At 40.2% G+C, this 57,095-nt stretch carries 62 protein-coding genes and 2 tRNA genes (1 of these 64 running past the window's edge); 40 read left to right on the forward strand and 24 right to left on the reverse strand.

Going from position 1 to position 57,095, the window contains the following annotated elements:
- Positions 1-628, forward strand: the 3' portion of a protein-coding gene (locus tag MmiHf6_RS02575) for a cobalamin-dependent protein (protein ID WP_316558147.1). 236 nt of this gene lie to the left of the window's left edge; the window shows 628 of its 864 coding nt (coding positions 237-864); its start codon lies beyond the left edge, outside the window; it ends in the stop codon at positions 626-628.
- A gap of 254 nt (positions 629-882) precedes the next feature.
- Here MmiHf6_RS02575 and MmiHf6_RS02580 read toward each other — a convergent pair whose 3' ends face one another.
- Together MmiHf6_RS02580 and MmiHf6_RS02585 are read right to left on the reverse strand one after the other, a co-directional pair.
- Positions 883-1,047, reverse strand: coding sequence for a hypothetical protein (locus tag MmiHf6_RS02580; protein WP_316558148.1), 165 nt, complete (start codon positions 1,045-1,047; stop codon positions 883-885).
- A gap of 153 nt (positions 1,048-1,200) precedes the next feature.
- Positions 1,201-1,434 carry a KTSC domain-containing protein gene (locus MmiHf6_RS02585; protein WP_316558149.1) on the reverse strand — a complete coding sequence of 78 codons (234 nt, stop codon included), beginning with the start codon at positions 1,432-1,434 and terminating at the stop codon, positions 1,201-1,203.
- Positions 1,435-1,755: 321 nt separating this feature from the next.
- On the opposite strand from MmiHf6_RS02585, the gene MmiHf6_RS02590 reads away from it, so the two are divergent.
- From MmiHf6_RS02590 to MmiHf6_RS02615, 6 genes are all read left to right on the forward strand, one after another.
- On the forward strand, positions 1,756-2,310 hold the full coding sequence (locus tag MmiHf6_RS02590) for a hypothetical protein (RefSeq protein ID WP_316558150.1): 555 nt from the start codon (positions 1,756-1,758) through the stop codon (positions 2,308-2,310).
- 174 nt (positions 2,311-2,484) lie between these two features.
- Positions 2,485-2,757, forward strand: coding sequence for a hypothetical protein (locus MmiHf6_RS02595; protein ID WP_316558151.1), 273 nt, complete (start codon positions 2,485-2,487; stop codon positions 2,755-2,757).
- Between the two features lie 130 nt (positions 2,758-2,887).
- Positions 2,888-3,196: a hypothetical protein gene (locus MmiHf6_RS02600; RefSeq protein WP_316558152.1), complete on the forward strand. Its 309-nt coding sequence runs from the start codon at positions 2,888-2,890 to the stop codon at positions 3,194-3,196.
- A 107-nt stretch (positions 3,197-3,303) separates the two neighbouring features.
- Entirely contained in the window at positions 3,304-3,696 is a 393-nt protein-coding gene (locus MmiHf6_RS02605) for a hypothetical protein (RefSeq protein ID WP_316558153.1), read from the forward strand.
- 61 nt (positions 3,697-3,757) lie between these two features.
- Positions 3,758-4,099, forward strand: a complete 342-nt coding sequence (locus tag MmiHf6_RS02610; RefSeq protein ID WP_316558154.1) for a TfoX/Sxy family protein — start codon at positions 3,758-3,760, stop codon at positions 4,097-4,099.
- 299 nt (positions 4,100-4,398) lie between these two features.
- Positions 4,399-6,345 carry a threonine--tRNA ligase gene (locus MmiHf6_RS02615; protein ID WP_316558155.1) on the forward strand — a complete coding sequence of 649 codons (1,947 nt, stop codon included), beginning with the start codon at positions 4,399-4,401 and terminating at the stop codon, positions 6,343-6,345.
- A 249-nt stretch (positions 6,346-6,594) separates the two neighbouring features.
- On the opposite strand, the gene MmiHf6_RS02620 is transcribed toward MmiHf6_RS02615, so the two are convergent.
- On the reverse strand, positions 6,595-6,963 hold the full coding sequence (locus tag MmiHf6_RS02620; protein WP_316558156.1) for a hypothetical protein: 369 nt from the start codon (positions 6,961-6,963) through the stop codon (positions 6,595-6,597).
- 256 nt (positions 6,964-7,219) lie between these two features.
- On the opposite strand from MmiHf6_RS02620, the gene MmiHf6_RS02625 reads away from it, so the two are divergent.
- Positions 7,220-8,719: a hypothetical protein gene (locus MmiHf6_RS02625; RefSeq protein ID WP_316558157.1), complete on the forward strand. Its 1,500-nt coding sequence runs from the start codon at positions 7,220-7,222 to the stop codon at positions 8,717-8,719.
- A gap of 31 nt (positions 8,720-8,750) precedes the next feature.
- Here the strand turns inward: MmiHf6_RS02625 and MmiHf6_RS02630 are convergent.
- Positions 8,751-8,823 (reverse strand) — tRNA-Glu (locus MmiHf6_RS02630).
- 115 nt (positions 8,824-8,938) lie between these two features.
- Positions 8,939-10,072 (reverse strand): hypothetical protein, encoded by a 1,134-nt coding sequence (locus MmiHf6_RS02635; RefSeq protein ID WP_316558158.1) that lies wholly within the window; start codon positions 10,070-10,072, stop codon positions 8,939-8,941.
- A 96-nt stretch (positions 10,073-10,168) separates the two neighbouring features.
- On the opposite strand from MmiHf6_RS02635, the gene MmiHf6_RS02640 reads away from it, so the two are divergent.
- The 3 genes from MmiHf6_RS02640 (at position 10,169) to MmiHf6_RS02650 (ending at position 13,076) form a co-directional block, all read left to right on the forward strand.
- Complete coding sequence (locus MmiHf6_RS02640) at positions 10,169-11,794, forward strand: type II/IV secretion system ATPase subunit (RefSeq protein ID WP_316558159.1); 1,626 nt, start codon at positions 10,169-10,171, stop codon at positions 11,792-11,794.
- Positions 11,778-12,698 (forward strand): type II secretion system F family protein, encoded by a 921-nt coding sequence (locus tag MmiHf6_RS02645; RefSeq protein WP_316558160.1) that lies wholly within the window; start codon positions 11,778-11,780, stop codon positions 12,696-12,698. Before MmiHf6_RS02640 ends, MmiHf6_RS02645 begins: the two co-directional genes overlap by 17 nt.
- Before the next feature lie 144 nt (positions 12,699-12,842).
- Positions 12,843-13,076, forward strand: coding sequence for a hypothetical protein (locus tag MmiHf6_RS02650; RefSeq protein ID WP_316558161.1), 234 nt, complete (start codon positions 12,843-12,845; stop codon positions 13,074-13,076).
- Between the two features lie 124 nt (positions 13,077-13,200).
- On the opposite strand, the gene MmiHf6_RS02655 is transcribed toward MmiHf6_RS02650, so the two are convergent.
- Positions 13,201-15,153, reverse strand: a complete 1,953-nt coding sequence (locus MmiHf6_RS02655) for a phosphoadenosine phosphosulfate reductase domain-containing protein (RefSeq protein ID WP_316558162.1) — start codon at positions 15,151-15,153, stop codon at positions 13,201-13,203.
- Positions 15,154-15,248: 95 nt separating this feature from the next.
- The gene (locus tag MmiHf6_RS10205) at positions 15,249-15,365 is read right to left on the reverse strand and encodes a hypothetical protein (protein WP_420891317.1); all 117 of its coding nucleotides are present in this window, start codon (positions 15,363-15,365) and stop codon (positions 15,249-15,251) included.
- On the opposite strand from MmiHf6_RS10205, the gene MmiHf6_RS02660 reads away from it, so the two are divergent.
- Positions 15,313-15,483 (forward strand): hypothetical protein, encoded by a 171-nt coding sequence (locus MmiHf6_RS02660; RefSeq protein ID WP_316558163.1) that lies wholly within the window; start codon positions 15,313-15,315, stop codon positions 15,481-15,483. The two genes, MmiHf6_RS10205 and MmiHf6_RS02660, sit on opposite strands and share 53 nt — an antisense overlap.
- Before the next feature lie 280 nt (positions 15,484-15,763).
- Entirely contained in the window at positions 15,764-17,047 is a 1,284-nt protein-coding gene (locus tag MmiHf6_RS02665; protein WP_316558164.1) for a proteasome-activating nucleotidase, read from the forward strand.
- 97 nt (positions 17,048-17,144) lie between these two features.
- On the opposite strand, the gene MmiHf6_RS02670 is transcribed toward MmiHf6_RS02665, so the two are convergent.
- The 6 genes from MmiHf6_RS02670 to MmiHf6_RS02695 form a co-directional block, all read right to left on the reverse strand.
- Positions 17,145-18,494 carry an energy-coupling factor ABC transporter ATP-binding protein gene (locus MmiHf6_RS02670; RefSeq protein ID WP_316558165.1) on the reverse strand — a complete coding sequence of 450 codons (1,350 nt, stop codon included), beginning with the start codon at positions 18,492-18,494 and terminating at the stop codon, positions 17,145-17,147.
- A gap of 32 nt (positions 18,495-18,526) precedes the next feature.
- The gene (cbiQ, locus tag MmiHf6_RS02675) at positions 18,527-19,303 is read right to left on the reverse strand and encodes a cobalt ECF transporter T component CbiQ (RefSeq protein WP_316558166.1); all 777 of its coding nucleotides are present in this window, start codon (positions 19,301-19,303) and stop codon (positions 18,527-18,529) included.
- Between the two features lie 265 nt (positions 19,304-19,568).
- Positions 19,569-20,141, reverse strand: a complete 573-nt coding sequence (locus tag MmiHf6_RS02680; RefSeq protein WP_316558167.1) for a hypothetical protein — start codon at positions 20,139-20,141, stop codon at positions 19,569-19,571.
- Positions 20,142-20,162: 21 nt separating this feature from the next.
- On the reverse strand, positions 20,163-20,519 hold the full coding sequence (locus tag MmiHf6_RS02685) for a 3'-5' exonuclease family protein (RefSeq protein WP_316558168.1): 357 nt from the start codon (positions 20,517-20,519) through the stop codon (positions 20,163-20,165).
- A 364-nt stretch (positions 20,520-20,883) separates the two neighbouring features.
- A complete protein-coding gene (locus MmiHf6_RS02690; RefSeq protein WP_316558169.1) occupies positions 20,884-21,186 on the reverse strand; it encodes an energy-coupling factor ABC transporter substrate-binding protein in 303 nt (100 codons plus the stop codon).
- An 11-nt stretch (positions 21,187-21,197) separates the two neighbouring features.
- Positions 21,198-21,869, reverse strand: coding sequence for an energy-coupling factor ABC transporter permease (locus MmiHf6_RS02695; protein WP_316558170.1), 672 nt, complete (start codon positions 21,867-21,869; stop codon positions 21,198-21,200).
- Positions 21,870-23,168: 1,299 nt separating this feature from the next.
- Here MmiHf6_RS02695 and cbiT point away from each other — a divergent pair.
- The 13 genes from cbiT (at position 23,169) to MmiHf6_RS02760 (ending at position 34,051) form a co-directional block, all read left to right on the forward strand.
- Complete coding sequence (gene cbiT, locus MmiHf6_RS02700; protein ID WP_316558171.1) at positions 23,169-23,711, forward strand: precorrin-6Y C5,15-methyltransferase (decarboxylating) subunit CbiT; 543 nt, start codon at positions 23,169-23,171, stop codon at positions 23,709-23,711.
- A gap of 151 nt (positions 23,712-23,862) precedes the next feature.
- Positions 23,863-24,480: a cobalt-factor II C(20)-methyltransferase gene (locus tag MmiHf6_RS02705; protein WP_316558172.1), complete on the forward strand. Its 618-nt coding sequence runs from the start codon at positions 23,863-23,865 to the stop codon at positions 24,478-24,480.
- A gap of 40 nt (positions 24,481-24,520) precedes the next feature.
- A complete protein-coding gene (locus MmiHf6_RS02710; RefSeq protein WP_316558173.1) occupies positions 24,521-25,255 on the forward strand; it encodes a cobalt-precorrin-4/precorrin-4 C(11)-methyltransferase in 735 nt (244 codons plus the stop codon).
- A gap of 166 nt (positions 25,256-25,421) precedes the next feature.
- Positions 25,422-26,003 carry a cobalamin biosynthesis protein CbiG gene (locus MmiHf6_RS02715; protein ID WP_316558174.1) on the forward strand — a complete coding sequence of 194 codons (582 nt, stop codon included), beginning with the start codon at positions 25,422-25,424 and terminating at the stop codon, positions 26,001-26,003.
- 88 nt (positions 26,004-26,091) lie between these two features.
- On the forward strand, positions 26,092-26,445 hold the full coding sequence (locus tag MmiHf6_RS02720) for a cobalamin biosynthesis protein (RefSeq protein WP_316558175.1): 354 nt from the start codon (positions 26,092-26,094) through the stop codon (positions 26,443-26,445).
- Complete coding sequence (cobJ, locus tag MmiHf6_RS02725) at positions 26,414-27,211, forward strand: precorrin-3B C(17)-methyltransferase (RefSeq protein ID WP_316558176.1); 798 nt, start codon at positions 26,414-26,416, stop codon at positions 27,209-27,211. The genes MmiHf6_RS02720 and cobJ overlap by 32 nt, the downstream gene beginning before the upstream one ends.
- Before the next feature lie 182 nt (positions 27,212-27,393).
- Complete coding sequence (locus MmiHf6_RS02730) at positions 27,394-28,113, forward strand: precorrin-8X methylmutase (RefSeq protein ID WP_316558177.1); 720 nt, start codon at positions 27,394-27,396, stop codon at positions 28,111-28,113.
- A 27-nt stretch (positions 28,114-28,140) separates the two neighbouring features.
- Entirely contained in the window at positions 28,141-29,307 is a 1,167-nt protein-coding gene (locus MmiHf6_RS02735; protein WP_316558178.1) for a cobalt-precorrin-5B (C(1))-methyltransferase, read from the forward strand.
- A 34-nt stretch (positions 29,308-29,341) separates the two neighbouring features.
- Positions 29,342-29,695, forward strand: a complete 354-nt coding sequence (locus tag MmiHf6_RS02740; protein WP_316558179.1) for a hypothetical protein — start codon at positions 29,342-29,344, stop codon at positions 29,693-29,695.
- A complete protein-coding gene (locus MmiHf6_RS02745; protein WP_316558180.1) occupies positions 29,692-30,285 on the forward strand; it encodes a cobalt-precorrin-7 (C(5))-methyltransferase in 594 nt (197 codons plus the stop codon). Before MmiHf6_RS02740 ends, MmiHf6_RS02745 begins: the two co-directional genes overlap by 4 nt.
- A 124-nt stretch (positions 30,286-30,409) precedes the next feature.
- Positions 30,410-30,964 (forward strand): hypothetical protein, encoded by a 555-nt coding sequence (locus MmiHf6_RS02750; RefSeq protein WP_316558181.1) that lies wholly within the window; start codon positions 30,410-30,412, stop codon positions 30,962-30,964.
- Between the two features lie 414 nt (positions 30,965-31,378).
- A complete protein-coding gene (locus MmiHf6_RS02755) occupies positions 31,379-32,095 on the forward strand; it encodes a heparan-alpha-glucosaminide N-acetyltransferase (RefSeq protein ID WP_316558182.1) in 717 nt (238 codons plus the stop codon).
- A gap of 156 nt (positions 32,096-32,251) precedes the next feature.
- Entirely contained in the window at positions 32,252-34,051 is a 1,800-nt protein-coding gene (locus tag MmiHf6_RS02760; protein ID WP_316558183.1) for an ATP-dependent nuclease, read from the forward strand.
- Positions 34,052-34,057: 6 nt separating this feature from the next.
- On the opposite strand, the gene thiE is transcribed toward MmiHf6_RS02760, so the two are convergent.
- The 9 genes from thiE to MmiHf6_RS02805 all read right to left on the reverse strand — a co-directional run bounded on the left by thiE (position 34,058) and on the right by MmiHf6_RS02805 (position 41,916).
- Positions 34,058-34,732, reverse strand: coding sequence for a thiamine phosphate synthase (gene thiE, locus MmiHf6_RS02765; RefSeq protein WP_316558184.1), 675 nt, complete (start codon positions 34,730-34,732; stop codon positions 34,058-34,060).
- A 135-nt stretch (positions 34,733-34,867) separates the two neighbouring features.
- On the reverse strand, positions 34,868-35,743 hold the full coding sequence (gene thiM, locus MmiHf6_RS02770) for a hydroxyethylthiazole kinase (RefSeq protein ID WP_316558185.1): 876 nt from the start codon (positions 35,741-35,743) through the stop codon (positions 34,868-34,870).
- 204 nt (positions 35,744-35,947) lie between these two features.
- Positions 35,948-36,607, reverse strand: coding sequence for an ATPase (locus tag MmiHf6_RS02775; RefSeq protein WP_316558186.1), 660 nt, complete (start codon positions 36,605-36,607; stop codon positions 35,948-35,950).
- Positions 36,604-36,765, reverse strand: coding sequence for a hypothetical protein (locus tag MmiHf6_RS02780; RefSeq protein WP_316558187.1), 162 nt, complete (start codon positions 36,763-36,765; stop codon positions 36,604-36,606). The genes MmiHf6_RS02775 and MmiHf6_RS02780 overlap by 4 nt, the downstream gene beginning before the upstream one ends.
- A 141-nt stretch (positions 36,766-36,906) precedes the next feature.
- Positions 36,907-37,692 (reverse strand): uroporphyrinogen-III synthase, encoded by a 786-nt coding sequence (locus tag MmiHf6_RS02785; RefSeq protein WP_316558188.1) that lies wholly within the window; start codon positions 37,690-37,692, stop codon positions 36,907-36,909.
- Positions 37,693-37,853: 161 nt separating this feature from the next.
- A complete protein-coding gene (cobA, locus tag MmiHf6_RS02790; protein WP_316558189.1) occupies positions 37,854-38,615 on the reverse strand; it encodes a uroporphyrinogen-III C-methyltransferase in 762 nt (253 codons plus the stop codon).
- Positions 38,616-38,764: 149 nt separating this feature from the next.
- The gene (locus MmiHf6_RS02795) at positions 38,765-39,544 is read right to left on the reverse strand and encodes a thymidylate synthase (protein ID WP_316558190.1); all 780 of its coding nucleotides are present in this window, start codon (positions 39,542-39,544) and stop codon (positions 38,765-38,767) included.
- 139 nt (positions 39,545-39,683) lie between these two features.
- Positions 39,684-41,249 carry a hypothetical protein gene (locus MmiHf6_RS02800; protein WP_316558191.1) on the reverse strand — a complete coding sequence of 522 codons (1,566 nt, stop codon included), beginning with the start codon at positions 41,247-41,249 and terminating at the stop codon, positions 39,684-39,686.
- A gap of 70 nt (positions 41,250-41,319) precedes the next feature.
- Entirely contained in the window at positions 41,320-41,916 is a 597-nt protein-coding gene (locus MmiHf6_RS02805) for a DUF367 family protein (RefSeq protein WP_316558192.1), read from the reverse strand.
- A 284-nt stretch (positions 41,917-42,200) separates the two neighbouring features.
- On the opposite strand from MmiHf6_RS02805, the gene MmiHf6_RS02810 reads away from it, so the two are divergent.
- Entirely contained in the window at positions 42,201-43,718 is a 1,518-nt protein-coding gene (locus MmiHf6_RS02810) for a catalase (protein WP_316558193.1), read from the forward strand.
- Between the two features lie 202 nt (positions 43,719-43,920).
- Here MmiHf6_RS02810 and MmiHf6_RS02815 read toward each other — a convergent pair whose 3' ends face one another.
- Positions 43,921-44,223, reverse strand: coding sequence for a hypothetical protein (locus MmiHf6_RS02815; protein WP_316558194.1), 303 nt, complete (start codon positions 44,221-44,223; stop codon positions 43,921-43,923).
- A 167-nt stretch (positions 44,224-44,390) separates the two neighbouring features.
- On the opposite strand from MmiHf6_RS02815, the gene MmiHf6_RS02820 reads away from it, so the two are divergent.
- The 8 genes from MmiHf6_RS02820 (at position 44,391) to MmiHf6_RS02855 (ending at position 52,593) form a co-directional block, all read left to right on the forward strand.
- Complete coding sequence (locus MmiHf6_RS02820) at positions 44,391-46,352, forward strand: site-2 protease family protein (protein WP_316558195.1); 1,962 nt, start codon at positions 44,391-44,393, stop codon at positions 46,350-46,352.
- A gap of 86 nt (positions 46,353-46,438) precedes the next feature.
- Positions 46,439-46,510 (forward strand) — tRNA-Arg (locus tag MmiHf6_RS02825).
- 320 nt (positions 46,511-46,830) lie between these two features.
- On the forward strand, positions 46,831-47,082 hold the full coding sequence (locus tag MmiHf6_RS02830; RefSeq protein WP_316558196.1) for a hypothetical protein: 252 nt from the start codon (positions 46,831-46,833) through the stop codon (positions 47,080-47,082).
- Between the two features lie 150 nt (positions 47,083-47,232).
- On the forward strand, positions 47,233-47,376 hold the full coding sequence (locus MmiHf6_RS02835; protein WP_316558197.1) for a hypothetical protein: 144 nt from the start codon (positions 47,233-47,235) through the stop codon (positions 47,374-47,376).
- A gap of 4 nt (positions 47,377-47,380) precedes the next feature.
- Entirely contained in the window at positions 47,381-47,728 is a 348-nt protein-coding gene (locus MmiHf6_RS02840; protein ID WP_316558198.1) for a hypothetical protein, read from the forward strand.
- Between the two features lie 300 nt (positions 47,729-48,028).
- On the forward strand, positions 48,029-50,095 hold the full coding sequence (locus tag MmiHf6_RS02845) for a beta-propeller domain-containing protein (RefSeq protein WP_316558199.1): 2,067 nt from the start codon (positions 48,029-48,031) through the stop codon (positions 50,093-50,095).
- Positions 50,096-50,470: 375 nt separating this feature from the next.
- Entirely contained in the window at positions 50,471-50,923 is a 453-nt protein-coding gene (locus MmiHf6_RS02850; protein ID WP_316558200.1) for a hypothetical protein, read from the forward strand.
- A gap of 191 nt (positions 50,924-51,114) precedes the next feature.
- The gene (locus MmiHf6_RS02855) at positions 51,115-52,593 is read left to right on the forward strand and encodes a beta-propeller domain-containing protein (RefSeq protein WP_420891318.1); all 1,479 of its coding nucleotides are present in this window, start codon (positions 51,115-51,117) and stop codon (positions 52,591-52,593) included.
- A gap of 196 nt (positions 52,594-52,789) precedes the next feature.
- Here the strand turns inward: MmiHf6_RS02855 and tatC (MmiHf6_RS02860) are convergent, their stop codons facing one another.
- Positions 52,790-54,004, reverse strand: coding sequence for a twin-arginine translocase subunit TatC (tatC, locus tag MmiHf6_RS02860; protein WP_316558201.1), 1,215 nt, complete (start codon positions 54,002-54,004; stop codon positions 52,790-52,792).
- A 518-nt stretch (positions 54,005-54,522) separates the two neighbouring features.
- Between tatC (MmiHf6_RS02860) and tatC (MmiHf6_RS02865) the strand changes: the two genes are divergently transcribed.
- The 5 genes from tatC (MmiHf6_RS02865) to tatA (MmiHf6_RS02885) all read left to right on the forward strand — a co-directional run bounded on the left by tatC (MmiHf6_RS02865) (position 54,523) and on the right by tatA (MmiHf6_RS02885) (position 57,076).
- Positions 54,523-55,389, forward strand: a complete 867-nt coding sequence (tatC, locus tag MmiHf6_RS02865; protein WP_316558202.1) for a twin-arginine translocase subunit TatC — start codon at positions 54,523-54,525, stop codon at positions 55,387-55,389.
- 303 nt (positions 55,390-55,692) lie between these two features.
- A complete protein-coding gene (locus MmiHf6_RS02870; protein ID WP_316558203.1) occupies positions 55,693-55,830 on the forward strand; it encodes a hypothetical protein in 138 nt (45 codons plus the stop codon).
- Positions 55,772-56,146, forward strand: coding sequence for a hypothetical protein (locus MmiHf6_RS02875; protein WP_316558204.1), 375 nt, complete (start codon positions 55,772-55,774; stop codon positions 56,144-56,146). The genes MmiHf6_RS02870 and MmiHf6_RS02875 overlap by 59 nt, the downstream gene beginning before the upstream one ends.
- Positions 56,147-56,171: 25 nt before the next feature.
- Positions 56,172-56,630 carry a twin-arginine translocase TatA/TatE family subunit gene (gene tatA / locus MmiHf6_RS02880; RefSeq protein WP_316558205.1) on the forward strand — a complete coding sequence of 153 codons (459 nt, stop codon included), beginning with the start codon at positions 56,172-56,174 and terminating at the stop codon, positions 56,628-56,630.
- A 140-nt stretch (positions 56,631-56,770) separates the two neighbouring features.
- Positions 56,771-57,076 (forward strand): twin-arginine translocase TatA/TatE family subunit, encoded by a 306-nt coding sequence (tatA, locus tag MmiHf6_RS02885; RefSeq protein WP_316558206.1) that lies wholly within the window; start codon positions 56,771-56,773, stop codon positions 57,074-57,076.
- Positions 57,077-57,095 lie beyond the last annotated feature (19 nt).

The following is a 57,095-nucleotide window of genomic DNA, read 5'->3' on the forward strand; positions in this document are numbered from 1 at the left end:
GAGATTAACGGCGGCGCTTTTGGAAAAAGGCGAAGATCCGACAGGTCTTGTCGTCAACGCGCTGATGCCCGGAATTCAAACGGTGTGTGAAATTTACGACAACGGTGACGCTTTTGTTCCTGAAATTCTGCTTGCCAATGACGCGCTGGTCGCAGGCGTTGCGCTTTGTCAGGAACGTCTCGGTGACATTCCGTCTGCCGGCCGCGTTGCGTCTCTTGTGATTGAAGGCGATGTTCATGACATCGGCAAAAACATTGTCGCCGCCATCCTTCGCGCCAACGGTTTTGAAGTGATCGACATGGGGCGCGATGTTTTAGTGGAAGATGTCGTCGATTTGGTCAAGAAAGAAAAAATCGACTTGGTCACGGGAACGTCACTCATGAGCACGACCAAGGAAGGGCTTCGCGCGCTTTCGGAAGAGTTGAAAGCATCCGGCGTTCCGGTCGCCTGCGGCGGCGCTGCCGTTGACGATCATTTTGTTGAGACATTTACGAATTCGATTTACGGCAAAAGCCCGCTTGACGCCGTTAAAATTGCGCAGTCGATCGTTTCAGGAAAAGATTGGGTTGAAGTTCGAAAAGAAATGAAGATCGGCAAAGGACAGGAGAAAGAAAAAATTAAAAATTGAGAACGAAAACTGTCCGATAAACAACAGAAATAATAATGCATAACCGAAAAAACGGTTATGTTTGACTTTTTTTATTTTTATTTTTTAAAATGTGTCCTCGTTTTAATTATTTTTTTGAAAAATGCATCTTCGTTTTGATTCTTTTTTTGAAAAATGCGTTTCATTTTAATTATTTTTTTGAAAAATGCGTTTCATTTTGATTATTTTTTGAAAAATGCGTCTTCGTTTTGATTCTTTATTTGAAAAATGCGTTTTCATTTTGATTCGTTTTTGAAAAATTGTGCGGTTCGCGCGCGGCGGCGGCAGCTGCTGCGGCTGTCGCAGTCTGCGGCAGCGACAAACGGAAACCTGACCCGACTGCAAACAAACACCTCCCTCCAACCGGAAACAAACACCTCCCTCCAACCGGAAACAAACACCTCCCTCCCACTGCAGACAGAAACCTGATTCCAAGCGGCAACATTAAAAGACAGTCGCAGAATTGGCAGGTTCAGCCGGAACCGAACGCAGCTGAAAAAGTCAGAACGGTTTTTGTTTTTTGTATTCGTACGGGAAAAATCTCCAACTCTTTCTTAATCCAACTTTTCTCCTCTGTATTTTGTTTTAATATGTTCGTCATAATATCGGGCGTGATGGCGGTCGCTCATCAGCGCGTCATAAACTTTCGGCGGAACATCATGGTATCGGTAAAGTCCGCTTTCATGAAATTCAACGTACAAAATTTCGTGTTCTTTATCGTATCCGATGCTTTTTATCGCCGGCGATGAAACCGGTTTCATTTCAGGCTGAATTAATTTTGCTGACATTTTTATTCACTCTGTTTAATCTATTTTTAAAAATATATAATTAATTGAAAATTTTAATGTTTATTCTGAAAATAATATGTTAATAAAAGTGAATGAAACGTTTATTATATTTTCAATAAATAATTGTAAACTGTTATAAACAGTTAAATATGTGAAGTGACTAAAACTTATTAAAAAACAGGACAAAAACGGAGGCAGAATATGATAAATTTCAGAACAGGGGACATTAAAATTCATTTAATCAAGAAAGACGGGCGCGTCTTTCAGGATATCATATTCAGCGGATAGCCTTTCCAAAACTTCACAATCGTCGTTCGCGACATGCAGACGCCTTTTGAGCACGGCGACAAAATGGAAGTCTGCCTTTTCGAAAAGAAAGAAAACTTTTTTATTACCAAAATCTCTGAATTCCGCGACGGCGCCGGTTTTCAATTCAAAACGATTGAAATCGACAGAATCAATAAACCCCAAGCGCCGCCTCAAACACAGCTCAAAAAAGAAGGTCCTGTTTTAACGATGAACAACAAGCGTCCCGCTCTCGGCAGCGCGCCGAACAAGCAGATCGCAGGCAACGCCGCTCAGCTTCCCGCGGGCAAAGTGCAGCCGAAACCGGTTGCGGCAAACGGCGCAAGACAGGTCAACGCAAGCGGTACAAAACAAGTTTCCGGAAGCGGAGCCAAGCAATTGCCCGCAGGCGGACCGAAGCAGGTGACCGGCAGCGGAACGAAACAAGTTTCAGGAAGCAGCACAAAACAGGTTGCCGGAAGCGGTGCAAAACAGCTTCCTGCAGGCGGACCGAAACAAATCTCTCCCAACGCAAACAAAAAGTTGGCGGCGCAGGACGCGGCTTATTTGCCGGCGGGGAAAAAGAAATAATAAAATGAAAGAAAAAGAAAGTAACATTTTGATTTTTCGATTCATTTTTCGATGCGGTATCGGATGAATTTTAATACTACCTTTGAGTATTTTTTCTAAATTTATTTTTTAGTTTATTCTAAATTTATTTTAAAATTTTTAATCATTATTTGAAAATATTCAGGAAGGGTCAGTATGAACAATGTAATCGCACTCATCGTCATCATGGTCGCAGTCGCCATGCTTCAGGTTTATCTCTGCAGGCGCGAAAACAGGCGCATCGGCTTAATTCTGCCGATTCTTTCCTTTACCATTTCAATCGTGGCTGCTGTCGGAATGGCACTTTATTCAGGGCTGCCGAACTTTATCAGCATGGCTTTTCTGGCGCTTCAAACATTTCTTTTAATGAGTATTCCGACTGCGATTTTAGCCGGCATCTATGTTTTGTATCACGGCAGAAGATTGTGAAAATGAAGGTTATCAAGATTAAAGATTGTAAAAATTAAAGATTATAAAAATTAAAGATTATAAAAATTAAAGATTGTAAAAATTAAAGTTTTGTATAAAATCGTATCAATTAAAGATTGGGGGATCATTAATGGATTATGCTTTAACATTGGACCAAATCGTATTTTTGCTTGCGGCAGCTGCCGTTTTACTTATTATCCAATATTATTTGGGGCGCAAAGGAAAACAAAAAGAAAGTTTCCTGCTGATTGCGGTACCGTTCGTCATTTCAATTTTATTTTCAATTTACGCGTTCTTCTTCATGGATTTCCCGGAAGGAAACCGCTTTCTCGTCATCCTGACGTATTTCATCAGAATCAACATCATCACGATCATGCTCGCGGCGCTTCACTCCGTTTATTTCGGAAGAAGGGTTCCGGCAAACCAAAAAAGAAGATGAAATTAAAAGATGAAAGAAATCAAAAAGAATGCATCAAATCCAAAAAAACGAATTGAAAACAAAAAAATGAATTAATAAAAATAGGGAAAAATAAACGAGGCACTTTTATGGATGAAAACACAATCCTCACAGCTTTCAGTATTTTGCTGATTTTTTGGTTTATTATTTTCATTGCCCGAGAGATTTTCCTTTCCTCTCGCGGTCGAAAAGTGTCTGCCGAAAAACAGCTTTACTTCGGGCTTATTTTTTCAATCGCAGCGTCTTTACTGCTGACTTTATATCTCGCGTCTCTTCAAAACGCTTTCAATTTCAACTTCATTCTTTTGACATTTGCAGGCGTTTTTGTTTTATGGATTTTGCCTGTCTTTATTGCTCTCATAATCTATTTTGTCTATTTCAAAACAAAAAGATATGAATTCAAAGAAGCGCCTGAGATTGATAAGAAAGCAGAAACGCTTAAAAAATATAATGAGTCTTTTAATTCCGAAAACAAAAAATAATAATTTGCGTTGACTTTTGTTGATTTGAACGGTTGGAAAACACTTGTGAAAGGTGCTGAAAATGGGATGCTGTAAAAAGAAGATACAAAATCAAAATGCAGAACGCAAACAAAATACAGAAAGCAAACAAAATGCACTATCAGCCGAAATCGAAAAACTCGAAGACATGCCAAACATCGGAAAAGTCGTTGCCGAGAAACTCAGAGAAGTCGGAATCGAAACGCCCGATCAGCTGCGTGCCGCCGGCAGCAGAGAAGCGCTTTTACGTCTGCGCGAGCGCGACTCTGGCGCGTGCCTGAGTATGCTTTGCGGACTGGAAGGCGCGATTTGCGGCGTCAGATGGCACGATTTGCCGGAAGAAACGAAAGCAGAGCTGAAATTTTTTCATAAAAATCTTGAATGAAATCTTTTTAGTTTTTTCAAATTTTTATTTTTTCATTTTTCATTCATTTTTATTAAAAAAGTGCACATCTCTTTTCGATTCATTTTTTAAATTGGTGCAGTTCGCGCGCGGCAGCAGCAACTGCGGTCAGCTGCAGTCGCGGCAGCTTGTCGGCAGCAACGCATAAATCTGAAGGCTGAAAGCCTTGACATCGCTTCTTTTCTTCTGTTAATATTTAAATAATTGAACTGCATTCAATTTCCATCTTTACGCTTAAAAAAGATTATTTGAAAAATTCAATATTTCAGGTGTTTTAACTTATGCAAATGCTTCTCATACACTCGGATTTTATCGAGTATGAAACCAAAAAGAAGACGAAAATCGCTGAAGAAATCAGTGACGATATGAAAGCCGGCCGCCTTGAAGAGGCGCTGACGGCGTTTATTGCTGTTGAAAAATGCGATGAAACCAATCCGGACGGCACAGCGGCTGCAGCCGTCGCTCAAATCAAAAACACATTGGAGCAAGTTAAAAGCGACAAAGTGATGGTTTACCCGTATGCTCATCTCAGTTCAAGCCTGTCATCTCCCGATGTCGGCATAAAAGTGCTGAAAGGAATTGCGGCAGCACTCGCAGAAGACGGAATTGAGGTCAAGCGCGCGCCGTTTGGCTGGTACAAGGCGTTTACCGTCAGCTGCAAAGGTCATCCGCTTTCCGAGCTTTCCAAACACATTTCCGTCGACGAAGCAGCGGCGGCAGCAGTCGACAACTGCGGCTGCGGTACAGGCGCTTGCGGCTCAACCGTTCAGCTTTCCGAAGACGGCGACGTTGTTTCCGAAGCGCTCAAAGCCGAAAGCGTCGCAAAATCCTATTTCAAAATTATGGACACAGCAGGCGTGATGCATGAAGTTTCTGATTTCGATTTAAAAGGTCATGAAAAACTTGAGAAATTCGTCAACTACGAAGTTTCCAAAAACAGAGCGGTCAGCGCGCCGCCGCCGCACGTTGAACTCATGAAAAAGCTTGAACTGGCGGACTATGAGCCCGGGTCTGATTCCGGAAACATGAGATATTATCCGAAAGGCCGTCTCATGAAATCACTTCTTGAAAATTACGTTGTCGAGCGCAGTGTGTCCGACTTCGGCGCAATGGAAGTTGAAACGCCGATCATGTATGACATGAACCATCCGACGCTGAAAAAATATCTTGACAGATTCCCTGCCAGACAATATTCGATTGAATCCGACAAGCGTCAAATGTTTTTGAGATTCGCGGCCTGCTTCGGCCAGTTCCTGATGAACCACGACATGACAATTTCTTACAGAAATATGCCGCTGAAAATGATTGAACTCACGCGCTACAGTTTCAGAAAAGAACAGCGCGGCGAACTCGTTGGTCTGCGCCGTCTCCGCGCGTTTACAATGCCGGACATGCACACGCTTTGCCGAAACATGGATGAAGCGAAGGAGCAGTTTTTTGAGCAGTATGAATTCTGTATTGATGTTTTAAATAATATCGGAATCGAATTAGACGATTTTGAAATCGCGATTCGTTTTACGAAGGATTTCTACAATGAAAACAAAGAGCTCATCGAAAAGATGGTTCAAAAAGTCAACAAGCCTGTTCTTATTGAAATGTGGGACACGCGTTTCTTCTATTTCGTTTTGAAATTCGAATTCAACTTTGTTGATTCTTCCGAAAAAGCAAGCGCGCTTTCGACTGTTCAGATCGACGTTGAAAATGCGGAACGCTACGACATTACTTACACAGATTCTGACGGCGAAATCAAGCGCCCGACCGTTCTTCACTGTTCCCCGAGCGGCGCAATCGAGCGCTGCATCTACGGACTTTTGGAAAAAGCCGCGATGAACAGCGCCAAAGGTCAAATCGCAACGCTTCCTGTCTGGCTTTCGCCGACTCAGGTGCGTGTGATTCCGGTCTCCGAGAAGCACACGGAAGTTGCAGAAAAAGTCGCGTCCGAACTCAAATTCCGCGTTGATTACGATGACCGCGAATTGACGCTCGGCAAAAAAGTCAGAGAAGCCGGAACCGAATGGATTCCGTACACGGTTGTCATCGGCGACAAAGAAGCCGAAACCGGCAAATTGACCGTGACGATCCGCGCCGAATCTCAGCCGAATAAGCCGTTCCAACAGGAAATGACGGTTGAAGAACTCAACGACAGAATCGGAAAAGAAATTGCAGGTTTGCCTTACAGAGGTCTGCCGCTTCCGAAATATTTGTCGCAGAGAGCGAAGTTTGTTTAAAATTAAATTTGATGAAAGGGAAATTGAACCCTTTCAATTTTATATTTTTGAAATGAATTCTTTTTTGAAAAATTAAAAAAGATATTTATAGGCATGATTCTTTTTTATGTTTAGCGGAAAAAATTCCGTTAATATATCCGGTCGGCAACGGATTCAAATTATGCCGATGCTAAATGTTCACTCCGCTCACCGGCGGCGGATCTCAAATAAATCGCCGGATATTATTTTTGTTATAAATTTGTATCAAATTTATTTATTTTCTTTAATAACCTTATTTACGACTTCGTAAACCATTTCTTCCAATTCTTTTTTTGAAATCGTTATTTTATCTTCCGAATCGGTTGCATGTATTTTTATTTTTTCGGGATCATTGCAAAAGTCAAAAAAACGAAATAAAGCCATACGAACAATGTATGATTTATTTTTATGTGTTGATTTTGCTAAATCCTCAAGCTCAGCATCTAAATATCCGCTTAATGCGATGGATATTTTTGTTCTTGCTGAATTATCATCCGGTATATTTTCTACAAATGCAGTATAATCAAAATTCGAATTTGTCTTTTCTGTTGATAATTCTCCCAAAACAAATACTGTTGCCGTATTTACAATATCAGACATGGAAGAAAATTTTCCTGCTCGAATCATTGAATTCATTTGATTCAATAATTTCTGACTTATTGTAATTGATGAAATTTTTTTGTGATTTGGAAGAACCATAATCGTTTGAAGTATTTGAGAAATATTATTCTGTGTGAGGAATAATTAGTATATTTCAACCAAAATACTAATTAATCATTAAATTGTATGTTTTGACGATAAGGTAATGATTATTAGGTATTTTCAAAATGTATGCTTTATTTGATTGGTGGCTATTATGGAAAGTAATAACAAAAAATTTCGCTTTTGGTTTTTATTGCTGATTGTTTTATTTATTTTTACAATCTTTGCTTTTACAGTTTGGGGACCCTATACAGATGATGAACTCCGCAGATCGACTGAATCATCATATAACATTTCACGTTCACAGCTTAATTGGAGTTCATTATATTCTGATGCAGAATTAGAAGGGTCGGCTGTATTTCATATTCGTAATAAGGAACCTTCTTACTCAAGTGAATATCTTACAAAAACATATACATGGAAATATAACGGACATACTTTTACAACAACAATTCAAGTGCCTAAAGGGCATTATGAATATTATCAAAACGAATCTCATACTCGAAATTACAGTACTTATGCTTTAACCGCTTATGATCGAGAGATTTTAAATTCAATGATTGACGGTTTTAAACAGCAAGGAAACCAATACGGTTTTTCAAAAGAGCAGAACGTGATGAATATTATTGCTTTTGTTCAATCATTGCCGTATACGAGCGATAGTGTTACTACAGGTTATGATAATTATCCGCGCTATCCGATTGAAACTTTAATTGACGGCGGCGGGGATTGTGAAGATACTGCAATTTTAGCAGCAGCCCTTCTTACCGAATTGGGCTACGGTACAATATTGATTTCTCCGCCAAATCACATGGCATTAGGGATTATGGGCAGTGAAAATATTACAGGAACATATTATGAGCATAACGGAAGTCGATATTATTATATGGAAACTACAGCAACAGGATGGGATCTTGGAGAATTACCCGGTGACTATGTCGGCAAAACTGTAAAACTTTATCCGATAAGTAAAAAACCGGGGGTTACTGCTGAGTTTGAAGCAGAACAAAAAAAGGTTGGTTCGGACAGTCTTTTTACTTACTATAAGGTAAGATTTTTAGTTGAAAATTCAGGTCCTGCCGTTGCAAATAATGTCAGTATTTATCTGGTTGCAGAAGCCGACCCGTTAGACGGAAGTAAATTGTGGTCACCCGGTCATACGATAAATGTCGGGCAAATGCCTGTCAATTCTTCAATTGGTGAAGCTATATTAAGGATTCCGCACGGCAAATCCACAAAATTTACAATTCGTGTTTGCGGCGATTATTTTTCAACTGAAAAAAGCACAGAGATTTTTAAAGTCTCAAGTCCCGAATTAAATGCGACAATGAATTTAGAACGTTTAAATCGACTTGATTTTAAATATTCTTATTATAAAGTTCGTTGTAATATTGTAAATAGCGGCGATGCGCCAACCACTTTTACTTATGTAAATATTACTGCTGAAACAGCTCCTTTTGACAATACTCGTGTATGGTCTCCAAAACATAATAATATTCAAGTCGGCCAAATTGTAGAAAATGGAAACGGATGGGCAGAAGCAATTGTAAAAATTCCAAAAGGAGAAACCGTCAAAATTACTTGTGAAGGATATGGATTATATTTAGGAGGTGATAAAAGTTCATTTGAAGTTTCATCCTATATTGAAGCTTAATTAAAGAACTGAGGTTTCAAAAGTGGAGAAATGCTCCGACCGGGATTCGAACCCGAGTTACAGGAGTGAGAGTCCTGAATGATTGGCCACTACACTATCGGAGCAATTGAGAAACAATTTAAAAATGAATTTGTAAAACAGTTGCTGCAATTCAAGACCTTCTCAAACTGCAAGCAAAAGAGAGATTTATGATATAAAAAGATTGTTGTAATCCATTTTTCAAGCCGCCGGAAACACGCCGCCTGCCGTAAATGAAATCCAAACAAGAATCATCATGGCAAATGAATATTTTAAACCGGCGGCGATGTTTCCTTTTTTGAGTTTTCCGATCATTAATCCCGCGAAAAAACCTTGAATCAAAAGCATTCGATAAATCAAAACCGCCGATTCATAATCGGATTCAAAAGAACTTGCCTGATTTGTCAGAGCATTCATTGAACCGAATTGAAGAATCAGCAAAATGGCGATTCCGATAAACAGCAAGAATGAAATGAACAAAACGACACCGTAGACCGATTGTTTTGAATCTCTTTCTTTTTTCAAATTAACATTTTCCTGAATATCAAAAACGGCGGCATCAATTGACAAATGCATTAAACCGCCCGATTTTTCGGCGGCCGAAATCACCGATGCCGCTCTTTGAATGAGTTTTGAATCATAACGTTTTCCGAAATTATCAAGGCATACGTCGAAAGGAATTCCCGATTTCATTTTCAATCCGATCAAATGAATTTCGTTTTCAAAAAATGAATTCGTTCGATTTTTCTTTTGATTTGTTTTTTGATTTTGTTTTTGGTCTGTTCTTTGATTTTGTTTTTTATTTAATTTTTCATTATTTTTTTGATTTTCTTGGTTTTGATTTATTTTTTGTTTCACTTTTTGATTTGAATCCTTTGAAATTTCCGTTAGCGCTTCCTGAAGCGTCAGCCCTCCTGCGATTAAATCGGATAAGCCGTGAAGAAAACCGGGAAGTTTCTCTTCAGCCGTTTCAATTCTTTTTTGGTGTTTTTCTTCAAAATAAATGTAAGGCAAAAAGAAAGACAGCGCCGTCAAAATTAAAATTGTTTCAACAGATTGAAGCGATAAAATGAATGATTGAAATAATTGAAATTCTGAAACGAAAGAAGATGAAACTGAATTTAAATCGGCAATAAAATTTGAATTTCTTAAATTCAAAAGAGATATGAAAGTCATAAAAGCGGCGACGGCTCCCGGCAGAAACGAAAGAGAAGGTTTTTGTTCAAAAAACAAAATCGGATTTTTCAGAAAATCAAAATAAAAACCGTAGTCTTCTCTTCTTTTTATTTTCTTTGAAATTATGATGTCGTCATCCGCTTTTATTTCTTGAGTCATTTTATCACATGAACCCAAATAAAAAGCGCTCTTGATAAATGTTTTGATTTTATCAAAATCGGCAGCTTTATTAATTCCTGCGTTCGGTTAGGATTCATGGATCAATTGCTTCAATCTTATGATTTACTTCAATCTTATGAATTAACCAAACCGCATGCAGCGGTTTTAATCATTAAAACGGAGGACGGCAGAATATTTTATCGCCTGTCCGAACCTGAAATCAGTTCCGATAAAAGAATTTTGTTTCAAAAAATTCTTGCGGCGCTTGAAGATTCTTTAAATCCGGAATTGTTTGAACAAAATGAGAACAGAGATGAAAAAGAAGATGAAAAAGAAGATGAGAAGAAAGATGAAAACAAAGATTTAAAAATCGAAATTATTCAAAAAGCCGTTTCCGATTTGCTGAAACTCTATTCAATCCAACTTTCCGATTCCGATCTTGATATTTTCAATTACTACATTCGCCGCGACTTCTACGGCTTCGGAATGATTCAGCCGCTTTTGGAAGACTCAAATATTGAAGACATTTCATGCAGTGGCAGCAATCTTCCGATTTATGTTTTTCACAGAAAATACGGGTCCGTTCAAACCAATCTGATCTTGTCGGAAAGTGAGGCGGCCGGATTGGTTCGAAAAATGGCTCAATGCTCGGGACGGCAGATTTCGGTTGCCGAGCCGATGGCAGAAGCCGTTCTTCCGGACGGGTCGCGCGCGCAGCTGACGCTCGGAAACGAAATTACGACAAAAGGAAGCACATTTACGATTCGTCGATTCAATGAAAAACCGTTGACGCCGGAAGAATTGGTTCACAATGAAACATTTACGGCGGAGCTGATGGCTTATCTTTGGATTTGCGCCGAATCGAATATGAATCTCATGTTTGCCGGCGGAACAGCAAGCGGGAAAACAACATCATTAAACGCGGTGTGCCGATTTATTCCGATTGACAAAAAAATCGTATCGATCGAAGATACGAGAGAAATTAATCTGCCGCATTTGAATTGGATTTCAGGCGTTTCAAGAGAAAAACAAAAATCTTCAAACCCGAATGAAAAGACGGCGGGCGAAATCACGTTATACGATTTGCTCAAAGCGTCTCTCAGGCAGCGTCCTGAATACATTTTGGTCGGCGAAATCCGCGGCTCGGAAGCTTATGTTTTGTTTCAGGCGATGTCAACCGGTCACGCAACAGTTTCAACGATGCACGCCGAATCCGTTGACACTTTGGTTCACCGCCTTGAAAATCCGCCGATGAATGTGCCGCGCGTTATGATTCAAACGCTTGACGTTTTGGTCATTTTGGCGCAAACTGAGGACGAGGGTCGCTTTTCAAAAAAATGTACGGCCGTTTATGAAATTTTAGAAACCGACCCTCATACTTCTGAAATTCTAACGCTGGAGATTTTTAATCAAACTCGGCCGAACGAAAAACTGAGTTTGGAAAAGTCATCCGTTTTGGAAAAAACAAGAATTCGAAAAGGCTGGACATTTGAAAAACTTGAAGGTGAATTCAATCGCAGAGTTTCGATTTTGAAGAAAAATGAACAAAAAAATGAAAAAGGAAATGAACAAAAAATTGAAAAAAGAAATGAACAAAAAATTGAAAAAAGAAATGAACTAAAAATTGAAAAAGGAAATGAACAAAATATTGAAAAAGGAAATGAACTAAAAATTGAAAAAAGAAATGATCAAGGGGATGGGAAAAATGAACATCATGTTTGAATCTTTTTTCAATCAAATTGCCGTTTTTTCATATCGTTTTTTCGGTAAAATCGCCGAGCAAATAAAAACGCCGTTTTTAGATCAAAACTTAAAGAAAAGCCGAATGTATATCCCTGCCGATATTTACAAATCTTTGATTTTATTCGTTTCATTTTCAATTTTATTCATCGGAATTTTGATTGAAATTCTTCTTCTCTTTCTGAATCTTTCAGGGTTGATTGAAAAAATACAATTTAAAATTGCAGCATCTTTGATTTTTATTGCCGCCGCAGTCATATTCATTTTGGCAATTATTTTGGTAATTTCAATTTTTTGCTTTTTGCCGTATTTCAAAGCTTATGACAGAAAAATCAAAATAGAGCAGCAGCTTCCTTTTGCCGTCAACTATATGGCGGCAATGGCAATTGCAGGCGTTTCAATTGAAAATATCTTCAAATCCATGTCTCAAAAACGTATTCAAACGGTTTATCCCGAACTTTCCGTTGAAATGAAAACGATTTTGATTCATACAAATTATTTCGGAAAAGATTATCCGTCGGCGCTTCAAAAATTATCTGATGAAACTTCATCGCCGATGTTTGCCGATTTTATTACGAGTTCAAAAAATGCAATGCTTTCCGGCGGCAGTTTTCAAAAGTTCATCATTTCCAAAAAACATGAATACAAAAGCCTTGCCGACCGCCGGAAAGACAAATATTTTCAAACGCTTGACATACTTTCCGAAATTTACATCACCGTTTTCTTGGCGATGCCGATTTTCTTTATGATCATGTTTTACACAATGGCGCCGCTTTCCGGATCACAAACCGGGCAAATGGCAGTTCTGGCTTACCAAATCGTTCCGTTTTTGGGAATCTTTTTCCTGCTGATTTTGGAAATTATTAACGAAAAAGAAGACGTTTGAGTTTGTTTTTAATTTTTCAAATTTAAATTCAGATTCTTTTTTCATTTTTCATTATTTCAGCATTGAAACCCAAACATCCAATATTTTTAAGTCTGTGTATTTTATGTTGCCGCTGCCAATCAGATTTGTGTTTCCGGTTGGAGGGTGGTGTTTGTTTCCGATTGGAGTGAGGTTTCTGTTTGCAGTCGGAGGGCGGTGTTTGTTTCCGGTTGGAGTGTGGTGTTTGTTTCCGGTTGGAGTGAGGTGTTTGTTTCCGGTTGGAGTGAGGTGTTTGTTTGCAGTCGGGTCAGGTTTTCCGTTTGTCACCACCGGCGTCGCTGCCGGCAGCCGCAGCAGCTGCCCGCCGCCGCGCGAGCCGCTCCGCTTCTCATAAAATAATTCAAAACAGACTCACTATTTTCATTTAATCTTTCAAAAAATAAGTTTCGTTTTTCAAAAAAATAAAAACAGATCCGAATCAATATTTCAAAATCAAAATTGAAAAGATCAAAATTGAAAAGAATTAATCGCTCAACTCTCTCAATTCGATTCCCAATTCATCGGCAAGCTTAATCATTTTCGGCGGCAGCTGCTCCCAGCGCCAGAACCCGTGCCTGATGTATTCATCCGACACATTCTCTTTTTTCGCCCAGGATTCCAAATAAGTTTCCCAGCGATTTGCAAGTTCCGGATGAATCTCTCTCATCCGCTCGTATTCCGCCTGAAACGCCGCCGGACACATCCAGCAACCGATGCGTTCCATCCCGTTATCGTAAAGCGGATTGTACGGCAGTTTTCGCCAATGAATGTAAAGCCAAACCTCAATCGCGCGCCAATCTCTTATCGGGAAAATGTTGAGCTGGCCTTCCACATTCGGATTCGCATCCATTGTCGGAATTTTGGAGCGCATAAACGATTCCTGGCGGCGCTTGCCGTCAAGCGATAAATGCGGTTTGCCGTCGGCAAGGCGGTTGCTTGAATTGAGTTTACAAACTTTGCAGCACCAGCGACTGTCTTTTGTCGGATGATCTTCAACTTTGAGCGTTTTCCAAAAATCCTCGCCCGCGCTCATTTCTTTAAACGGAATATTTCGGCTTTCGCAATATTTTCGCGCAAACTCAATCGTTTCAGGATAATCAATTCCCGTGTTCAAAAAAACCGCCGTAAACGGATGGTGAACCAGCGCCGACGCCGCCAAATCCAGAACGACAAGACTGTCTTTGCCGCCGCTGAACGAAACAAAGACAGGCTTTTCTTTATTATCTTTTAAATTCACGGCGCCTTTGATCGTATTCATCGCGTCTTTGCCGAGCGCTTTAATATAATCCTTATTCGCGGCAACAATCTCATCCATCGTCGGCTTTTTATCGGAAAGCAAAAACCGTGCAGGCTCTTCATTCGTAATGTTTTTCACTTTCAGAATCTGAGCCGCTTTGATTTCTTCATCAGATTTTGTTGACATTACAATTGCAACGCTATCATTTTCCTTTTTGACGCGGTAGAAATCTTCGCTGTCGGCGTGAGAAATTCCGTATCCGGTTAAGTTGTATCCTGTTGATTCAGATCCGGCGGAATTGCCGCTTGCAATCAAAACCGGTTCGCCCTTTTTAATTCCGGCAGGGAAATCTTCAATCAAATCATAAGTCACGTTTTTGCCGTTCAAATGCGTTTTTACTTTTCCGATTTTAACGACGCGGCCGGCGGAAGCGAAGCTGTAAGGTTCATTGAAAAAGAGTTTGGAGCCTTCAAGCGTTGGTTCAAAGACGAAATCCAATATTTTCAAATCAAAACGAAGAATTCCGACGACGCGACCGTCCGCGATAATTTCCATCGTTTGATCGTCGCCCGGAATTTTATTCAGCAAAAGAACGCGCCCTGTAAGCGGATTGCAGGAAAAAAGTTTCATCAAGTGCTTTTCAATTAATTCATAATCATATCCTTGAGCGAATCGAACGTCGGCGGGCTGTGAAAGCGTGATTTTGTCGGCGGGCGCATTAACAGAGCTGCAGGTGCCGCATTTTTCGCCGATGAGCGGAACATTACATTCACGGCACCAATAAATGAAATCATTATCGTAATGAACGCGGTTGCTGCCGCTTTTCTTAAAGTCTTTTTTCGTTTCGGAAAGTTTTCCGAGGTCTTTGGCGCTGTAACCGTCACGGTAACGGTTTTGAGATTGGCTTTGAGATTTTTGTGATTGATTTTGAGATTGATTGCGGGATTTGTTTTGAGATGAATTTCGATTATTTCCGCTCTGTTTATTATTGGTATTTTGCTTGCTGCTATTTTGGTTACTGCCGCCGCTTTGTTTATTGTTGTCGCTGTATTGATTACTGCTGCCAATTTGTTTATTGCTGCCGCTGTTTGAATTATTTTTAGCGTCATTGTTTTTTCCGGCTTTCAGCCCTTTCTGTTCCCCTCTGCCTTTGACGCGGTAATTGTCCTTGTTATTTTGAGTCGGCGGTCGCCTTGCCATATTTTCACCCGTATTATCTTGTATTTTCGTACATTTTCGTGTATTTGCATTGGAATGTATTTCTGATATTAAAGGCGAACTATTCCAATTATTTATCAAAACATTTTGAATATCAAAAACCAAATAATCAAAACAATCAAAAAGAATGCCAGCGCATACTTGAAAGTATTTTTATCAAAACGGAAACCGCCGTTTCCGAAAACGATCGGAATCGGGCCGATCATAATCATGCCGCTTGTTTTTGAACGCGGCGCGCCGTCAAATTCTGCCGCTTCATTTTCAAAATCTTTTTTGAAGCCGAACGCGTCGTTTTCATTCGTTTTACTCTAATTATTATAATTATTGCAATTATTGTAATCATTACTGTCATTTTCATATTCGCCGTCATTCTCATACGCTCGGCTTTCCGACTTCATTTGTCTTCTTGCCCAAAGATTCAAGCCGACTGTCAGCAGAATTGAAAATAAGATTGATAAAATGATTGAAATAATCAATCCCGGCCAAAAGAAATACACATTAATATCCATTGTTCAGTTTTATACGGCGATTTAATTTATGATTGTTTTGTTGTGAAAATATTCTTATATGCTAAATCCGTCATGGATATATTATGTCAGAAAACGATTTTGAAAATACGCAAAACTCATCCGACTCTGTTTCGATTGAAAAAGTCGGACCGGAAACCTTAGAGCCGGAACAATTGTCTTTGGAAAATGAAGAGTTGCATGAAAAAATAAGAGCGCTGACGGAAGAAGTGTCGGCGGCTCAAATCGAAAACGGCGAGCTGAAAGCAAATGTTCTGAAAATGACTCAAATCATTGAAGATCATCGCTGGGAAATCCGCCGCCTTAAAAATCAAATTGAAGATTTGACAAAAACACCGTTTTTCATTGCAACCGTTATGGAAATTTTTGACGATGAAGTTTTGATTAAGCTTCACGGCAACAATCAGGAAATTTTAACGCACACGGCGCCGGATTTTGAACAAAATCTTGAACCGGGAATGCGTGTTGCCGTCAACGGCGCCGCTTACGTGATTATGGATATTCTCAGTCAGTCGACAGATGTTCGCGCTCAGGTTATGGAACTCATTCAGTCGCCCAATGTCAGTTACGATCAGGTCGGCGGTTTGGGTGACGTGATTCAGGAAGTGATCGAAACGGTTGAACTGCCGCTCACGCATCCGGAATTGTTTGAAAAAGTCGGTATTGAGCCGCCGTCAGGCGTTCTTCTTTACGGCGGTCCGGGGACGGGAAAAACGTTGATTGCAAAAGCGGTTGCGACGCAGGCAAATGCGACTTTTATCCGAATGTCAGGCTCTGATCTGGTTCAGAAATTTGTCGGCGAAGGCGCCCGTTTGGTAAAAGATATTTTTGCGATGGCGCGCTCAAAGGCGCCTGCGATTCTTTTCATTGATGAAATTGATGCCGTCGGCGGCACGAGAACTTTTGACGGCACGAGCGGTTCTGCCGAAGTGAATCGAACAATGCTTCAGCTGCTTGCCGAAATGGACGGTTTTGACGGCCGCGGCGATGTTAAGATTATGGCGGCAACGAACAGAAAAGATCTTCTCGACCCTGCGCTTTTGCGCCCCGGCCGCTTTGACCGCGCGATTGAAGTGCCGATGCCGGAAGAGTCCGCCCGCTTGGAAATCCTTCAGATTCATACGAGAAAAATGAATTTGGACAAGGATGTTGATTTGAAAAAGCTTGCCAAGGAAACGAAAGGTTTCAGCGGCGCCGATTTGAATGCGGTTGCAAGAGAAGCCGGCATTTTCGTTCTCAGAAGACGCGGTGATTCTGTCACGATGAAGGACATGAAGGAAGCCGTTAAGAAAGTCAAGAAAGATGAAGAGGCGAGCCGATTGAATGCGCCTTATGATATGTTTGCGTAATGCAAATGTATCTTTTGTTTTTTTGTTGTTTTTTTGTTGTTTTTTTGTTGTTTTTGTTGTTTTCCTGTTAATTTTCGGATTATTTTTGTTCGTTTTCTTATTCTTCTTTTCCTTCTTCTTTTCCGGCTGAATCAATCTCTGTCGCGCCTTTCCCGACCGGACCGAAAACCAAACGAATGCCGCTGTTTCTGATATATTCTCTGATACGTTTTGCCGTATGAGAGACCATTCCTTTGCTTGTAATGATTAAACATCGGCTTCCCGTGATTGCATTCAATATGGATTTGTCAATGACGCCGGAATTACAGACAACATTGATTCCTTCATTTTCGGCGATGTCCTTGCTCTTTTTTCCCATCGCGCCGATGTGATCAATATCATATTCTTCAATAATTTTATCAAACTCATCTTTGTCAAAAGAATCCATATCATAAACGTAAATGGCGCCGGGTTTGAGGACGCGGCGGTTCAATTCAACGACGGCGGTCCCGTCATCATTTTTGAATAAAACGCGTGAATTGACGGCTTCATACAATCCGTCCTTTGCAAATTCGCCGAAAAGAACGCCTAAATTAACGCATCCGCCGACCTCGATTTCGGGACCGGCTTCAACGCGCATCAAATCAATCGATCTCAACAGCTGAACCAGCTCGGGAATGTCTTTCGGCTGCGCATTTCCGGGCGCAAGCCAGCGCTTTTCAAGTTCGCGGTAAACATCTAAAATAAACGGGCTTTTCAGCGCCGAATTCCGAACTTCTTCGTCATTTGAAAAAACAAATCCGGGCGTTCCTTCATTGATCAATTTGCTTGAAGACAGCAAATAAACATAATCCGACCACTGATACGCCAAATCGACATCGTGCGTTGAAATAATGATCGTTTTGCCGAGGCCGTTCAATTCATTGAGAATGTCCAATATTTCATCCGCGCCAACCGGATCCAAATTCGAAAGCGGCTCATCCAAAATGATGATGTCCGGGTCCATCGCGAGAACGCCGGCAATCGCAACGCGTTTCTTCTGACCGCCGCTGAGATGGTGAGGCGGTTTGTCTTTGAGGCTTTGCAAACCGAAATGGTCAAGCATTTGATTGACAACACGCTCAATTTCTTCTTTGGAATAACCCAAATTCAGCGGGCCGAAAGCAATATCCTGATAAACCGTCGGCGCAAAAAGCTGGTCGTCAGAATTTTGAAAAACGATGCCGACTTTTTTGCGAAGCTCGCGCAGTCCCGACGCCGAATAATTCACTTCTTTGCCGCCGAAAAGAACTTTGCCGCTTTTGGGTTTGAGCGTGCCGTTGAGCAGTAAAAATAGAGTAGACTTTCCGGAGCCGTTTTTGCCGACAAAAGAAACCTTTTTTCCTTCAGGAATCGTGATAGAAATATCATCAATCGCCTTGGTTCCGTCAGGATAACTGAATTCTAAATTTTTCGTTTCTAAAATCATAAATGCAACTCCGATATGCGGTTACGGATCCGTTAAAAAAATTGAAAACCTCTCGTATAATAAAAAACGGCGGCAATCGACGCGACAAACAGCAGCGATAAAAGCGCGTCCGAAAACATGATTTTGTACTTCGCGTCGTAATAAGGAAGTTTGCCGTCATAACATCTTGAATTCATGGAAAGATACAAACGGTCGCCCTGTTCCAATGTTTGAACAAAAAGGCTGCCGACCAAAAGCCCGACCGAATGAATGCTTCTTTTAAAATTGCTGTAGCCGAAGCGCATTGCTTGAGCCGATTGAATGTTTAAAAGCAATGCCAAGAAGACAAAGATGTAGCGGTAAATCAGCATGACAAGTTCCATGAAAATGTCTAAGAATGAAATTCGTTTGAAATATGAAAACAATTCAAGCATCGGCGTTGTCATGGAAAGGAAAAATAAACAGGCCAAACCGTTTGCCGAGCGCGCGAAAACCAAAAGCGCCAAATTCGCGCTGCCGGTCGTAATTGAAATTACCCAGCCGAAAAGGTTGATTGACCAAAGCGTTTCGCCGCCGTCGCCGTAAGCGAAAAACGCTAAAATGAAAGCGCTGACAACGGCAAATCCGAGGACTGACAAAAACAGTTTCAGATACATGCCGACCGGAATTTTTCCGAGAATCAGCGTTGCCGCAATCATACAAACGGCAATGAATAAAGGCAGAATCGGAGACGATGAAAACAAACCCGCCAAAAGCCCGATAAGAACCAATATGATTTTCAGCGTTGTATTTTTGTATCTCAGCGGGCTGACAAGCGCTATATCATCCAAAGTTCTCACGGCAAACTCCCTCTTTTCTGCTCTTTCTGATTATGCCAATCCTGAATTTGTCACATAAATGGTTTGTTCCACAAATAAATTTTGTCATATATAAGTTATACTAAATCAATAGGACTTGAGTTAATATAAAAAACGTGATTAATAAAGATTGCGGATAAAATCTTCATGAACAAATAAAATTAATATGGACGCAGAAAATTGTAACACGAAAAGATTTTTGAAAAACCAAGAAATATTACAAAGTATACAATGCAGATTAAATCGTGTACAAATTGATATTCGGATCATTTCGGAATTTCGAATTTTTTTTAAAATCCGAATCGTCAGTTATAATATTAAAATTTTGAGAAACACTTTTACAATCTCGGCATTTCGGACAAACGGCAAGGAAATCAATCGGATCGAAACGATGGCGATTGTAAGTTTTAATGAGAAGGTGAATCGTATTTAAATCGACAAATTCGTCTGTAACAAAGTATGTAGAACAAATTTGCTGAAGTATTGTTTCTAATTTATCTTGAATTATTAAACGTTCTTCTTGAATATCTCGATATTTTTTAAGAGTCATTCTGATATTGTTATTTTGGCAATATTTTTCGAGTTCTGCTTTCTCGGCAACGTGCACCAATTCTTGTAAATTAAGCGCTGAAATATGTAATTGATTGCCGCTGTTTTGAAGTTTTGTAATAAATTTAAGGTAAGTTTTTGATTTTGTTTTATTTATTTTCGAGTCTTGGTCGCAAAAATAAATAAAATACAAAATATTCGCGTCAACATAGAATTGTTCATCCGAAGGCACTGATTCAAGCGATTGAATTGAATAAATCATTTGTATCATCTGTTTCGCTGTTCAGTATAAATATTCTTGAACCAGTTCCTCAAGTTTTTTTTCTAATTCTCGGCGTGCTTTCGGAGACAAACTGTAATGACTTACCATGTTGTCGTAAGTCAATTTGTAAGCGCCTTTTCCGAGTTCCGATAATCCGATGAGCCGGAAACGTTCATCGTATTTTTCGCGCGTCATGTCTTCCAGACGATGCGTTAGTGCGAATCGAAAAAAAGCGGGACAATAATCAACAATTCCCGTAAAATCAATGATAATCTTTTCCTCCCCGTTTGCAAGAGCGGAATCAATAAGGTTTGAAAGAATATCGGAATCCTCAACACTGTATCCGGTTTTAAAATGATTTGTCGCTTTTATTATCAACGATTATACCTCCAAAAACTTAAATCGGGTATTTTAAAACCGAAATGGATAGATGAGTATAAAATTGCTTTTAAATTTTTATAATTCATATTAAATTGTATATTATAAAAATTCAATTGATGAAATTCAATTGTTGAAATTCAATTGATGAAATTCAATTGATGAAATTCAATTGATGAAATTCAATTGATGAAATTCAATTGATGAAATTCAATTGATGAAATTCAATTGTTGAAATTCAATTGATGAAACTCTTTTGATTACTTTTTGATTCAAAAAATGAAACGAAACAAAAAAGAAACGAAAAACAACAAACAAAAAAATATTAAAAAATAAAATAATAAAATAAGGAAAGAACTTAAAATTAAGCGCTTCCCGTTTGTTTTTTACACTTCTTCATGGCGTAGTAATAACCGAAGAATAAACCGATGATCAGCGCGCCGATTGCTCCCTGGAGACAGAAAAGCAGACTTTCGGTTTCGCCTCCCGGCGGTTCCCAAAGCGGTTCTGCAATCGGCTCATATTCGGGGTTCAATTCATAAATCAAATCTTCCGCTGCACCGTCGGCGCCGCCGAATTCTGAATCTGAAATCAATGTCACGTAAACGAAGACCGCTGCAAAGATCAAAATGGCGATCACTAAAAGATATTCAACTTTAAATTTCATTTTCAATCACCTCATGAATTCATTTTTGCAACCTGCTCTTCTGTGAGCGTACCGTTCTGCGTGAAGAATTCGCCTTTCACTTTCGCGATGAATTTGACAGCGACAACAATGATCAAACCTTCCAAAATCGCGAGCGGAATCTGAGTCAATGCAAAGATGCCGAGGAATTCGGGGAGTGTCTCAAGACCGAATGCAAGAGCCAGCTGAACGGATGTCATCACATAAGTTGCCAAATCGGCAATGAACGCAGCCAAGAAAACTGTAACATAAATATTGATACTGGTTTTCTGCATGGCTTTGTAAACGAGCCAGGCCAAAAGCGGACCGAAGAAGCCCATTGAGAAACAGTTGGCGCCAAGCGTTGTCAAGCCGCCGTGGGCGAGCAAAAGCGCCTGGAAAATGAGAACAATTGCGGACATGACGGCTGTGATTGCCGGACCGAATGCGATGGCCGACAAACCTGTGCCTGTCGGATGCGACGAGGACATTGCAATCGGCGAGGGGAGTTTCAAACTGGACAATACAAAGATAAAAGCGCCGGAAACGGCTAAAAGCGGCAAAACTTCTCTGTTTTTGCGGACAACTTTGTTGAGCTGAATGATACCTGCAATCAAAATAATGATTGTCAAGCCCCACCAAAACAAAGCCCATTCCCAGGGAAGTGCGCCTTCCATAATGTGCATAGCAAAATAACTCCTTTTATTTACTGACTATTATAACGCTAAAATAACACTCAATGCAGAAACGCTGCATACCCTAAAACATGTCCAAAACAATTTTATTTTCTTACATGGGATTCTCTTCCCGATAAAAAATATAACAAAATTGTAAATTGACATGAAATACAAATTATATATAGATTTTATAGGATATAAACGCCGAGGAATCGGATTCAATCTGTTATCCTAAAAGATTATATCGACTCATCTTTAATTTTCAGCCGTTTATTCTTCCATTTATTCTTCCGTTTTCATTTTTTAAAAACAGAATTTCTCTTATCGATTATTTTAAATTTGCAATTTTCTTTCAATAATTTTTATTTGCAATTTTCTTTTCGATTATTTTTAATTTGCAGTTTCTTTTCAATTATTTCTTAAAAATGTGCGGCTCGCGCGGCGGGCGGCAGCTGCTGCGGCTGCCGGCAGCGGCGGCAAACGCAAACCTGATTGCAAGCGGAAACGGAAACCTGACTCCAATCGGAAACAAACACCTCCCTCCACCTGCAACCTGAAATTTTGTGAGGCGAAGCCGAGCAAAATTTTATGCCAACGGATTTCTTAAAAAGCCGATACGGACGGAAACTGAGACCGCCTCAGCAGCAAATTAAAAGACAGTTGCAAATTGGCAGGCTCAGCCGGAGCTGACAGCAGTAAAAGACAGTCGCAAGAAAACACTTTGCAGGGGCAGTACACAGCTGAAAATTGGACTGCTTTTTAGTTTTTATTTTCGTATGGTTAGAATCTCCAACCCCTTCTTTCCTCCGCTTCGCTTTGGAAACGCGTCGTTGGAGGGGGCGGTATTTTGTCTTTTCATTTAATCTAAAATTAATTGAAACATCTTTTTTCATCAAAATTTTCAAAACCGGAACGCCGTCTTTTTTCCAAAACCTAAAACATTTATTTAGGGTTTTATCGGGCGTTCAGGTTCACCGATTTTCAAAAATAGGATGTTTGGGTTTTATTTTGAAATTAAACAAAAATGCGGTTGGGTTTGAAAATTTAAAGAAAAAATGCAGCGGCTCGCGCGGGCGGCAGCCCGATGGACGAAAATGAAAATAGATGAAAATAAATGAAAATAATACAAGAAAAGAAAAATGCGCGCAAATTTACTTGTCAAAATATAAAAATTAGAAGTGGATTCCTAAATTTAAGGAAAAGATATAAAACAAATTAAAAGGATTATAGTTTTCAAAATGAACTCAAAATTCGACTCAAAATCAAAGAATTGAAGTCAATGAATTAAAGATTGGAGCAAAATAAAATATGCCTGAATTGATCGGTGTTTCGGGGGGGCCGACAAAGCCCGAAATCATTGCCGTTTCCCTTTTTAAATTGGATCTTCGCGACGGAGACGTTTTTGCAGATGTCGGTTGCGGCACCGGACTCATTTCCATTGAAGCAACGCGTCTTGCAAAAAACCTTCAAATTTATGCCATGGACGCGCGCGAAGTCGCCGTTGACGCAGCAACGCGAAATTTTAAAAATTTCGGAATCGAAAACGCTGAAGTTATTTTCGGCGAGTCTTCCGAAGTCATTTCAAACTTGGAAAAAGTCGACTGCGCTTTTGTCGGCGGAACCAAAAACATCACTGCCGTTTTAGATGCTTTGATCGAAAAAGGCGCGCGCTCAATCATTGTCAACGCCGTTCGCATTGAAACGGTCGTCCGCGTGATCGAACATATGAAAAAGCGCGGCATCTACGATGAAACCGTTCACATCATCGCTTCCCGAAGCGAAGATCTGACGGGCGAGACGTATTTTAAGCCCGAAAATCCCGTTTATATTATGTCGGGAAAACGGAAATAAAAGTGTGAAAATCAGCATAAAATTTTATTACGATTTATTACATTACTCACTATAAATTATTCTATACAAAATTACAACTGTTCATTAAATTCATAAAAAATTGCATAATCATTAATCATATTGCAAACCAGTGTGAGAGGGATAAAACCAAATGTTATACGGTATCGGATTAGGTCCGGGGGACCCTGAATTATTGACGCTCAAAGCGGTCAGAATTTTAAAAGAAAGCATAAAAGTATTCGTTCCTGGAGAAATGGCTGCCGAATTGATTCGCCCGTACGTGACGGAAGAGCCTGAAATTTTAGATTTTCCCATGATTTACGATGAAGAAAAACTCAAAGAAATCTGGAAAGCAAACGCCGAAAACGTTGCCGAATACGCCCGAAAAGGCGATGTCGCTTTCTGTTTGATCGGCGACCCGAACTTTTTCTCAACATTTACGCACATGAAAAAAGTGCTGGCAGACGTTGCGCCCGATGTTGAAGTTGACACCGTTCCCGGAATCAGTTCGATCACATCCTGCGCGGCGCGCATGGGTGTTGCGGTTGAAACTTCTTTTGAAGTTCATGACGGCGTTTCCGACATCAATTATTTCATTCATTTAAAAGCCCGCAAACCGCAGGAAATCATCGCGCGCTTTGAAAAAGAAGGCTATAAAGAATTCATCTTCGCCGAGCGTTTATTCTCCGACAGAGAAGTCATTTGCAAAGGCAAAGAAAACATTCCGGAAGAAGGCAATTATTTCAGCATCGTTTACGGAAAGAAGTGAACCGCAATTGAATTGAGTAAGTGATTTAAAAGTGATTTAAATGAGTGAAAAAAAGATTTATATTGTCGGCGCCGGTCCGGGCGATGAAAAATTGATAACGGTCAAAGGAAAAGAACTCCTTGAGAAAGCCGATTTGGTGATTTACGCGGGCTCGCTTGTGAACCCGAAAGTTTTGGAATACACGAAAGGTGAATGCGTCGACAGCTACGGTTTGACGCTGGATGAGACGACGAAGCTGACAGTCGACGCGGTCAACGCAGGCAAATTCGTAGTGCGCCTGCACAGCGGCGACCCTGCGCTTTACGGCTCGATTGTCGAGCAGACGGAAGAATTAAAACCGTACGGCATCACCGCCGAGCGCGTTCCGGGCGTCTCCTCCGTGTTTGCGGTGGCGGCAGCGCTTGAAACGCAATTTACGCTGAACAATGTTTCAGACTCCTTGATTATTACAAGACCTGCGGGAACCACGCTTGAAAAAGATCAGATCCCCGAATTTTCAGAAATGGGCTGTACAATGGCGATTTTTTTGGGAACGCAGAAGATTGAAGAAATCATGGAAAAGGTCAGATGTCCGAGAGATACTCCGGCGGCAGTCGTTTTCCACGCGTCATGGGAAAACCAGGAAGTAATTCGCGGAACGGTTGACGATATCGCCCAAAAAGTCAAAGACGCCGGCATTAAGAGATCGGCAATGATCATTATCGGCGACGTTGTTGATCCGAAAAATTACGCGAAATCTTATCTTTACGGCGTGAAACAGGGCCCGTTAGACTGAAATCATTAAAAAATCAATAAAAATGTTGAAAAAATCAATGAAAATTTGATTGTAATTGATTAAAAATAATCAATAAAAATTATTGAAAACCAATAAAATATTGATTGAAAATTCAATGTAAATTTTGAAAAATCAATGTAAATCGGTTGAAAAAGCAGGATAAATTATGGATTTGAAAGTTGCTGTTGTCACGTTTGAGCGCAATATGGAAGTTGCTCAAAAGCTGGCCGATCATTTGAACGGGGAGGTCGTTCTTTATGAAAAAGGCATTTTCAAAGACATTTTTTCAAATTATAACGCCGTTGTCGCTGTTTTTGCAACCGGCATCGCCGTTCGCGAAATCGCGCCGTATTTGGGCAGCAAATGGGAAGACCCGGCATTGATCGTTGTTGATTCCGGATTGAATTTTGCGATTCCCGTCCTCGGCGGCCATCACGGCGGAAACGATGTCGCGCGCAAAATCGCGGAACTCGGCGCTGTTCCAGTCATTACGACGGCAACGGAAGTTCATCAAAAACCGTCTGTTGAAGGCATTGCCGAGAAACTCGGCTGCGACGTTCGAAACCGAAAGTCAACGATTGAAGTGAATTGCGCTTTGCTTGACAGGGATGTTGAAGTGCTGGAAGTGAAAGGCCCGAAAATCATCGTTGTCGATGAAAACGTTTCCGTCCTCGTGAAACGAAAAGACGGAACGACTGCGACGCTTGATGAAATTGACGGCATTAATGAAAACGGCATTAATGAATAAATGAATGCCAAAATTCATAAACAAAAATGAACGTCAAAATTCTAAATAAAAATAAAAACAAAAACAAACGGAAATGTTGTGTGGTTGAATGATTATCGGAATCGGTGCTCGCCGCGGCGTGACGGAACAGGAAGTTTTAGATGCTGTCAGCGCTGTTCTTTCCGATTTGAATCTTTCGATGTCTGACATTGACTGTTTTGCGTCTTCCGTTTTGAAAGCGGACGAGGCAGGATTATTAAGCGCGGTTCAAACGTTGGGAAAAGAAATTCGGTTTTTAGACGACGATGTTTTGAATGAAACCGATCCCGAATCGGAATCAGAGGCCGGAAGATTCGGTTTAAAAGGCGTTGCCGAGCCGGCTGCTTTAGCTTTATCAAATCATAAAAAATTAATTTTAAAGAAACAAGTTTATGGGAGAGTTACGATTGCCATCGCAGAGTGAAAAGAAAGGAAAGTTGTACATTGTCGGAATCGGTCCGGGTTCGGTCGAGCAGCTGACAGTGTATGCAAGAGACGTTATTTTGAATGCCGATTATGTTCTCGGAAATGATACTTATTTGGATCAGATCGAAGATTTGCTGACGACGCAGAACATTTACCGCAGCAGCATGGGCAAGGAAGTTGACCGCGCCAAAGAAGCGGTGAAGCTTGCAGAAGACAATATCGCCGTGATGGTCAGCGGCGGTGACGCAAACGTTTACGGCATGGCCGGAATCGTGATTGAAGTCGCTGAAAGCAACAATTTGGATGTCGACATCGAAGTCGTTCCGGGCGTCACCGCAATGCTTGCGGCGGCCAGCGTTCTCGGCGCGCCCGTTGTCGTTGACGCGGCAACGATCAGTTTAAGCGATTTGCTCACGCCCTGGGAAGTCATTGAAAAAAGACTCTCGGCAGCGGCAGGCGCCGACTTTATCATTTCGCTTTACAATCCGAAAAGCCGTCAAAGAACGTCCAACTTTGAGCGCGCGATTGAAATCGTCCGCAAGCACAGAGATGATTCGGTTCCGGTCGGACTCGTTAAGAACGCGCTTCGCGGCGACGAACAGGAATATATCGTGACGACGCTCGGTGAAGTTTTGAAATACAACGACTGGGTCGACATGAGAACGGCAATCATTATCTGCAACAGCGATTCCAGGATCTGGTGCAGCCCGAACGGCGACCGTATCATTACGCCGCGCGGTTATCACAGAAAGTATGAATATTGATGAACGAATGAATGAATCGAAAACAAATCGATGACAAACTGAATGAATCAAAAATAAATCGATAAAATGATGAATCAAAAACAAATCGAAATGATGAATCGAAAATAAATCGATGAATGATTCAATAAGTTCATAAATGAACGCTTTCAATCTTTATTATCAAATTATTTTGAGGAAAACTCATGACTACGGACACAAACAAAAACTACGGCACGCTGGATGAACTCGCGGTCGTCACGATTGAAATTGATCAGGCTTTTGCCGATTCCTGCAAGGATTTCGGCGCGGGAACGGATGAAGCCAAAACCATTTACATGAAGAGCCGCACGTACATTGAAGGCGTTGTCGGCAACAAAACGCCTGAGGACAGAATCCGCCAGCGCTGCGCGGTTGCAACCGGCGACATTTCTGTTGCAGATATCATGGAATTCCGTCATGATCCGATTGCGGCAGGCGTTGATGCAATCGAAAAAGGCGCTCCGATTTTTACGGACATCAGCATGGTGAAAGCGGGAATTACCCGCAGCGGTCACAATTCTGAAATTATTTGTGTTTTGGATGAAGACAAAGACGCTGAAATCGCCAAGAAATACGGCATCACGCGAACTTCCGCGGGCTATTTGGCCTGCCGCGACAGATTAAACGGTGCCATCATTGCAATCGGAAACGCGCCGTCGGCTGCGATTACGGTTTCAAGATTGATCGAAAAAGGTTTGAGGCCCGCTTTGATCGTTGCAACGCCTGTCGGTTTTGTGAACGCTGCAGAATCCAAGGAAATCGTCAGAGACATGGAAATTCCGATTCCGTCGATTACGTGCGTCGGAACCCGCGGCGGAACGCCGATGGCGGTTGCCTGTGTCAATGAAATCATCGCGATCGCGAATGAAAAGAAGAAGCAGTAAATCCAATTATAAATCATTTTAGATAGCATGAGAGATCCCGTCAATGATTTTGAAATCCCCGAGGAATGGATTGAAAAATCCCCGCTTCCGAGAGCGGAAGTTGAAGATTTAGTCACTCGCGGGCTTGTTGTTGTTTTAAGTGACGGGTCTTTCTTAAAACGCGGTTTTACGACGGGAACAACGGCGGCGGCAGCGGCCAAAGCGGCAGTGCTTTCACTCGGCAAAGATTCGGGCGCAAAAGCGATTGGAGCTGCCGTTGCAGATCCTGTTGCAAATCCCGTTGCAGGAACAGTCATTACGGTGCCGACGCCGATTGGTCTTCGCGCCGAACTTAAAGTCGAATTTGCAAAAGACGGTGATGCCGGCGTTCGAAAAGTTTACAACGATCATGAATCCGATATTACCCGAAATGTTCTTTTTTGCGCGAAAGTTCAAAAAACGAATTTGAACGATCCCGAATTTGCGGCGGGTAATGCCGTTGATAATATTTTAATCACGGGCGGAATCGGTGTCGGAATCATTCGGCGTGCCGGCTTTGAAACGCGCGTCGGCGAATATGCAATCAATCCAAAACCCCTCGCTCAAATTCGCGAATCGGTTAAAGAAGGTCTCAGAGAAGTCGGTCTTTATGATGAAATCTGTGTGAAAAAAGAATCCGCTTTGATTGTCAGTATTTACATTCCCGACGGCGTTGAACTCAGCAAGAAAACGCTGAATGAAAGAATCGGCATTGTCGGCGGCATTTCCGTTCTCGGGACGACGGGTTTCGTTGAGCCTTGGAATGATCATCTCGGTGAAATGAAAGATGTTTTGATTCAGGATGCGAAGCGGCTGGTTCTGACAACGGGACGCCAAGGAATGGCGACATCAAGCATGCTTTTTCCCGGCTACGAAATTGTGATGGTCGGCAGTCGAATTTCTGAAGGAATCGACGCGGCTGTGTCGGCTGAAGAAATTGTTGTCTGCGGTTTGCCCGGCCTTGTTTTGAAGTGGGGAAATCCGGATATGCTCAAAGACAGCGGTTTTGCGACAGTCGTTGAAGTGATTGAAAAAGATCCGACGAATCCGCTTTTGAAGCAGGCGTTTGAAATGTGCATCAAGAAAGGAAAGGGCGCCAGAATTGTTGTCATTGACCGCGAAGGGCTTGTTTTGATGGACAGCAAGGGTGAGTTTGATTATTTGATGAAAAATTGAACTGACAGTGAATCGAAAAATCGGAGAGATGAAAATGGATCGAAAAATTATTCCGGCAATTATTCTCGGCGCGCTCGGTTTTGGTCTTGCGTGGTGGAGCATTTATATTATTATTTCAAATTTGGACACGGCATCTTTGACGGATTTTAAAGCGCCGATCGTTTTCATTATCACCGGAATAATATTGGTTGTATTCGCCGTTTATTATGCGCGCGGCGGCGGGGAGCCCGGCGGTCTGCCTTTTGATGAACTTGAAGATGAAACGGTTGAATTGATTTATGAAGAAGATGATGAAAATAAAGAAGAATTCGAAGATGAAAACGAAGCGGAAAGCGAATCCGGTTCTGAATCTGAAAATCATCTGAATGAATCGGAGGAAAATAAATGATTGTGGTCGGCGTCGGCGTGGGTCCGGGAATGCTTACGGAAGAGGGAATTGCAGCGATTCAAAACGCTTCGATTGTTTACGGTTCGGGCCGCGCTTTGGAGCTTGCGCAAAAATATATTCTCGAAAATACGCCGATTGATACGATTAAGGATTACAAAAATATTCATCTTTTGCCCGCCGATGCTGTCATTTTGTCAACGGGCGATCCGATGTTTTCGGGGCTCGGCAAATTTGCTACAGTTAATGATGTTGTGATTCCGGGAATTTCTTCTTTTCAAGTGGCTTGCGCTCGTTTGAAAGTGAATTTAACGAATTTTTCATGTGTCACTGCTCATGGGAGAAAAGAAATTGATTCTGCTCGTGATGAATTGATTCGAGAAGTGAAGCTCGGGAAAAATATTTTTTTGCTGCCGGATGAAAAATTTGGAGCAATTGAAGTTTGTTCTGTTTTGAAGGAATTATCTGTTGAAGCGGATGTTTATTCATTGGAAGAACTCGGGTATCCTGAAGAAAAAGTTATGAAGGGTGATGTTGAGAATCCTCCGATTCCTGAATCTGAATTGTACGGGTTGATGATTGTTTTGAAATAAAACAATCTTCACGTTTTACTTCATTTTTTGTTAAATTCTTCTCCGACAAATAAATTCACTATATGAACTTTTCTTTTTTGAAAAAATCGAATCCGTTAACTACTTTCTCGAAATTTCATTTTCCATGGAGCAGCAATTTTCAGAAAATGAAGATAACAAAGAAAGTGAAGAACCTGATTCATCCAACCAAATGAAATCGGAAATCATAAGGATGGGTCTTTTTTCTTTTGAATTGGAAGAGAAAAGAGAACAAAGCTTGATTACACAATCCGGTTACATGCTGACAGGATTTTCTATTATTTTCGTCATGCTTCTTGCTGCTGTTCCGATTTTATTGGATTATACAAAGCTTCCTTCATCTGTTGTTTTCTTGTTTATCGGCATTTCATTGATGTTTTTAATCATCAGTATGTTGTTTACAGTTGCAGCTCAGTGGCGGTACCAACACTATGGTTTGAAAGATATTGAATCCATTTACAATTTTATGTATTTCGAATCACTGGAAACAGCAGATGATTGGTGGCTTAAAAATCTGAATGAGCTTTATAATTTTAAAAATGATTCAAATAATACACGTTCAAGATTGATGAAATTATCAGCCGTTTCATTCAGTTTCTCGATTTTGACCATACTTATTTATTTGATAACATTATTAATTATATTACACAGAGGAAGTTAATATGAATTCAAACGCAAAAACTCAAAAAGAACCAAAATCTTCCAAAAACGGCAGTAAACCCGGTGATTCAATTTTCCATACAAATAAATTTGATGAAACAACAGCATTGAAAGACAATTTTTTCCCATGGAAAAAGAAATAATTTGATTATTTTGAAAAATTGTTTTTATTTTCTTAAATTTTTGTTAAGTGTCCGGAAATTCCGGATAACTGATTTTGAACTGTTAAGTATTTCTTAATAGTTGATTTTGAACTCTCCGGAAATTCCGGATAGTTTCCTTTTCATCCCGTTTTTTACAACTCAAAGAGTTGTCAAATAATCCTTGACAACTGAACCCAAAGATAAATTATGATAAATTATAAATGAAATCGAATTTCTCTATTACATTTATTTCAAAATCGGGATCTGAAATTTTGCTTCACAAACTTCAAACGAAATCAAATTCTCACAGATATTTTGAACTCGACGCTTTCCGCGGAATCACCGTCATCCTCATGGTCATCTGCCATTTTCTTTTCGACCTCGACTACTTCGGTCTTTGGGATATGCCTTACCGGTTTTGGCCGCAGCAGCGCTATGGTTTTCCGATTACGATCATGTTTATCGGAATCGCCGGCGTTTCTCTCTCCCTCGCCGCTTCCAAAACAAAAGATGCCGGAACTTTAACGAAAAAATTTATCAAAAGAGGCGCCTTCCTTTTTGCCGCCGGTCTTTTAATCACGGCGGTCACTTGGATTTATCCGCACGACGGCGCAATCTTGTTCGGCGTTCTTCATCTCATCGGAATTTCAACGATTCTCGCCGTTCCTTTCCTTTTGAGTTTTACAAAAGAGGCGCAGGATTTGGGAAAATATAAAGAAAAGGCGGCATGGTTGATTCCTCTGTTTTTTGGAATCATCGTTATTTTGCTTGGCGAAGTTGTTGAAAAAATAAACGGACCGATTTGGCTGATTCCTTTGGGAATTCATCCTTACGGGTTTTATTCGCTGGATTATGAGCCGTTGTTTCCTTGGTTCGGCGTTGTTTTATTGGGAGTTGCGGTTGGGGCTTGGTTGTATCCTCGCGGCGTTCGTCGTTTTTCATTTGAGTTTTTGAAAAATGAGCCTCCGTTTTTGAAGCGGGTTTCATAGATTGGGAGGCATTCTTTGATTATTTATTTGGGGCATCAGCCGGTTATTATTGGGGTTTTAATGTTAGTTGAATTAATTTAATCGTTCTGAAATAAGATATTTTTTATAATATTATTTTTAATATCTAAAAATATTTCTGTGTTTTATGGTGATTTTATGTTTCTTTCGAAAATTGAAATTAAAAATTTTAGGTCAATCAAATCTCTAATTATTGATACAGATCCCAAATGTCAAATTTTTGTAGGGATTAATGAAAGTGGAAAATCGAATATATTAAAAGCTATTTCTTTACTTAATTCGGATGATTTTTCAAATGATGATATTAGATTTGAGGGAAAACAGGAAGAACCAGTTGAAGAAGCGTTTATAAATTATTATTTTAAATGTAGTGAAATTGAAATCAGGGATATGTTGGGTTTTATTGAAGAGTCTTTAATTGCTAACAATATATTCCCTCCAAGTTTCATAGATGATATAAGAAGTCAATGGAGCATATTAGCAGAATATATCACAGATTTCAATGTAGGATATTGCTTTTATGATCTAAAAAACAAGAGTCGAGGAATTATTGTAAATTCAATTAATGAAATTACTAAAAAATCATTAATTTTTAAGAATCCTGGGGATTTTCAATATATTGATTCTTTAGAAGATATCGTTTCTACTACAATTACTCAATTTATTCGGGGAAACTTACCTGAAATTGTATATTGGAAATATGATGAAAAACATCTGCTTCCAAATACAATTAATTTGTTGCAGTTCCAACAAAATCCATCAATTTGCCTTCCTCTCAAGTCAATGTTTTACCTTACGGGATATAAGGATATACAAAAAGTAATTACAGAAGCAAGAAATGGACGGCGTAATGCATTAGAAAATATCTTAGATAAAGTTTCAGTCAATAGTACAAATTATCTAAACGAAGTTTGGCGAGACTATGGAAATATTAAATTTCATTTGTCATTAGATGGTGAGAATTTAAATATTCACATACAAGATGAAGAAAACAAATATGATTGTGATCAAAGAAGTGACGGATTCAAAAGATTCATCGCATTTTTATTATCATTATCTGCTAAAGTTAAACACGGAGAAATCGAAGAGTCTATTATTATCGTCGATGAGCCTGATATAAATCTTCACATCTCAGGGCAACGATATTTAACTGAAGAGCTTATAAAAATGTCATCAAAAAATCTTGTATTTTATTCGACACATTCTATTTTTATGATTGACTCGAAAAAACCTGATCGACATTTCATTGTAAAAAAGTTAAAAGAGGAAACCGTTGTAAAAAGAGTTGAAAAATCCAATATTACTGATGATGAGGTCATTTATAGAGCATTGGGATATTCAACTTTTGAAACTTTAAAAGAAAATAATTTAATCTTTGAAGGTTGGTCTGATCAAGAAGTTTTAAAAATGGTTTTATCTTCAAATGATTCAAGAATTCCCGATCAAATAAGAAATTTCGGATTAACTTTTTCAACCGGTGTTTCAAATATTACTCCCATCGCAAAAATTTTGGAGTTAGCAAATCGAAATTATTTTGTAATAAGTGATTCAGATGATATTGCTAAAAGATCTAAGAAAGATTATATTGACCAAGATAGATGTTTGGGTCCTTGGTATATGTACGGGGATTTCATACAAAATATTTTTACATTGGAAGATTTTGTGAAACATTCTTCTTTCAAAAATTCAATTGAGAATTCAAGGCAAAACACTCCTCAATTAACAAAAGAGTTTGATTATAATGAATTTTCAAAAATTCAATTTAAAAGAGTTGATTACATTAAAGATTGGGTTAAAGAATGTACTAATGATTCAAAGAAAATAAAAGAAATTATGATGGAAATCAAAATAGATTTGTACTCAAATCTCTCAATATCTGATTTGGAGGAACAATATTTTGATTTTATAATTTCTTTAAATGAAAAAATCAAAGAATAAATTGAGTTAAATAATTAATTCATTTAATTTTTCAGCCGCTCCTTTCGCATCCTCTTCCCCCATAATCGCCGAAACCACGGCAACCCCGTCAATCTCAAGACCAGATAAAAGAGGTAAAGTCTCCAAATTAATTCCGCCGATTGCAACAATAGGAATAGAAACAGCCGCTTTTATTTCTCTAAAAACATCCAAAGAAACAGACGATGCCTCAGGTTTCGTCCCCGTTTGAAAAGCAACAACCCCCAAATAATCAGCACCGTCCCTCTCAGCCAACAAAGCCTCCTCAACAGTCCCGACGGAAACGCCCAAAATCTTCCCGGGTCCCAACAACCGTTTGCAAACAGCAACAGGCAAATCATCCTGTCCGACATGAACCCCGTCGCAATCAACCGCCAGCGCAATATCCAAACGATCATTAATCAAAAAAGGAACCTTGCGCCCGCTCACGCTGCGCATTTTTTTCAAAAGAGACGAAACTTCAACCGCATAATTGTAAAAATCAAGAGATGAAGCATCTTTTTCTCGCAGCTGAACAATCGTGACGCCGCCCTCTACCGCCTGTTCGATTCGATTTAAAAATTGGTCGGGCGGACAAATTGACCGATCGGTCACGAGATAAAGCGAATAATCGGTTTTTCGTTTGTCTTTTTTGACAAAATAAACTGCAGGTTCTTCCGTCATAATTTCAGCCGCCGGTGAAAAAAAGTTTTGAATTTGATTGAATTGAATGAATTAATTAAATGAATTGATTGAATGAATTGAATTTGAAATAATTGAATTTAAATTGAAAGATTAAAGTGATTTGAATAAATCAAATCACACTTCATCAACATAAATTTTCGCATTTTTTCTGAAATCGTCGGCATCGATCAGATTGAGCGCGTCCATGTATTTGGCATGGAAAGTTCCCGTTCCCGCCTTGGCTTTTTCAACTTCGGCGTAAGCATATTCGCCCGCCATGCCGCTTAAAACAAACGCGCCGACAACCGCGTCCAATATTTTTTCTTTTGACTTCTCGGGAGCAGCACCCGCGTAAGCGCCCGTCAAAGCACTCAAAACACAGCCGGAGCCGGTGATTTTGCAGAGCATCGGATGACCGTTGGCAACAAAATAAGTTGTTTTGCCGTCGGAAATGATATCCACTTCCCCTGTTGCGCCGACGACGCAATCAAATTTGTCGGCCATTTCTTTCACAATCACCGCAGCGTCAGCAGCATTTTCCATCGTCACAGCATCAGATGCGGCAGCTTCAACGCCTTTTGTGTGACCGGCAAAGCCGTAAAGCGCGCGGATTTCAGACATATTTCCGCGAATAATGTCGGGTTTGACTTCATCAATGATTTGCTTGGAAACTTCATCGCGCAGCTTGGTTGCGCCGGCGCCGACAGGGTCCAAAATGACAGGAACGCCGATTTGTTTGGCTTTTTTTCCGGCCTTGAGCATCGCTTCAATCTGAAGCGGCATGAGCGTTCCGATGTTGAGGACAAGCGCTTGAGAAATAGATGTGATGTCTTCGACTTCACGTGTGTCTTCGGCCATGATGGGTGCGGCGCCGCAAGCGAGAACGCCGTTTGCGCAGTCCGTAATCGTCACACGATTGGTGATGCAGTGGACGAGCGGAATTTTTTGTTTGACAGCGATCAATGACTCGGCGGATGCTTTATTCATATTTTCTGAAAGTTTGAGCGTCATAGAAGTAGCCTCATGAAATATTAAAATGGCGATTACTCTTGATTATATTATATAAAAATAATGAATGGATGAAAATAAGATGAAAATAAGATGAAAATAAGATGAAAATAAGATGAAAATAAGATGAAAATAAGATGACAAACAAGATGATTAATGGATTAAATCACGTTCATCTCAGGACTTAATCTCAGGACTTAATATCAATTAATCTCTGTTTCTGGCAGCTTCCGTTTCTGCGCATGTCAAATCTTCGTGGATCAAAACCATTTTTTTCATCAGCGGTTTTGTAATAAACTCATCCACCCATCTGTTGCGCTGCTCACGGTTTAAAAGAATAACTTCAGCGTATTCATTCTTTTCAAAAACTTGAATGGGATAACTGAAAGAATTGTCATAAACCTCTGCTTCATCTGCAAGATCTATAACGTCAGCCATCAGTTTCATGGATTTATCATAACGAGAATAAACTTTATCTTTCGGAACACCGTGACCGCCTTGTTTTTTACGAATCGTGACGCGTTCGTAATTTATTCTCGGGTTACAAGTTGTAATATAAATAGCCGTAATCCTAAAACCTTTCTCTTTTGCTTTTTTTAAGAAATCAATCTTTGACTCGGTTGATAAAACAGTTTCAAACGTAAACGATTTCCCGCAATTCAAATTCTCCATTCGCTGTTCTTCTGCCAAAATCATGGCTTCCATATAAGCAGCCGGATCTTCTTTTTTGTCAACAGGAACAAGATTGTCGGGACAAATGTATTCATCAGGACAAGCCCCGCTCTCTAAAAAAGCTTTAATAACTGTTGATTTACCGGAACCGTTCGGTCCTGCAAATACAAAAATTTCTTTAAAAAAACGACTCATGCTTCTGCCGCTTCAAACTTTTCGCATTTTTTATCAGAAAATGCCTTTCGAGAAGCTTTGTCCAATGTTTTTTCAACATCTTTGAAAGGAACAACTTTAAAGTCTTTCATGACGCCATGAATCGTTTTTGACCTCTCTGTAAATTTGAATTGAACCATGTTGATAACTCCGTGTTTATAAAATATTTCTTAACTTACTGTTCACATTAAATTTGCTTTTTTCTCATATTTAACATTATTGAAAATGATTAATTAAAATGAACAATCTTTGAATTAACATTACATCTCACAGATTCTCGATTACATCTTCTCTTTCATCACGTCAACCAATGCTTCAAACGTAAATTCTTCGGGAACAGCATCAACGGAAACGCCAAAACTCTCAACCGTTTGAGCCGTCGGATAACCGATTGCGCCGACAACAGCGTCATTCAATTTCTCAATAACAGCATCCCGGTCACCCGTTTTGTCGGCGAGCGCCATGAAATTCTTCACCATCATCGTGCTTGTAAACGCGAAAGCGTCAATTTCGCCGGCCAATGTTTTTTCAATCAATTCGTCCTGAAGAGCGCCTTCGGGAACATCAAGCGTGTAAACATGCGTTTGATGAACGGTTGCGCCGGCATCAATCAAGCCTTGAACCAAAACGACAGAACCGTAAAAACTTCTCGGAATGTCAATAACTTTTCCGGCAACATCTTTTCCCATATCGTTGACAAGACCGACGGAACTGTATTCCCCGGGCATGAGCGAACTTGTCAAGCCAAAGCTTTCCAATTTCTTTCTTGTCGTCGGACCGATGGCAACGATTTGAATCTTTTTCAAAGCTTCCAAAAAGTCGTCGGCGGAGATGCCGTCTAAATTTTTCAGCGTATATTCAATGCCGTTTGCGCTTGTAAAAATAACAATATCCGTTTTTTGAGAGAGAACGCGTTTGACAAAACCGTCAAAAAAATCGTCTTTCATTCCTTTAAGCGTTACAACCGGAACGGAAAACGGCTGAAATCCTGCCGCTGCGGCCACATCTTCTGACGCGTCCGTATAAGTTTCGGGGCGCATAATTGCAAGAACGGGTCTTTTATCCATCAAACTCTCTCCTTCTCTCCTGATTCGTTTTCTCTCATTCCGATTTAATTTTATTTTTCAGTTGTACTTTTCAGTTAAATTTTACTTTTCGGTTTTACTTTTCAATTTAATTTTACTTTTCAATTTAATTTTACATTTCAATTTTATTTTAATTTCAAATTTCAATAATTCGAATGCTGTTCGCCCAAAATGTCATGCAGATTAACGACATTTCCGATAATCGTAATCGCCGGCGCTTTCACATTTCGCTCTTCAGCCAAAGCGGCAATATTTTCAAGCTTTCCGATTGTCACGCGCTGATCGGGGCGGGTGCCTTTTTCGACAAGCGCAACCGGCGTCTTCGGATCCATTCCGTATTTGAGAAGTTCGCCGCAGTTGCGTTCAAGCATTTTAACGCCCATAAAAATCACAAGCGTGCCGTCAAATTTCGCAAGCAGCTCCCAGTCAAGTCCGGTTTCTTCTTTGGTCGGGTCTTCGTGACCGGTAATGAATGTCACCATGGAATTGCTGTTTCTGTGCGTCACGGGAATGCCCGCGTAAGCCGGAGCGGCAACGGCGGAAGTGATTCCGGGGACGACTTCAAATTCAATGCCGACTTTGACAAGCTCTTCAGCTTCTTCGCCGCCGCGCCCGAAAACGTACGGGTCGCCGCCTTTGAGGCGCAGGACGGTTTTGCCTTCTTTCGCTTTTTCAATGATTGCTTCATTGATTTTATCCTGCGTCAGCGTGTGGTTTCCGGAATATTTTCCCGCGTCGATTTTTTCTGTTTTTTCGGGAATTAAACTTAAAATCGCTTCGCCGGGAAGCTGATCGTAAATCACGACATCGGCTTCATCAATGAGACGGCGGGCTTTCACCGTCAGCAAATCGGGATCTCCCGGACCCGAGCCCGCCAAATAAACTTTACCGTATTTTTCAGACATATTATATTTCCTCTCTGTAAACGCAATAAATGATAAAATGAAAGTGAATGGATTAAATTGAATGGATTGAGTTGAATGAATTGAGTTGAATGAATCAAATTGAACAAATCAAATAAATAAAGGAATCGGACGAAATAAATTGAAATAAATTATTTGTGTCCGAGAAGTCTTAAAATCGGTGACTTCTTTTCATTTGCTTCGCGGTCCCAGTCAAAGCCGGAAACTTTCTTTGCCAAATCCGCTTCGTTCGCGTAAATGTGCGCGGACGTAGATGTTAAAATGATTTCAACCAATTCGCAGCCGGCAGGTTTGATGACAAGTTCGTCGAATGCTTTTGCGATTCCGCAAAGATTGGCCCAAACAGCGTCGCCGTAATCGTTGGATCGGAACAGCAATCGAAGTGAAACCTGATTGTCATCAAGCAATCGAACCTGATACCAGTTAAAGCACGGCGGATTGTGGGAATTCCAATACATGGGATGATAAATCGTTCCGACATTTTGATTGGACTGAATCTTGGTTTGCAGATTTTCCTCTAATTTCTCTTTGGAAACTTCCATCTGATCGATTTCGCCTTCGATCGTTTGGAATTTGCGCATCAGTTCAATGTAAGTGTATTCAAAATCGGTGTCATCGCCCTGACGCTTTCCGACATCGCAGAGCGGCACAAGAAAACTGTCCTGATAATCTGTGATTTTGTCGCCCGCCCATCTGAAATTTTCAGGCGTGATTCCTGCTAAAACGTCGTCAATCGCTTTTCCGTAGATCTGAATGACTGCAAAGATTTCGCGGGCGCGCTTGGGCTCGCCGGCATGCCCGAATGTGATATCTTTGCCGTCAAGAACGATATCTTCCGTGATTCTTTTGTACAAAGAATCAATGTTCTCGCCGGAATACGTTTTCACAAAAGTCAATGAGGACGGTTTCATATTTACACCAATTCGTTTAGTAAGGTCAATGAAATATTAAAAGTGTGTGACTGATAAAACCACATTCTGATTTAATAATTTTATGAGGAAAATTAATTATTTTTTACATTTTTTAATCATTTCTTTTTAAATTTGTAATTCAAACTGATTTCATTTCTGACTTACTCTTTTTCTTTTTTCCGATAATTCTGAATCCGATTTCAAAAACAAAAATGGAAAGAACAAATGAGACCAATTTTATAATCAAATAATGAAGCGGCGGGCTGAATTTATATATAAATCCGAATGCTGCACCGATTGGCATGGACGTGACAATTGTAAAGAGAGTGACTAAAAAAATAAAACATGCTGTCACCAAAATATCTGTTGGCTTAAAACTCATTTTTTTAATTTTATACCAATAAATTGTAAAAAATATGATCAAACACACAGTAATGCCGATAATCGGAGGATCATCATAATAAGGATCGGGATTCATTAAAGGAATGAACATAAATGCATCAGCTGCAAACATGAAGAAAATGATAACAGTTGAGATGAGACTGTAAAATAGGATTGGAAAAAGACTAAAATTGAATGTGATTTTCTGTTTTTTAACGATTTGCATTCCGAGAAATATAATAACACCGATAAATAAACCGGCAAGCAGGACAGTGAAATACATATTATAATCATATGATGCCAATCTCATTTTCAGATCTAAAGTATGAGTAATAAAGTAATTGACTCTTCCGGTTTTTAAAATAAAGTTATTCCGAAAAATCGCAACAATCGGATTTGTTATTACTAAAAAGAAGATGGTGATCAACCCGTAAAAACTGATTTTAATTTCAGAACTTTGTTCATTCAGCATTTTTTTTAAATTATTCCGGCCGTTTTGATTTTGAATAAACTTTTGAAAAATCAAAAATAATTTTGAGAATAAGAAAATGCTTATCATGAACAAAAATGAAACTGTGATTCCTGCAACGATTAGCTCATAAAAATCGTTTGCATGAACGTTAATAAATGTCAAATCTATTTCGGGAAAATATTTTCCGATTGGATGAACAAGACCGATCCATAATGTTAGAATGTTGACAAAAAATAATGAATAAGGAAGCCAAGTGATGCTTTTAACGCTCGGGATTATTTTCCAAAACAAACACACATACATGGCATAAAACACAAAAACAGGGATTGCGATTCCGAGTATAAGAAATGCGGCAAATTTGGAAAGGAAAAGCGGATTTTCAAAAATATAAATTGAAGCTGCCGAAAGGATTGTCAGAATACAAAAAAGAAGCGTTAATCCGATCGTTTTTTGTTCTCCTTTCAGATTTTTTTTATATTTCATGTTTTCTTTTATTTTGTTTATACCAACAAAAAACAGATAAAATGAAACAAAGAAAATACCGAAAAGAAGCGGGTAAGAATAGGATTCCGATAAAATCCCATCTGTTTTATCAAAGGCGATTGCTGCGCCGTAAAGCGACAAAAGAGCCATGCTTCCTGCCAAAAAAACGGCACCGTCGGCAATCAGCTGAATCATATTGTCATTAATTTTAACAAGGATGATTATTAAAATGATCAAAACAGCTGCAGCCGTTATGATTATATTTGTAAACCCTAAAAAATAAACTGCAAGAATCAAACCCAATATAGATATTTTAGTTTCGTTTGAGAGTGAATTTACATTTTGTTTTAATGTGTTAAAATCTGTCATTTAAATCTATTCCGTTCAAACAATTTTTATTTTTATGGATCAGATAGTATAAAAATGGTGGTTTTCGAATTTAATCTATATCTATGTACATTTTTTGCGCTTCAACGACTTCCGTGCTGTTTTTGGCGGCGGCGTAATCGTTGAGCGGTTCTTCATTCAATTCAAAAAATGTATGTCCCCATGTGAATTTGGATAAAACTTTTTCAGCCTGTTCTTTTTGTCCCGTTATGTAAAGCGCGGCCGCGAATGCTTCCGCTGAATTGAGACGAAACGGGCGGCCGAAATTGATCGGATTTGCCGCCAAAAGATACGGGAGCGCGCGTCTTTGAAGATCGAGTTTTCCGAGAAGCGGAAGCGTTTCTTCAAAATGTTCCCATGTACAATCCAAAACGACGATGCCTTTTTTCAGACTGTCGGCGCGCGACAGTGCCTGTTCAGCTGTCGGGTCCATGAGAATCGCGCCTTTGGGCGTTTCGCCGAGATTTTCGTATTTCTGCGCCAAACCGAATTTTGCAAGTTTTAAACCGCTGCATTTTTTCGGATTGCATTGATTGGCATAATAAAAGTAAAGACGAACATCTTTTTGTCCTGAAACGGCGGAGTTTGCAGATTTTTCGGATTTTAAAAATTCGGATTTAAAAGAATTTGATTTTCTGTACTGACCCATACAATCGCCTTTTTCGGATTTCAACGGTTTTGTTGTTATTCTTTGTTCTTATTCCTTTTGATTTGACTTCATTTTTTGATTTGACTTCATTTAATCTGTCATTTAATCTATCAACCTATCAATTTAATCTGTCATTTAATATCATCATTTCAAAAGATATATAATATATAAAATACATAATATATTTTCAAATGGAATCAAATAATTTTGTTAATTTATGATATTTTCGAAATAATTTGATTTCATGTTTTCAGATTATCTGAGCTTTATTTGAGGTGATATAAATGGATGCGGAAAATACAAAAAATGAAAAATCCCAAAAACTGACATCAATTAACGGCGCGCCTGTTGCCGACAACAACAATGTTGTGACTGCCGGCCCGCGCGGCCCGATGCTTTTACAGGATGTTTGGTATCTTGAAAAAATGGCGCATTTTGACCGCGAACTGATTCCGGAAAGGCGTATGCATGCGAAAGGCTCCGGCGCATTCGGAACATTTACCGTGACACATGACATTACAAAATACACGAAAGCGAAAATCTTCTCCGAAATCGGAAAACAGACGGAGATGTTCATTCGCTTTTCAACGGTTGCGGGCGAACGCGGTGCGGCCGACGCCGAGCGCGATATTCGCGGTTTTGCCATGAAATTTTATACAGAAGACGGAAACTGGGATCTTGTCGGAAACAATACGCCCGTTTTCTTTATTCGCGATCCTTTGAAATTTTCAGACCTCAATCACGTCGTGAAGCGTGATCCGAGAACAAATATGAGAAGCCCGAAAAACAATTGGGATTGGTGGACGCTTTTGCCGGAATCGCTTCATCAGGTGACGATTACGATGAGCGATCGCGGCATTCCGTGTTCTTACAGGCACATGCACGGCTTTTCCAGTCACGCTTACAGTATGATTAACGCGAAAAACGAGCGCGTTTGGGTCAAATTCCATTTAACCACGCAGCAGGGAATCAAAAATATCTCTGATGAAGACGCTGCAAAGCTTATCGGTATGGATCGTGAAAGTCATCAGCGCGATTTGTATGAAAGTATCGAGAAAGGAGATTTCCCGCGCTGGACTGTGTTTATTCAGGTGATGACGGATGAGCAGGCCAAAAATATGCCTTACAATCCGTTTGATTTGACAAAAATTTGGTACCACGATGAATATCCGTTGATTGAAGTCGGTGTTGTCGAATTGAATAAAAATCCCGACAATTATTTCGCCGATGTCGAACAAGCCGCGTTCAATCCGGCGCATGTCGTTCCGGGAATCAGTTTTTCGCCGGACAAAATGCTTCAGGGACGTTTGTTCTCTTACGGGGACGCTCAGCGCTACAGACTCGGCGTCAACCATTATCAGATTCCGGTGAATCGCCCGCGCTGCGGCTACCATGCTTACCACCGTGACGGGCAGATGCGTGTGGACGGCAACTACGGAAGCACGCTGCATTACGAGCCGAACAGTTACGGTGAGTGGGAAGAGCAGCCGGAATACAAAGTGCCGGCACTTGACTGGACGGGTCCGATTGACAACTGGAATTTCCGTGAAGATGATTCTGATTATTATACGCAGCCGGGAAAGCTGTTCCGTTTGATGACACCTGATAAAAAGAAACTTCTCTTTGAAAACACGGCTCGAAACATTAACGACGCAACGCTTCAGACAAAAGTCCGCCACGCTGTGAATTGTTACCGCGCCGATCCGGATTACGGCAAAGGCGTTGCCGAAGCGATGGGAATCGAATGGCATTTGGTTGAAAAGAATTTGGATGTCAAAGATTTGAAACAGATTCAGGTTTAAGAAATTTAAGATAATCGTTACGGGAAGTTGATTTATTTCAGCTTCCCCGTTTCTGCCTTTTTATTCCTTTTGTTTTTTGATTTTTTCAATTTTCTATTTCCATCATGTTTTATTTTTTAATTTTCTTTTTCTATTTATCATTCGATTTTCGTTTCAGTTTCCGTTTTATCAATTTTTTATGAAACGGTGGGGCGATTTTCATTCAAATAAAAAAATGAAGCGGCTCGCGCGAGCAGCGGGCAGCTGCTGCGGCTGCCGGCAGCGGCAAGCGCGAGCCTGATTGCAGGCAGAAACAGAAACCTGCAGGCAGCAGCGGAAACAGAAACCTGACTGCAAGCGGAAAACGGAAACCTGACACCAACTGCAAACAGAAACCTGACTGCAAGCGGAAAACGGAAACCTGACTGCAAACGGAAACAGAAACCTGACTCCCCCCGGAAACAAACACCTCCCTCCTCCCGCAACCTAAAATTTGTGAGCGGTGCTGACAAACTGCCGCAAGCAAAATTTACAAATGGTTTAAATAAACATCTGCGTTAATCAGGTTCATTAAAAAAACTTTAAAAACAATTAAAAAAGCATAAAAATCCAAAAAAACTAAATTCTAGATTCTAAATTTTAAAAACCCGTTAAAACATTGTTATTGATTTCTTCGGATTTCAGGTGATTTGTTTGCAAACAACGACACAACTTCTGATTATCGTCTTTTTGATTTATTGGGCGATCATCTACATACTGAAAAAGAAAGGCATTTTGGCCAAGTATAATATTTCAACATTCGGCCCGATTTTAATGATTGAAACCGACAGAGGTCTTCATTTATTGGATAAAATCGCCAAACCGAAACGGTTTTGGAGACTGTTTGCAAATATCGGCATCATTTTGATGTTTGCCGGCATGATTTTCATGTTTATGTTAGTCGTCGTCTCCGACATTTCTTTGCTTCAATCGGCATTGGACGGAACGGTCATGGAGCCGAATGAATATACCGAAATTCAAAATATTTTTCTGATTCCGGGCGTGAATCAATTTATTCCGCTCGTCTGGGGTTTTATCGCTTTGATCGTTGCCGTTTTCATTCATGAAATGATGCACTCGGTGCTTGCCCGCGCTGAAGACGTAAAAGTCCATTCGGTCGGCTTAATCGTTGCGCTGTTTCCGATCGGCGGTTTTGCCAAGATCGATGACAAACAGCTTTACGGCGACGAATTAGACGCTTTGGATGAGCCTGATGTCGAAAATCAATCGGAGTCAGATGAGAACGGTTATAATGATTTGACGGCGTCGATTGAAGAAATCCGCGAACACGAACGTTTGAAAAAGGAACAGGCTGAAGCAGAAACCGTTGCCGCTCAAGCCGCGGCAGTTCAAGAAGTTGCGGCATCCGAAAGCGGATTAAACGAAGAAAACAGATTTTCTGAAAAGAAAACGGAATCTGAAAAGAAAACGGAAAATGAGCCGAAAGCTGCGACCAAAACCCAGCGCTCCCGTATTTTAGCGGCCGGCGTCATGGCCAATTTCGTTGTCGCGCTGATTGCTGCCATGCTTTTTTTCGGCCCCGTCATCGGCGTAATGGAGCCGATCGGCAATTTCCAAATAACGGATTTGGATAATTCCGCCGTTTCATCCGGATTGACAAAAGAAATGGTTTTGATTGACATTAACGGTCAAAAAGTATCGAATACGGATGAAATCAATCAAGCTCTTGCAAACGTGACGCCGGGTGATCCCGTAACGGTTCGGGCGTCTTACGATCGGGTTGCCGAGAATTATACAATTATAACAAATGCGTCTGCCGATAACGTCAATTATGCCGGCATTTTGATTGCAACCGTTGTTTCGGGATCGCCTGCGGAAGAAGCAGGGCTTTTGCCGAACTCTGTTATTTTTAAAATCGACGGTGAATACATTGTTGACGCGGACCATTTTTCCGAGTTGATGGCAGAAAGAAATCCGGGCGATGTCGCCGTTTTTACCGTTGAAGAGTATGACGAAAACGGTGTTGAAACGGGCATTAAAGACATTACAATCACGCTCGGCGCAAATCCGAATGATGAATCCAGAGCTTATATCGGCATTACTTATTCCGGCGGTCCGATTCACATCGGTTTGCTCGGCATTTCTGTCGGCTATTTCAATGCGGAAGGCTACCTTGAAATTTTGGAAACGCTTCCGTCTATGCTTTATTCATTTGACTTTTCCGAGCCGAAAGAGTCGATCATGACGATCATTTCCGCCTGGCTTTTGGTGATGATGATGCCGTTTTTAAGTATTCTCGGCGAAGGTTTCGGCGGCTTTACGGGTGTCATGATGCAGTTTTTTGAACCGGTCGGATGGGCTGAACCGCTCGGCATCGGAATCTTTTGGATTGCAAATATGCTTTATTGGATTGCCTGGCTGAACTTCTACGTCGGTCTTTTCAATTGCCTGCCTGCAATTCCGCTTGACGGCGGTCACTTGTTCAGAACGTATTTCGTCAAGATTGCGGAAAAATTGAAAATGGACCCGAAAAGAGCCGTCAGATTGTCATTTCGAGCCAGCACTTATTTGACCGCCTTCATATTCATGTCATTCCTGCTGATGTTTATTTGGCCGTACATCAGTTCGTTCGTCCTCGGAATTTTCGGCGGTTGACGGTAAAACATAAAATGATGCAGTTTTTCGGGCGCTGCAAAAACTATAAAATCAAAGACACCTTCTTTGAGCCCGATATTTCTTTAGGGCCTATAGGGTAGCGGATATCCTGACGGACTTCGAATCCGTCGACTTGCGTTCGAGTCGCAATAGGCCCGCTTTTTCTTATTTTTTGTAAAATTTCAATTTTCACTTCTGTATTCATTTTTGTTTTAATTTTCTTTTTATTTTGTTTTCATTTTGTTTTAAATTCGTTTTTGGCAACAATAAAACCAAACATCCAACTTTAAGAAAATCGGTGAACCCGAACGCCCGATAAAACCCTAAATCTAAAAATAGATTTCATTAAAAAAAGGCGTTCCGTTTTGAATAATTTTAATAAAAAAGGATGTTTCAATTGAATCTAATTTTGTATGAAAAAACAAAATACCGCCCCCGCAAGTTGAGATTCCCGAAGCGAAGCGGAGGGAATTGAGACTTGGCGGATTCTTCCCAAACGAAAATAAAAACTTTAAAACCGTTGAATTTAATATTTTACCTTTCAGCTCCTGCTAAGTCTGCCGGTCTGCAACTGTCTTTTATGATTGCTGCTGCCTGCCGCCGCGCGCGAGTTGTTCCATTTTTGATTTGTTTTCAAACTTGTACCGTGTTTTTATTTTATTTCGGGATGGAACCTAAACATCCAATTTTCATGAAAATCGGTGAACCCGAACGCCCGATAAAACCCTGAATCTAAAAAAATATTTCATTAAAAAAAGGCGTTCCGTTTTGAATAATTTTAATAAAAAGGATGTTTCAATTGAATCTAATTTTGTATGAAAAGACAAAATACCGCCTCCGCAAGTTGAGATTCCCGAAGCGAAGCGGAGGGAATTGAGACTTGGCGGATTCTTCCCAAACGAAAATAAAAACTAAAAACAGTCATCTTTTTCAGCTTCGCTCGGCTCCTGCAAAGTATTTTCTTGCAACTGTCTTTTACTGCTGCCGGCACCGGCTAAGCCTGTCAATCTGTAACTGTCTTTAAATTAATGCTGCTTGCCAATCAGGTTTACGTTTCCGCGTGCATCTGCTCTTTTTTAAGAAATCCGTTGGCATTAAATTTTGCTCGCTTCGCTCACAAAATTTCGGGTTGCTGCGAGAGGGAGCTGTTTGTTTGCAGCGGGAGGAGGTGTTTGTTTGCAGCGGGAGGAGGTGTTTGTTTCCGCTTGCCGGTCAGGTTTCTGTTTGCCGCCTGTCAATCAGGTTTGCACAGCAGTCGCCGCTGCCGACAGCCGCAGCAGCTGCCGCCGCCGCGCGAGCCCCCTATTTTCAAAAAAATATTGAAATTGTCCCCCGTTTTTATAAAAATCATAATAATCACGAATCACAAAAATTGAAATGATTACAATAATTTCAAAAAAATCTTTAAAACTGCAATTCGATTTGCAGCTTAATAAATATATAAATAGAAACCAAACCTTTTTTACTGCATACATTCAATGCCGCCGTATTGATAATTTCAAACAACTTATTTCTCCGGCATTGATTTGATTATTCAAAATAACAATTATTGGTATCAAACGATTTAATATCAAACAATTCAAACTATTGGATCAAATTACCGGATTCAAATTATTGGATTCATTAGGTTTAAAATTACAGGATTCAAAATCATCCGATTTCGGAAGGATTATATTATGAAATACAAAATGCACACACTTTTGGTCTTATGTCTTGTCATTGCCGGTGCCGTATTTGCCGGCGGCTGTTTATCAGCCGATAAAGACGACGATTTAAACAATGTCGGCATGACATCATTTAAGTCAGAAAAAGAACTGCAAAACTATCTCGAAAACAGCGGTTCTTTAAACTACCTTTCCTCTACTTCATCAGCTTCTTCATCGGATTCTTCTGCAAAAGTAACCGCAGAAGTACCCCAAGCGGTAATGCCCGAAGAAGAAGCCGACATTGCAGTCAACGAAGCCGGCGTTTCGGGCGGCGGTGAGTACGGCGACTATTCCCAAACCAACGTCCAAATCGCAGGCGTTGACGAAGCCGACATTGTCAAAACAGACGGCAAAATCATTTACTACACACCGAATCTGTATTATCCGACAAACGTCACGCTTCACAACGACTCAAAATATCCTTACTATACTTACGATACATACAGAATGACATTTATCATCAACGCGCTTCCGGCAGCAACCGCATCCATCATTTCAAACATCACGGAAACCGGCGGCAGCCTCTACTTAGCCGATGATCTTTTGATCACCATTTCAACCGCTTACAAAGAAAGCAAAATTATCGCCTACGACATAACCGATCCCGCAGCGCCGAAAGTCGCCTGGGAACAGGAATATGAAGGCTACTACGTTGATTCCCGCCTCATCGGCGACAAATTGTATTTCGTTGCAAGCGAATACGGCGGCATCCTTCCGCTCACCTTTATGGGCAGAGAATTGGCATATTCCGACTGTTACTACCCGTACGGCCCTGATATTATCAGACCCGATGCCGATGTCACCTATTTCATCACAAAATTAGATACCAAGACAGGAGACAACGACAAAACAATCGCTCTTATCGGCTCATACAGCACGATTATGTTCGTCTCCGGCGACAATATGTATCTGACCAACTACTATTATCCCGACACGCAGCTCATGTATTTGGATTTCGTAGAATCGAACGGCTCAAACTATCTGCCCTCAGACACGATGAGATACATCAAAAAAGTGATGGGATACGACCTCAGCACGCGCATCAAATACATGGCGGTTTCTGAAGCCGTCGGAAATTACACAACCAATATGACAGAAGACGAATACACGAACTTCTCGGAATCATTCTACAAAGATTACAACGCCTACTCCTCCGCTTTAATCATTGAAGCCGAAAAGACGACGATTACAAAAATCAATTTGGAAACTTTTGATGTCGCCTCCGGATTCGTCCCGGGCAGAATCAATGATAAATTCGCGATGGATGAAAACAGCGGCTACTTGCGCGTCATTTCAACCGTCGGCGATAATTACAGAACGGAAGAAAGCACGCTTCGTTCTACGGTCAGCATTTTGAACGCGGAAATGGAAACCGTCGGAACGCTTGACAATGTCGCAGCCGGCGAATACATCCAAACGACGCGCTACATCGGAAACACGCTTTATTTGATGACGTACACCGACGGCGATCCGTTCATTCTGATTGACTTGAGCAACCCGGAAAGTCCGTCCGTTCTCGGTGAAATGAAATTGGAAGGCACCTACAGCTACATTTATCCGATTAGCGACACACTGCTTGTCGGCTTCGGCTACACCGGCGACTGGAGAGACTGGCGCACCAAACTTTCCCTCTACGATGTTTCAAACCCCGAGAATCCTGTTGAACTGGATGTCTTCTACTTCAACGCCGATGAATATGTCAGCGTTTACGACTACCACGGATTTACATGGAACGCCGCTAGGAATTTGATGATCGTCTCCGGTTCCGACACGGCTTATATCTTTGAAATCAAAGACAACGAAATCACTTTGATGAAAGAAGATATTCACAAAGACAGTTATGTTGTCCGCTCCGTTTACATCGGCGATAATCTGTATGTGTTCTCCAATCTGGAAATTCATATTTACAGCATGACCAACTGGCAGCGTATGAATACGATTTCAATCGAACAGCCGGTTTACCCCGACTACGGAACGATTTACCCGACACACGATGACCCGATTTATCCGACCCGTGATGAACCGGTTTACGCGTAAAAATCAAAACAGATTTAAAATAAATGAAGCCGAATTGATTTTTCGGCTTTCTTTTTCTTTTTTTCTTTTCTTTTTTATTTTTCAAATTTTTGACAAAACCTGTATATAGACTGTTACAAATTCTATAATAATCAATAAATTATAATTGAATTTTAATGTGAATTTTAATGTGAATTTAAAATTGAATTTAAAATTGAATTTAAAATTGAATTTAAAATTGAATTCACTGAAAAAACTGTATTATTTACAAATTTATGAATTTCGAAATTCATTTCAAGATTTGCTTTTGATACAGAATTTTTGGATACAAGATTGGTACAGAATTTTTGGATACAAGATTTGTTTTATGAATTAAGTTTAAGATTGGTGAGTTTAATGGGTTTTAAAAAATCGGCGGGAGCAGTTGTTCTGCTCGTTTTTGTCATCACTGTTTTGTTCGGCGGATGTTTGTCAAATTCTCAGGATGAATTTTTTGTTTCGGAAATGAAAACGTTTCAATCCGAAAATGAAATGAAATCTTATTTAGAAAAATTTATAAATTCTGATACAGGGCAAGCTCAATTCAATTCTCAATATTACAATCTTTATTACGGCGTTAATGCGGATTGGGCAGCTGACCCGCCGCTCACAGCCCGCTCACTTTATTTTAATGACGGCAGACTGCCGCAGCGCTTTTTGGTGAGCGATCTTCAAACAAAAGCGGACAATGAATCAGACATTGTTCGAATTTCAGGCGACACGATTTATTACACGCCCGATAACATTTATGTTTATAATCAGAGCCGATTTCCAACTATTCTGATGAAACCGAATCTCTTTATGATTTAGACATCAAAACTTTCGGGATAAATATTTCCGGCTTTGAATCCGCCTCAGGATCGGTTTCCGAGTCGGCTTCCGTTTCGATTTCCGAGTCGGCTTCCGCACCGGTTTCAGAGTCAGTATCCGTTTCGTCTTCAGCGTCTGATTATGTCATTTCCCAAATCAATTCGTCCGCTGACATTTATGTTTACGGCGACATCCTCATTACAACCGATTCTGTTTTGCTGACCGCCTATAATGTGAAGGATCCGGCGAATCCGAAAATGATATGGCAGCGAAATTTGGAAGGAAACTTCTCTTATTCCGGCATTTCCGGCGGAAAATTCTATACGATCGTTCGTCAGAACAATTTTGCATACCCGTTCGTTTACATGGATCAGGTCATTGATTATTCAAATGTTTATTACGCCGAGACTTCTGAATCATTCGATCAGCCGTATAATTCCGTTTATTTCGTCTCTCAATTTAATATTGAAACAGGAGAATTGGAAAATTGCATCGGCATTATCGGTCAAGATTATTCTTACAACAGAAGAGGACATTTTATTTACACAGCTGAAGACACTGTTTATTTGTCAAATGTTTACTATCCGGAATCCATGGAATATCTTGAATTCATTGAAACAAACGGCGCGGATTATTTCCCCCGTTCTTTGATGAGAGACATTAAAAAAATCCGCGCAAACGAAGACTTCAGCGATTTTGCCAAAGACGATGCCGTATGGATGAAAATCGACAACTATACCTCCGAAATGAGCGAAGAGGAAAGCAATGCATTTATGAAAGTGATTGAAACCGATTACAATCAATATGTTTTTGAGAATTCGTACAATAACGGGCAAACTTTGATTGTTCAGATTGATCTTTCGGCAATGACGATTGATTCGGGTTCTGTGTCGGGCTATATGATTGACGGTTATTCTGCGGATAAAAAAGAAGGATATTTGCGCGTGATCACGACAATCGGAACGGAACAGCGTTTACCGGCGGCGGATTTAATTCACAGAGTTTACATTTTTGATTCAAACATGGACTTAACAGGCTTATCGGATGAGATCGTTTTAAAGGAATCCATTACAACCGCTCGTTATATTGAAGATACGATTCATATCATTCATCCGAATGAAAGCAGTCCGCGAACGTTAATCGATGTGAGCAATCCGGAAAATCCCGTGCTTGCGGGAACTTTGAATGCGTCCGGTTATTCCGCTTATTTGCAGCCGCTTGAAAAATTCGGGAACAATATTGTTCTCGGGGTGAATCAAACGAAAGAAGACCGGCTGAAAATAGCGCTGATCAACATAACAAATCAAACGGTTCCCAAAGTTTTGGATTCATATGTGATGAACGAAACGATGTCTAAAGAACTGTATCATACATTCAACGGATTCATGTTTGATGACGAGCGCAATATTTTAGTTATTCCGGTTGTCGGCGGCGTGAATATTTTTGAAATCAAAAATAATAAATTTGTTTTCCAAAAAGGAGATGCTCACGAAAACGGAACGGTGATTCGAGCCGCTTTTGTTGATGATTATCTTTACACGTTTTCAGAAAAGGAGATTCATGTAATTGATTCGGCGAATTGGGAAACGATTCACGTGATTTCAATTCAGCAGCCTGAAATTGTGAATTATGAAAGAGGATATTATTCTAATACGACCATCATTTGGTGAATGAATGATTTTGAAAGAAATTGAAAATATTTAATTTTAAGAAAAATAATTTTAAGAAATTTTAATTTTGAGGTTTTTATAACCTCAAAATATTTTTTAATATTTTACAACTCGTGAATATTCAATATGAAATAATTCACAGAAATGAATGAATAATACGATTTTAAAATACGATTTTAAAATACCTTTTTTTTAATCAAATCAAACTCGTTCCTTCCTGCGGGTCTTTCCTGCCGAAGATTTTGACGATCAGAACACTTAATTCGTAGAAGAAAATCATCGGGATGGCGACGATGATCTGGCTGATGACATCCGGCGGCGTAATGACGGCGGCCAAGATGACGAACAATACGTAAGCGTGTCTTCTGTATTTTGTCAGCATTCTTTTTTGAACGATTCCCAAGCGGTTGAGAATGAAAATGACGAGCGGGAATTCGAAAATGAATCCGAAAATCAGCGTCAGCATAGCAATGAAGCTGACAAATTCATAAATCGAATACGTCGCCTGCGCGCCTGAAGCGGCGGCGCTGATGTAAAGGAACTGAATGAAGAGCGGCGCCATAAAGAAATAAGAATAAATCGCGCCGAGAATAAATGAAATAAACATGACTAAAACGATGACGATCAGCCATTTTGTGTTGAAAGGAATCTTTTCTTTCAAATTGAGCTTTTTTGTGTCAACATATTTTGTAACTTCTGTTCCGGCCATGTAAAACAGGAACGGCAGAACGGCGATGATTGCGATAATGATTGACATCTTCAATTTCAAAAGCGGCACTTCAAGCGGTTTTGTATAAACGACCATCGGTCCTGATGTTCCGCTCTTATCATCTTTTTCGATGTGCGTGACAGTAAACAAAGGCTCGCGTCCCGTGATGTTTTCAAACGCGTCTCCTGCATCAGAAATTGCGTTTGTATGGATGACGTCTTCATCATACGGAATGGTTTGGAAAATGATGACTTCGGATGTGTTTGACAAATCTTCAAGCGTCAATTTTGCGGTTCCGCCCTGCATCACGGCATCTAAAACCATACGGAGATTTAAATCGCTTTCACCGAGAATGTAAAGCGAAATGATGTCGGCAACGGACTGTTTTTCTGTATTGGATGTAATTACATCGTAAACGGCGTCACCTGAATCGGTCAAATTGACCGGCGGCGAATAGATCAGTATGCTTATATTATCATCTTCGAGCAACGCGTCTGTGTCTAAATCATCAACGGCAAAAGGCCCGTCAAAAACAACAAGAAATTGGTCAAAATTGTCTTCAATGCCCGGATTTCTGACATTATGCGGCAGACTGCGATCGATTGCGTCGTTGATAATGTAGTCCGTTACGGGATATGCAATAACGGCGACAATTAAAAAAATGGCGAAGAGGAGAATCAGTTTCTTTTTGACAGATTCCAAAAATTTGAAAAATAACTGAATTCCTTCCGAAAGCTCAACGATAATATCACAATCCCTTTTCTGTTTTTATTTTCCGAGATGACGGAAATAAAATTATAACCCGCAGTTTACTCGTTATTTAACCCGATGTTATTAATCATAATTGTTCGGGTTTTTAAAACTTATCCGTGAAAATTGAATAAGATAGGTAAATAAAAATGTTGTGTCATTTGACGGTTTATTTTATTTTTATTGTTTTTTTATTATATTATTATTTTATTTTGTTAATTTTATTATTTTATTTTGTTAATTTTATTATTTTATTTTGTTAATTTTATTATTTTATTTTGTTAATTTTATTATTTTATTTTGTTAATTTTATTATTTTGTTTTGTTAATTTTATCATTTTATTTTGTTAATAATTTTATTTTGTTAATTTTATTATTTATTTTACTTTTATGAATTGTTCATTTACGGTTACGTTTATAATACTGACAGGTTTATTTACAAAAATCATAATCTAATCAGCGGGGAAATAATGTCTTCTCAACTTTTCGACGAACTTGACAAACTTGATTTTTCGGGCTCATCATCGGGCTCACCTTCAGATTCTTCTTCCGAGACTGCCAAGTCTGCTGACGAATCTGCTTCCGCTGCTTCCCAAATTCTGCCGCCTCACGAAGGATTCGGAAATACGCGCCCGGCAGGAGATTATCAGGAACATGTTGTTGATCATCTTAAAGAACTGCGCAACAGAATTATTATTGCCGGCGCGGCGCTGTTAATCGGCGCTTTGATCGCTTATCCTTTTTCGGGCGACGCGATTGCTTATTTGTGGGAACAATTTATTCCCGAAAGCGTTGTGATGTCGATTTATTCGCCGACGGAATATTTGATGACGCGGCTGAAATTGTCCGTTGCCGCCGCGATTTGTGTTTTCTTTCCGCTTTTGATGTACGAATTGTTTGCTTTCATGTCCCGCGGACTTTACAAGAATGAGCGCAAGTTTTTGATTAAAGTCGTGCCGCTTTCTTTCATTTTGTTTATTTTAGGGGCGGCTTTGGCGTATTTCGTCGTTCTGCCGCTGTTTATGAATTACGTTTTGTTCTATTCGGACCAAACGGCTGTCGCTCAAATCGGTCTCGGTGAAACATTCAACACAATTATTTCTCTCGTTTTGGGATTCGGTTTGGTTTTCCAGATCCCGCTGCTTATGGTTTCCGTTGTTCGAATGGGAATCGTCAGTGAAAAAACGCTTCGTAAAGGAAGATTGGTCGTTTACGGCAGTTTAATCGGTTTCGCCTTTTTAATTTCGCCCGACCCGACGCTTGTTTCTCAATTGATTGCAGGCGTTGCGTTGATCATTCTTTTTGAGTTCAGTTTGATTCTGCTGAAATTCGTTTGATTTTTTTCGTGTGCGGTCGGCGCGCGCGAATTACTTCATTTTTCTTTTGATTTTAAAACTTGTCATTCATTTTTGTTTGTTTTTAAAATATAAACCTAAACATCCGATTTTCAAAATCGGTGAACCTGAACGTCCCGTAAAACCCTAATCATAAATTTTTAGATTTTAAAGAATAGAAGACGTTCCGTTTTTAAATAATTTTGATAAAAACGATGTTTCAATTTGTTTTGAAATTTTAATGAAAAGACAAAATACCGCCCCCGCAAGTTGAGATTCCCGTAGCGAAGCGAAGGGAATTGAGACTTGGCGGATTCTTCCCATACGAAACAAAAAATACAAAGCCGCTGTTTAAAATTGTTTTTCGGCTCATGCTGGTTCCGTCTTGCAACTGTCTTTTGCAGTTGTTGCTGCATGGCGGTCTCTGTTGCCGCTTGCATCTGATCTTTTTAAAAAAATCCGTTCGCATTCGCGAACGTGCTGCCGCAACCTTCAGGTTTTCATCTCCGCCGCCGATCAGGTTTCTGTTTCCGCTGCCAATCAGGTTTCCGCTTCCGCCGCCGGTCAGGTTTGCATTTCTGCCGGCAACCCGATGCCGCGCGCGAGCCGCTTTACTTTTCTTTTGTTTTTCAAACTTGTCCCGCATTTTTGTTTGTTTTCAACCTCGCCTTCGGATTTGAACCAAATAATCAATGTCAATTATTTAACGGGTGCTTTATTTATTACAATAAATAATGACAAACCATGCAAATCTTTATAAGCATGAATCTTAATGTAAATTTACTATGATTGGCGGACTCGGAATCGGCGAAGTTGTTTTCGTTTTAATCGTTGTTTTGCTTTTATTCGGCCCGAACAAAATCCCCGAATTAGCGCGTGCAGTCGGGGGCGCGTTGGGAGAATTCAAAACCGCTCAAAAGGCGGCTGAATTTGATTTAAGCGGATTCGATGATTTAAACCGGGAACAAGCCGAGAAGAAAAAGAAAGAAGCGGCCGCGTTGGATGAAAGGATCGTCCAAATGGCGACAGACGCCGGTATTTCGACAGAGGGAAAAACAACAGACGAGCTGTTGGTTTTGATTTCGGCGAAAATGAATGAATCGAATGAATCTGCTGTTTCCGAATCGGAATCTCCGTCTGAATCTGAAAATAAATGTGACAGCGAATCTGAAAGTGAATCCGAAAACGAATCGGATAATGTTTCTGCTTTGGAAACCGATGTCGGTGAAAAAGCCGCGGCTTAAAATGATATTATTTGAATGTACAAAGCAGCAATAAATTTATATGATTATTATTCATTGAAAAACCATTAACATAAAAAAACATTAAATATTAATTCGGTTTTGCCGATAAAAACATAAATGAGGAGAAAGAGGTATCAAACATGATTGGTGGAATCGGGACCCCCGAAATTATTCTTATCGTTGCAGTAATTGTTTTGCTCTTTGGAGCATCAAAGCTTCCGGAACTTGCTCGCTCTGCAGGAAAATCTGCCGGCGAGTTTAAAAAGGCGCAAAAAGAAGCTGAAATTTCTTATCAACAATTTGAAAACAGCTTAAAAGACACAACACCCATGGAAAAAGAGACAAAAATCCAAAAAATGGCCAAAGATCAGGGAATTGAAACCGCCGGCAAAACCGACGACCAGCTTCTTGATGAGATCAGCGCCAAGATGAACAAAGAAAACTGATTCTTTTGTTCTTCTTTTT

The sequence above is a fragment of the Methanimicrococcus hongohii genome, assembly GCF_032594095.1.
Classification (GTDB): domain Archaea; phylum Halobacteriota; class Methanosarcinia; order Methanosarcinales; family Methanosarcinaceae; genus Methanimicrococcus; species Methanimicrococcus hongohii.

Coding starts and splice junctions, on each gene's coding strand:
- MmiHf6_RS02585 (WP_316558149.1), bottom strand. CDS start 1,434: ATGTCAGCAAAATTAATTCAGCCTGAAATGAAACCGGTTTCATCGCCG.
- MmiHf6_RS02590 (WP_316558150.1), top strand. CDS start 1,756: ATGCAGACGCCTTTTGAGCACGGCGACAAAATGGAAGTCTGCCTTTTC.
- MmiHf6_RS02595 (WP_316558151.1), top strand. CDS start 2,485: ATGAACAATGTAATCGCACTCATCGTCATCATGGTCGCAGTCGCCATG.
- MmiHf6_RS02600 (WP_316558152.1), top strand. CDS start 2,888: ATGGATTATGCTTTAACATTGGACCAAATCGTATTTTTGCTTGCGGCA.
- MmiHf6_RS02605 (WP_316558153.1), top strand. CDS start 3,304: ATGGATGAAAACACAATCCTCACAGCTTTCAGTATTTTGCTGATTTTT.
- MmiHf6_RS02610 (WP_316558154.1), top strand. CDS start 3,758: ATGGGATGCTGTAAAAAGAAGATACAAAATCAAAATGCAGAACGCAAA.
- MmiHf6_RS02615 (WP_316558155.1), top strand. CDS start 4,399: ATGCAAATGCTTCTCATACACTCGGATTTTATCGAGTATGAAACCAAA.
- MmiHf6_RS02620 (WP_316558156.1), bottom strand. CDS start 6,963: ATGTCTGATATTGTAAATACGGCAACAGTATTTGTTTTGGGAGAATTA.
- MmiHf6_RS02625 (WP_316558157.1), top strand. CDS start 7,220: ATGGAAAGTAATAACAAAAAATTTCGCTTTTGGTTTTTATTGCTGATT.
- MmiHf6_RS02635 (WP_316558158.1), bottom strand. CDS start 10,072: ATGACTCAAGAAATAAAAGCGGATGACGACATCATAATTTCAAAGAAA.
- MmiHf6_RS02640 (WP_316558159.1), top strand. CDS start 10,169: ATGGATCAATTGCTTCAATCTTATGATTTACTTCAATCTTATGAATTA.
- MmiHf6_RS02645 (WP_316558160.1), top strand. CDS start 11,778: ATGAACATCATGTTTGAATCTTTTTTCAATCAAATTGCCGTTTTTTCA.
- MmiHf6_RS02655 (WP_316558162.1), bottom strand. CDS start 15,153: ATGGCAAGGCGACCGCCGACTCAAAATAACAAGGACAATTACCGCGTC.
- MmiHf6_RS02665 (WP_316558164.1), top strand. CDS start 15,764: ATGTCAGAAAACGATTTTGAAAATACGCAAAACTCATCCGACTCTGTT.
- MmiHf6_RS02670 (WP_316558165.1), bottom strand. CDS start 18,494: ATGATTTTAGAAACGAAAAATTTAGAATTCAGTTATCCTGACGGAACC.
- MmiHf6_RS02680 (WP_316558167.1), bottom strand. CDS start 20,141: ATGATTTATTCAATTCAATCGCTTGAATCAGTGCCTTCGGATGAACAA.
- MmiHf6_RS02690 (WP_316558169.1), bottom strand. CDS start 21,186: ATGAAATTTAAAGTTGAATATCTTTTAGTGATCGCCATTTTGATCTTT.
- MmiHf6_RS02695 (WP_316558170.1), bottom strand. CDS start 21,869: ATGCACATTATGGAAGGCGCACTTCCCTGGGAATGGGCTTTGTTTTGG.
- cbiT (WP_316558171.1), top strand. CDS start 23,169: ATGCCTGAATTGATCGGTGTTTCGGGGGGGCCGACAAAGCCCGAAATC.
- MmiHf6_RS02705 (WP_316558172.1), top strand. CDS start 23,863: ATGTTATACGGTATCGGATTAGGTCCGGGGGACCCTGAATTATTGACG.
- MmiHf6_RS02710 (WP_316558173.1), top strand. CDS start 24,521: ATGAGTGAAAAAAAGATTTATATTGTCGGCGCCGGTCCGGGCGATGAA.
- MmiHf6_RS02715 (WP_316558174.1), top strand. CDS start 25,422: ATGGATTTGAAAGTTGCTGTTGTCACGTTTGAGCGCAATATGGAAGTT.
- MmiHf6_RS02720 (WP_316558175.1), top strand. CDS start 26,092: ATGATTATCGGAATCGGTGCTCGCCGCGGCGTGACGGAACAGGAAGTT.
- cobJ (WP_316558176.1), top strand. CDS start 26,414: ATGGGAGAGTTACGATTGCCATCGCAGAGTGAAAAGAAAGGAAAGTTG.
- MmiHf6_RS02730 (WP_316558177.1), top strand. CDS start 27,394: ATGACTACGGACACAAACAAAAACTACGGCACGCTGGATGAACTCGCG.
- MmiHf6_RS02735 (WP_316558178.1), top strand. CDS start 28,141: ATGAGAGATCCCGTCAATGATTTTGAAATCCCCGAGGAATGGATTGAA.
- MmiHf6_RS02740 (WP_316558179.1), top strand. CDS start 29,342: ATGGATCGAAAAATTATTCCGGCAATTATTCTCGGCGCGCTCGGTTTT.
- MmiHf6_RS02745 (WP_316558180.1), top strand. CDS start 29,692: ATGATTGTGGTCGGCGTCGGCGTGGGTCCGGGAATGCTTACGGAAGAG.
- MmiHf6_RS02750 (WP_316558181.1), top strand. CDS start 30,410: ATGGAGCAGCAATTTTCAGAAAATGAAGATAACAAAGAAAGTGAAGAA.
- MmiHf6_RS02760 (WP_316558183.1), top strand. CDS start 32,252: ATGTTTCTTTCGAAAATTGAAATTAAAAATTTTAGGTCAATCAAATCT.
- thiE (WP_316558184.1), bottom strand. CDS start 34,732: ATGACGGAAGAACCTGCAGTTTATTTTGTCAAAAAAGACAAACGAAAA.
- thiM (WP_316558185.1), bottom strand. CDS start 35,743: ATGACGCTCAAACTTTCAGAAAATATGAATAAAGCATCCGCCGAGTCA.
- MmiHf6_RS02775 (WP_316558186.1), bottom strand. CDS start 36,607: ATGAGTCGTTTTTTTAAAGAAATTTTTGTATTTGCAGGACCGAACGGT.
- MmiHf6_RS02780 (WP_316558187.1), bottom strand. CDS start 36,765: ATGGTTCAATTCAAATTTACAGAGAGGTCAAAAACGATTCATGGCGTC.
- MmiHf6_RS02785 (WP_316558188.1), bottom strand. CDS start 37,692: ATGGATAAAAGACCCGTTCTTGCAATTATGCGCCCCGAAACTTATACG.
- cobA (WP_316558189.1), bottom strand. CDS start 38,615: ATGTCTGAAAAATACGGTAAAGTTTATTTGGCGGGCTCGGGTCCGGGA.
- MmiHf6_RS02795 (WP_316558190.1), bottom strand. CDS start 39,544: ATGAAACCGTCCTCATTGACTTTTGTGAAAACGTATTCCGGCGAGAAC.
- MmiHf6_RS02800 (WP_316558191.1), bottom strand. CDS start 41,249: ATGACAGATTTTAACACATTAAAACAAAATGTAAATTCACTCTCAAAC.
- MmiHf6_RS02805 (WP_316558192.1), bottom strand. CDS start 41,916: ATGGGTCAGTACAGAAAATCAAATTCTTTTAAATCCGAATTTTTAAAA.
- MmiHf6_RS02810 (WP_316558193.1), top strand. CDS start 42,201: ATGGATGCGGAAAATACAAAAAATGAAAAATCCCAAAAACTGACATCA.
- MmiHf6_RS02840 (WP_316558198.1), top strand. CDS start 47,381: ATGCTGCTTGCCAATCAGGTTTACGTTTCCGCGTGCATCTGCTCTTTT.
- MmiHf6_RS02845 (WP_316558199.1), top strand. CDS start 48,029: ATGAAATACAAAATGCACACACTTTTGGTCTTATGTCTTGTCATTGCC.
- MmiHf6_RS02850 (WP_316558200.1), top strand. CDS start 50,471: ATGGGTTTTAAAAAATCGGCGGGAGCAGTTGTTCTGCTCGTTTTTGTC.
- tatC (WP_316558202.1), top strand. CDS start 54,523: ATGTCTTCTCAACTTTTCGACGAACTTGACAAACTTGATTTTTCGGGC.
- tatA (WP_316558205.1), top strand. CDS start 56,172: ATGATTGGCGGACTCGGAATCGGCGAAGTTGTTTTCGTTTTAATCGTT.
- tatA (WP_316558206.1), top strand. CDS start 56,771: ATGATTGGTGGAATCGGGACCCCCGAAATTATTCTTATCGTTGCAGTA.